53 protein-coding genes, 2 tRNA genes and 1 riboswitch (1 of these 56 only partly in view) are annotated in these 57,066 nt (G+C 60.9%); of the genes, 21 read left to right on the top strand and 34 right to left on the bottom strand.

The genetic code is table 11. The features are described 5' to 3' along the window. The 5 genes from V5B40_RS23230 to V5B40_RS23210 all read left to right on the top strand — a co-directional run. Positions 1–1,355 carry the 3' portion of a hypothetical protein gene (locus tag V5B40_RS23230; protein ID WP_332356776.1) on the top strand. 250 nt of this gene lie to the left of the window's left edge, so 1,355 of the gene's 1,605 nt are visible here — the last part of the coding sequence; its start codon lies beyond the left edge, outside the window; its stop codon occupies positions 1,353–1,355. Between the two features lie 184 nt (positions 1,356–1,539). Further along, the gene (locus tag V5B40_RS23225; RefSeq protein WP_332356792.1) at positions 1,540–1,968 is read left to right on the top strand and encodes a DUF971 domain-containing protein; all 429 of its coding nucleotides are present in this window, start codon (positions 1,540–1,542) and stop codon (positions 1,966–1,968) included. 32 nt (positions 1,969–2,000) lie between these two features. Continuing rightward, positions 2,001–2,741 carry a bifunctional demethylmenaquinone methyltransferase/2-methoxy-6-polyprenyl-1,4-benzoquinol methylase UbiE gene (ubiE, locus tag V5B40_RS23220; RefSeq protein WP_332356775.1) on the top strand — a complete coding sequence of 247 codons (741 nt, stop codon included), beginning with the start codon at positions 2,001–2,003 and terminating at the stop codon, positions 2,739–2,741. 13 nt (positions 2,742–2,754) lie between these two features. Continuing rightward, complete coding sequence (locus V5B40_RS23215) at positions 2,755–3,648, top strand: Tim44 domain-containing protein (RefSeq protein WP_332356774.1); 894 nt, start codon at positions 2,755–2,757, stop codon at positions 3,646–3,648. Positions 3,649–3,652: 4 nt separating this feature from the next. Then, positions 3,653–4,255 (top strand): ubiquinone biosynthesis accessory factor UbiJ, encoded by a 603-nt coding sequence (locus V5B40_RS23210; RefSeq protein ID WP_332356773.1) that lies wholly within the window; start codon positions 3,653–3,655, stop codon positions 4,253–4,255. 79 nt (positions 4,256–4,334) lie between these two features. Here the strand turns inward: V5B40_RS23210 and V5B40_RS23205 are convergent, their stop codons facing one another. The 15 genes from V5B40_RS23205 to mnmG form a co-directional block, all read right to left on the bottom strand. Further along, complete coding sequence (locus V5B40_RS23205; RefSeq protein ID WP_169064992.1) at positions 4,335–4,754, bottom strand: F0F1 ATP synthase subunit epsilon; 420 nt, start codon at positions 4,752–4,754, stop codon at positions 4,335–4,337. A 70-nt stretch (positions 4,755–4,824) separates the two neighbouring features. Beyond that, entirely contained in the window at positions 4,825–6,225 is a 1,401-nt protein-coding gene (gene atpD, locus V5B40_RS23200; RefSeq protein WP_332356772.1) for a F0F1 ATP synthase subunit beta, read from the bottom strand. A gap of 44 nt (positions 6,226–6,269) precedes the next feature. Next, positions 6,270–7,133, bottom strand: a complete 864-nt coding sequence (atpG, locus tag V5B40_RS23195) for a F0F1 ATP synthase subunit gamma (protein WP_332356771.1) — start codon at positions 7,131–7,133, stop codon at positions 6,270–6,272. Positions 7,134–7,154: 21 nt separating this feature from the next. After that, the gene (gene atpA / locus V5B40_RS23190; protein ID WP_332356770.1) at positions 7,155–8,693 is read right to left on the bottom strand and encodes a F0F1 ATP synthase subunit alpha; all 1,539 of its coding nucleotides are present in this window, start codon (positions 8,691–8,693) and stop codon (positions 7,155–7,157) included. 10 nt (positions 8,694–8,703) lie between these two features. Next, positions 8,704–9,240 (bottom strand): F0F1 ATP synthase subunit delta, encoded by a 537-nt coding sequence (locus V5B40_RS23185; RefSeq protein WP_332356769.1) that lies wholly within the window; start codon positions 9,238–9,240, stop codon positions 8,704–8,706. A gap of 4 nt (positions 9,241–9,244) precedes the next feature. Continuing rightward, entirely contained in the window at positions 9,245–9,715 is a 471-nt protein-coding gene (locus V5B40_RS23180; protein ID WP_332356768.1) for a F0F1 ATP synthase subunit B, read from the bottom strand. A gap of 40 nt (positions 9,716–9,755) precedes the next feature. Further along, positions 9,756–10,007, bottom strand: a complete 252-nt coding sequence (gene atpE, locus V5B40_RS23175) for a F0F1 ATP synthase subunit C (RefSeq protein ID WP_043562738.1) — start codon at positions 10,005–10,007, stop codon at positions 9,756–9,758. A 106-nt stretch (positions 10,008–10,113) separates the two neighbouring features. Then, positions 10,114–10,884, bottom strand: a complete 771-nt coding sequence (atpB, locus tag V5B40_RS23170; RefSeq protein WP_332356767.1) for a F0F1 ATP synthase subunit A — start codon at positions 10,882–10,884, stop codon at positions 10,114–10,116. Between the two features lie 18 nt (positions 10,885–10,902). After that, positions 10,903–11,265 carry an ATP synthase subunit I gene (locus tag V5B40_RS23165; RefSeq protein WP_332356766.1) on the bottom strand — a complete coding sequence of 121 codons (363 nt, stop codon included), beginning with the start codon at positions 11,263–11,265 and terminating at the stop codon, positions 10,903–10,905. Between the two features lie 297 nt (positions 11,266–11,562). Beyond that, a complete protein-coding gene (locus V5B40_RS23160) occupies positions 11,563–13,083 on the bottom strand; it encodes a transposase family protein (RefSeq protein WP_332352691.1) in 1,521 nt (506 codons plus the stop codon). After that, positions 13,080–13,982, bottom strand: a complete 903-nt coding sequence (locus V5B40_RS23155) for a DUF4338 domain-containing protein (RefSeq protein WP_332352692.1) — start codon at positions 13,980–13,982, stop codon at positions 13,080–13,082. Before V5B40_RS23155 ends, V5B40_RS23160 begins: the two co-directional genes overlap by 4 nt. Before the next feature lie 239 nt (positions 13,983–14,221). Then, positions 14,222–15,061: a ParB/RepB/Spo0J family partition protein gene (locus V5B40_RS23150; RefSeq protein ID WP_332356765.1), complete on the bottom strand. Its 840-nt coding sequence runs from the start codon at positions 15,059–15,061 to the stop codon at positions 14,222–14,224. Positions 15,062–15,063: 2 nt separating this feature from the next. Then, positions 15,064–15,867, bottom strand: coding sequence for a ParA family protein (locus V5B40_RS23145; protein ID WP_332356764.1), 804 nt, complete (start codon positions 15,865–15,867; stop codon positions 15,064–15,066). A gap of 12 nt (positions 15,868–15,879) precedes the next feature. Continuing rightward, positions 15,880–16,515, bottom strand: coding sequence for a 16S rRNA (guanine(527)-N(7))-methyltransferase RsmG (rsmG, locus tag V5B40_RS23140; RefSeq protein ID WP_332356763.1), 636 nt, complete (start codon positions 16,513–16,515; stop codon positions 15,880–15,882). Next, positions 16,515–18,434 (bottom strand): tRNA uridine-5-carboxymethylaminomethyl(34) synthesis enzyme MnmG, encoded by a 1,920-nt coding sequence (gene mnmG, locus V5B40_RS23135; protein ID WP_332356762.1) that lies wholly within the window; start codon positions 18,432–18,434, stop codon positions 16,515–16,517. Before mnmG ends, rsmG begins: the two co-directional genes overlap by 1 nt. 238 nt (positions 18,435–18,672) lie before the next feature. On the opposite strand from mnmG, the gene ahpC reads away from it, so the two are divergent. The 3 genes from ahpC to V5B40_RS23120 all read left to right on the top strand — a co-directional run bounded on the left by ahpC (position 18,673) and on the right by V5B40_RS23120 (position 22,730). Continuing rightward, positions 18,673–19,236, top strand: a complete 564-nt coding sequence (gene ahpC, locus V5B40_RS23130; protein ID WP_332356761.1) for an alkyl hydroperoxide reductase subunit C — start codon at positions 18,673–18,675, stop codon at positions 19,234–19,236. Between the two features lie 140 nt (positions 19,237–19,376). Next, positions 19,377–20,927, top strand: a complete 1,551-nt coding sequence (gene ahpF, locus V5B40_RS23125; protein WP_332356760.1) for an alkyl hydroperoxide reductase subunit F — start codon at positions 19,377–19,379, stop codon at positions 20,925–20,927. A gap of 81 nt (positions 20,928–21,008) precedes the next feature. After that, complete coding sequence (locus V5B40_RS23120) at positions 21,009–22,730, top strand: response regulator (RefSeq protein ID WP_332356759.1); 1,722 nt, start codon at positions 21,009–21,011, stop codon at positions 22,728–22,730. A gap of 76 nt (positions 22,731–22,806) precedes the next feature. Here V5B40_RS23120 and V5B40_RS23115 read toward each other — a convergent pair whose 3' ends face one another. The 11 genes from V5B40_RS23115 to rpmH all read right to left on the bottom strand — a co-directional run bounded on the left by V5B40_RS23115 (position 22,807) and on the right by rpmH (position 33,140). After that, positions 22,807–23,565, bottom strand: coding sequence for an ABC transporter ATP-binding protein (locus V5B40_RS23115; protein ID WP_332356758.1), 759 nt, complete (start codon positions 23,563–23,565; stop codon positions 22,807–22,809). Continuing rightward, positions 23,562–25,340: a branched-chain amino acid ABC transporter ATP-binding protein/permease gene (locus tag V5B40_RS23110; RefSeq protein ID WP_332356757.1), complete on the bottom strand. Its 1,779-nt coding sequence runs from the start codon at positions 25,338–25,340 to the stop codon at positions 23,562–23,564. The genes V5B40_RS23115 and V5B40_RS23110 overlap by 4 nt, the downstream gene beginning before the upstream one ends. Then, positions 25,337–26,371, bottom strand: a complete 1,035-nt coding sequence (locus V5B40_RS23105; protein WP_332356756.1) for a branched-chain amino acid ABC transporter permease — start codon at positions 26,369–26,371, stop codon at positions 25,337–25,339. The genes V5B40_RS23110 and V5B40_RS23105 overlap by 4 nt, the downstream gene beginning before the upstream one ends. Positions 26,372–26,441: 70 nt before the next feature. After that, complete coding sequence (locus V5B40_RS23100; protein WP_332356755.1) at positions 26,442–27,596, bottom strand: ABC transporter substrate-binding protein; 1,155 nt, start codon at positions 27,594–27,596, stop codon at positions 26,442–26,444. Positions 27,597–27,701: 105 nt separating this feature from the next. Beyond that, the gene (locus V5B40_RS23095) at positions 27,702–28,481 is read right to left on the bottom strand and encodes a sulfite exporter TauE/SafE family protein (protein ID WP_332356754.1); all 780 of its coding nucleotides are present in this window, start codon (positions 28,479–28,481) and stop codon (positions 27,702–27,704) included. Beyond that, positions 28,482–29,243, bottom strand: coding sequence for a methyltransferase domain-containing protein (locus V5B40_RS23090; RefSeq protein WP_332356753.1), 762 nt, complete (start codon positions 29,241–29,243; stop codon positions 28,482–28,484). Positions 29,244–29,306: 63 nt separating this feature from the next. Beyond that, entirely contained in the window at positions 29,307–30,683 is a 1,377-nt protein-coding gene (gene mnmE, locus V5B40_RS23085) for a tRNA uridine-5-carboxymethylaminomethyl(34) synthesis GTPase MnmE (RefSeq protein ID WP_332356752.1), read from the bottom strand. Continuing rightward, entirely contained in the window at positions 30,649–32,352 is a 1,704-nt protein-coding gene (gene yidC / locus V5B40_RS23080) for a membrane protein insertase YidC (protein WP_332356751.1), read from the bottom strand. Before yidC ends, mnmE begins: the two co-directional genes overlap by 35 nt. Positions 32,353–32,378: 26 nt before the next feature. Continuing rightward, positions 32,379–32,588, bottom strand: coding sequence for a membrane protein insertion efficiency factor YidD (yidD, locus tag V5B40_RS23075; protein WP_332356750.1), 210 nt, complete (start codon positions 32,586–32,588; stop codon positions 32,379–32,381). Positions 32,589–32,595: 7 nt separating this feature from the next. Then, positions 32,596–33,009, bottom strand: coding sequence for a ribonuclease P protein component (gene rnpA / locus V5B40_RS23070; protein ID WP_332356749.1), 414 nt, complete (start codon positions 33,007–33,009; stop codon positions 32,596–32,598). Continuing rightward, positions 33,006–33,140 carry a 50S ribosomal protein L34 gene (gene rpmH, locus V5B40_RS23065; RefSeq protein ID WP_081444259.1) on the bottom strand — a complete coding sequence of 45 codons (135 nt, stop codon included), beginning with the start codon at positions 33,138–33,140 and terminating at the stop codon, positions 33,006–33,008. Before rpmH ends, rnpA begins: the two co-directional genes overlap by 4 nt. 326 nt (positions 33,141–33,466) lie before the next feature. On the opposite strand from rpmH, the gene dnaA reads away from it, so the two are divergent. From dnaA to V5B40_RS23045, 4 genes are all read left to right on the top strand, one after another. Beyond that, positions 33,467–34,870: a chromosomal replication initiator protein DnaA gene (gene dnaA, locus V5B40_RS23060; protein ID WP_332356748.1), complete on the top strand. Its 1,404-nt coding sequence runs from the start codon at positions 33,467–33,469 to the stop codon at positions 34,868–34,870. A gap of 221 nt (positions 34,871–35,091) precedes the next feature. Then, positions 35,092–36,222 (top strand): DNA polymerase III subunit beta, encoded by a 1,131-nt coding sequence (gene dnaN, locus V5B40_RS23055; protein WP_332356747.1) that lies wholly within the window; start codon positions 35,092–35,094, stop codon positions 36,220–36,222. 65 nt (positions 36,223–36,287) lie between these two features. Then, a complete protein-coding gene (gyrB, locus tag V5B40_RS23050) occupies positions 36,288–38,756 on the top strand; it encodes a DNA topoisomerase (ATP-hydrolyzing) subunit B (protein ID WP_332356746.1) in 2,469 nt (822 codons plus the stop codon). 407 nt (positions 38,757–39,163) lie between these two features. Then, positions 39,164–39,877 carry a hypothetical protein gene (locus V5B40_RS23045; RefSeq protein ID WP_332356745.1) on the top strand — a complete coding sequence of 238 codons (714 nt, stop codon included), beginning with the start codon at positions 39,164–39,166 and terminating at the stop codon, positions 39,875–39,877. Positions 39,878–39,924: 47 nt separating this feature from the next. On the opposite strand, the gene V5B40_RS23040 is transcribed toward V5B40_RS23045, so the two are convergent. Continuing rightward, positions 39,925–40,179: a hypothetical protein gene (locus V5B40_RS23040; protein ID WP_332356744.1), complete on the bottom strand. Its 255-nt coding sequence runs from the start codon at positions 40,177–40,179 to the stop codon at positions 39,925–39,927. A gap of 279 nt (positions 40,180–40,458) precedes the next feature. On the opposite strand from V5B40_RS23040, the gene V5B40_RS23035 reads away from it, so the two are divergent. After that, positions 40,459–42,729 carry a 6-phosphofructokinase gene (locus V5B40_RS23035; RefSeq protein WP_332356743.1) on the top strand — a complete coding sequence of 757 codons (2,271 nt, stop codon included), beginning with the start codon at positions 40,459–40,461 and terminating at the stop codon, positions 42,727–42,729. Between the two features lie 142 nt (positions 42,730–42,871). Here V5B40_RS23035 and pyrF read toward each other — a convergent pair whose 3' ends face one another. After that, entirely contained in the window at positions 42,872–43,693 is an 822-nt protein-coding gene (gene pyrF / locus V5B40_RS23030) for an orotidine-5'-phosphate decarboxylase (protein ID WP_332356742.1), read from the bottom strand. 123 nt (positions 43,694–43,816) lie between these two features. Here pyrF and V5B40_RS23025 point away from each other — a divergent pair, with 123 nt between their 5' ends. The 4 genes from V5B40_RS23025 to thiC all read left to right on the top strand — a co-directional run bounded on the left by V5B40_RS23025 (position 43,817) and on the right by thiC (position 47,011). After that, positions 43,817–44,428: a toluene tolerance protein gene (locus tag V5B40_RS23025; RefSeq protein WP_332356741.1), complete on the top strand. Its 612-nt coding sequence runs from the start codon at positions 43,817–43,819 to the stop codon at positions 44,426–44,428. Positions 44,429–44,445: 17 nt separating this feature from the next. After that, a tRNA-Ala gene (locus tag V5B40_RS23020) sits at positions 44,446–44,521 on the top strand. A 25-nt stretch (positions 44,522–44,546) separates the two neighbouring features. Beyond that, positions 44,547–44,622 (top strand) — tRNA-Glu (locus tag V5B40_RS23015). Between the two features lie 261 nt (positions 44,623–44,883). After that, positions 44,884–44,982: riboswitch (TPP riboswitch) on the top strand. A 112-nt stretch (positions 44,983–45,094) separates the two neighbouring features. Continuing rightward, positions 45,095–47,011 carry a phosphomethylpyrimidine synthase ThiC gene (gene thiC / locus V5B40_RS23010; RefSeq protein ID WP_332356740.1) on the top strand — a complete coding sequence of 639 codons (1,917 nt, stop codon included), beginning with the start codon at positions 45,095–45,097 and terminating at the stop codon, positions 47,009–47,011. A 40-nt stretch (positions 47,012–47,051) separates the two neighbouring features. Here the strand turns inward: thiC and V5B40_RS23005 are convergent, their stop codons facing one another. Then, positions 47,052–47,867 carry an N-acetylmuramoyl-L-alanine amidase gene (locus V5B40_RS23005; protein WP_332356739.1) on the bottom strand — a complete coding sequence of 272 codons (816 nt, stop codon included), beginning with the start codon at positions 47,865–47,867 and terminating at the stop codon, positions 47,052–47,054. Between the two features lies 1 nt (position 47,868). Further along, the gene (locus tag V5B40_RS23000) at positions 47,869–48,228 is read right to left on the bottom strand and encodes a DUF1840 domain-containing protein (RefSeq protein ID WP_332356738.1); all 360 of its coding nucleotides are present in this window, start codon (positions 48,226–48,228) and stop codon (positions 47,869–47,871) included. A gap of 221 nt (positions 48,229–48,449) precedes the next feature. Between V5B40_RS23000 and V5B40_RS22995 the strand changes: the two genes are divergently transcribed. Both V5B40_RS22995 and V5B40_RS22990 read left to right on the top strand, forming a co-directional pair. Beyond that, positions 48,450–49,172 carry a 16S rRNA pseudouridine(516) synthase gene (locus V5B40_RS22995; RefSeq protein WP_332356737.1) on the top strand — a complete coding sequence of 241 codons (723 nt, stop codon included), beginning with the start codon at positions 48,450–48,452 and terminating at the stop codon, positions 49,170–49,172. Between the two features lie 16 nt (positions 49,173–49,188). Continuing rightward, on the top strand, positions 49,189–50,097 hold the full coding sequence (locus tag V5B40_RS22990; protein ID WP_332356736.1) for a hydrogen peroxide-inducible genes activator: 909 nt from the start codon (positions 49,189–49,191) through the stop codon (positions 50,095–50,097). 88 nt (positions 50,098–50,185) lie between these two features. Here V5B40_RS22990 and V5B40_RS22985 read toward each other — a convergent pair whose 3' ends face one another. The 4 genes from V5B40_RS22985 to V5B40_RS22970 all read right to left on the bottom strand — a co-directional run bounded on the left by V5B40_RS22985 (position 50,186) and on the right by V5B40_RS22970 (position 55,554). Further along, positions 50,186–52,762 (bottom strand): DNA topoisomerase III, encoded by a 2,577-nt coding sequence (locus tag V5B40_RS22985; RefSeq protein WP_332356735.1) that lies wholly within the window; start codon positions 52,760–52,762, stop codon positions 50,186–50,188. A gap of 210 nt (positions 52,763–52,972) precedes the next feature. After that, positions 52,973–53,422 (bottom strand): DUF494 family protein, encoded by a 450-nt coding sequence (locus V5B40_RS22980; protein WP_332356734.1) that lies wholly within the window; start codon positions 53,420–53,422, stop codon positions 52,973–52,975. Positions 53,423–53,434: 12 nt separating this feature from the next. After that, positions 53,435–54,535 (bottom strand): DNA-processing protein DprA, encoded by a 1,101-nt coding sequence (gene dprA, locus V5B40_RS22975; RefSeq protein ID WP_332356733.1) that lies wholly within the window; start codon positions 54,533–54,535, stop codon positions 53,435–53,437. 2 nt (positions 54,536–54,537) lie between these two features. Further along, the gene (locus tag V5B40_RS22970; protein WP_332356732.1) at positions 54,538–55,554 is read right to left on the bottom strand and encodes a LysM peptidoglycan-binding domain-containing protein; all 1,017 of its coding nucleotides are present in this window, start codon (positions 55,552–55,554) and stop codon (positions 54,538–54,540) included. A 208-nt stretch (positions 55,555–55,762) separates the two neighbouring features. On the opposite strand from V5B40_RS22970, the gene def reads away from it, so the two are divergent. Continuing rightward, positions 55,763–56,266: a peptide deformylase gene (gene def / locus V5B40_RS22965; protein WP_332356731.1), complete on the top strand. Its 504-nt coding sequence runs from the start codon at positions 55,763–55,765 to the stop codon at positions 56,264–56,266. Further along, positions 56,263–57,066, top strand: an 804-nt coding sequence (fmt, locus tag V5B40_RS22960; protein WP_332356730.1) for a methionyl-tRNA formyltransferase, incomplete at its 3' end; no start/stop codon positions are given. The genes def and fmt, both read left to right, overlap by 4 nt.

Raw genomic sequence — 57,066 nt, 5'->3', positions numbered from 1 at the left:
TAAGTGACCTTGAAGAGGCCGCTTTTCGGCAGGTGGTCGCCACCTGGCTCAAGGCCGCGCACGCTTACGCGCATTGCGCGCAGTTGCATGCGGCTGACGACGGCGAGGACGAGGCCGACCGCCTGGCACTGATCCTGCATCGCTGCATCTACTACACCGGGATGGCGATCACCGAACATCATCGCGCGCGTCGGCAACTGCCGCGTGGGATATGGTTGAACCTGCACGGCTTCTACGCCAGTGCCGAGGAATGGGGGGTGGCGACGCTGGCGGTGCCAGACTCCCTCGACCCTCTGGGCCGCAGCACACACTGTACCGCCGCGTTCGTCAGCCAGCTACTAAGCGAGCTTGCCGGCCCATACAGCCTCAGTGTGCGACAACTCGGCATGGTTCGACGCTGGGCGGGCAACTGGGCACCACTGCTGACCGTCCATCCGGTGCTGCCCGGCGAAGTTCTTCCAGTCACGGTCGTCGACCTGATGAAGGATTTTGCCCTGCGGCCCGCCAGTGAGTGCCTGCAAACAGAAAACATCCGTCGTATCGATGGCGCCCGTCTGGCACTGCAGATCAAGCAGACCATGAAGCAGCTGCAGCAGAAAATTTCACCGACACAGCTTGGTCTCGGTGAGGACTGCACCGCAAGCCAATGCCAGCAGCTGCTAGATGGCCTTGCCAGGCCGTGGTCCTTGCTGCGCGCGGTGCGCCGTTTCCGCCGCCACCGGAGTTCAGGAACGGCGAAGGTGTGCGCCGGCTTTGCCAGCATGCACTACATCATCTCGGGAAGAGAGTTCAGCCAACCGGAAAGCGCGCGCCATTATTCGCGCGAGGAATTCGACAGCCTGTTCACCTTCCGTCACGGGCTGGACCCGACGCAGCGGCTGGAAGTTCGCAAACGCCAGCTGGGCTTTGCGGTCGACGATTGGGAGCTACTTGACGAGAGCGCCAATGGTTTCCGGTTGCTACGCTCAACCGCTGGACGCCGCTTGGCACCCGACCAGTTGCTATCGATTTGTCCACAGAACGGCGGCTCGCATTTGCTGGCACGGGTTGTGTGGTTGATGCAGGAGCAGGACGGTGGCCTGATGGCCGGCATTTCGGCGCTACCCGGCAAACCACAGGCAGTGGCCGCGCGGCCGCTGGCACGCGAGGCGGGACACGCCGAGCTCTATAGCCGGGCCTTCATTCTGCCGGCAGTTGCCGCCATTGCTGCCGAGCAAAGCCTGGTCATCCCACAGGGATGGTTCTACTCCGGGCGGCAGCTGGAAATCTACCTCGATGGCGTTTGGCGAGTAAAGTTGGAGCGCATTATCAGCTCTGGCGAGGACTTTGATCGAGTGAGCTTTTCAGTCACTTGATCGCTGGCGGGGGCGCCCGCCCCGGTTCACCATGGAAGCTGCGGCGCAAGAGGCTCTGGCGCCGCAGCTTCGCCGCACTGCTACCCTGCCGTACTGGCGCCGTGGCGGCAACGCTTGTTGCCAAGCACTTCCCGGCGGCAGTTTTGCGCTATCATGGCTGGCCCGATTGAGTGTAGAGGCATCCATGGCTGGCTTGGACGAGACCACGAAGATCCCGACCGAAATCAAACTGCATCAGAAGTCCCGCATCCTGGAGCTTGTTTTTCCGGACGACGAGCGTTTCGAGCTCAGCTACGAGTTCCTGCGCGTGTTTACCCCATCCGCCGAGGCGCGTGGCCACGGCCCGGGCCAGGAAGTCCTGCAAGTGGGCAAGCGTGAGATCGGGATCGAGCGCATCGAGGCGGTCGGCAACTACGCCATCCGCCCCATTTTCTCTGACGGCCACGACAGTGGTCTTTATTCCTGGGACGTGCTCTACCAACTCGGCAGCCATAAAGAAGAACTCTGGACTCACTACCTGGCCCGCTTGGCGACTGCCGGCGCCAGCCGGGAGCCGGGACAAACGCCCGCACCGCCAGCCAAAGCCCCGGCGGGCAGCTGCGGCAAGCGTTGATCCGTGTGACCTTATTTCTTTGAGTTGGAACGATGGACGATAGAAGCACGACCCATTTCGGTTTTCAGGAAGTCGCTGAAGGCGAGAAGGCGCAACGCGTTGCGGATGTTTTTGACTCGGTGGCGCAGCGTTACGACCTGATGAACGATGTCATGTCGGGGGGCTTGCATCGGCTGTGGAAAGCTTTTGCGATCGCCAGGAGTGGCATCCGCGAAAACTCCCGGGTGCTCGACGTGGCCGGGGGCACCGGCGACTTGGCCCTGGCCTTCGCCAGAAAGCTGCGCGGCGGCGGTGAAGTCTGGCTGACCGATATCAACAACGCCATGCTCACGCGCGGCCGCGACCGGCTGTACGACCGTGGCGCCCTGGTCCGGGTCACTCAGTGCGATGCCGAGAAATTGCCATTTCCCGACGATTACTTCGACTGCGTGACGGTTGCCTTTGGCCTGCGCAACATGACGCACAAGGACCTCGCGCTGGGCGAGATGCAGCGCGTCCTGCGACCAGGCGGTCGCCTGCTGGTGCTGGAGTTCTCACAGGTTTGGAAGCCGCTGGCGCCGGCCTATGATTTCTACTCGTTCAAAGTGATTCCACGCCTCGGCCAGATGATTACACACGACGAGGCAAGCTACCGCTATCTCGCGGAATCGATTCGGGTCCATCCTGACCAGGAGGGCCTGAAAGGCTTGATGGAACAGGCAGGGCTCGAACGTGTCGAATATTTCAATTTGGCGCTGGGGGTTGTTGCCCTGCATCGCGGTTTCAAGTTCTGAAGAGGAGAAAGTCGTGAAGAAATTTTTTGTAGCGTTGGCTGTGTGCGCCTTTAGTTTCGGCCTGATGGTCGAGGACGCCGAGGCACGTCGCTTCGGCGGCGGCCGCTCGATGGGCATGCAGCGCCAGGCCACACCCCAGAAAGCTGCTCCAGCCCCGACGAATGCAGCTGCACCGGCGGCCGCGGCACCCAAGCGCAACTGGATGGGTCCCTTGGCTGGACTCGCTGCCGGCCTGGGCATAGCGGCGCTCTTGTCGCATTTTGGTCTGGGTGAAGGAATGGCCAATCTGGTAATGATCGCGCTGCTGGCGATGGCTGCGTTTTTCGTCTTCAAGCTGCTGTTTCGTCGCAAGGCGGCGTCGGCGACAGGCTCTGGCCAGCGGCCATTGGGCTACGCCGGCGCAGGCGGAACAGCGACCGAGCCCGCCCAGCGCTTTGACGCTCGCCAGGAACTCGCTGGCAGCGCTGGCGCCGGCCAGCCGGGGCAGAGCTTTGGCGCTGCCGAGAAGCTGTCGGCGCAAACACCAGCGCATGTTCCTGCGGATTTCGACGTCGAGGGTTTCCTGCGCGTCGCCAAGCTTAATTTCGTTCGCCTGCAAGCGGCCAATGATGCTGGAAACATGGACGATATCCGCGAGTTTGTCAGCCCCGAAGTTTTTGCCGAGATCAAGCTGCAGATGGGTGAACGGCACGAGGCGACGCAGCAGACAGACGTGGTGACAGTCGATGCCAAGCTTCTCGAGGTCGTTACCGAGGGGACCCGCCATATCGCTAGCGTGCGTATGAACGGCATGATTCGCGAGGAGGCCGATACAGCCGCCGTAGCTTTCGACGAAGTGTGGAACCTGTCCAAACCCGTTGACGGATCGGGTGGCTGGGTAGTTGCCGGTATCCAGCAAGTTTCCTGAAAACATGTGGAGCAAACCGCCGCTGGCGGTCCTCAATCACATTTTGACGGGTGAAGACTGGGCGCGTGCGCGTCTGGCCGGCTTTGCCGGGCAGACGGCGCGAGTCCAGTTCGCCAGCGTGCTCTTGCAGTTCACGATACTGGAGTCCGGCTTGTTGGCCGTAGCCGAAGCGTCGGCACCCGTGGCGGTCAGCATTCGGCTGCCGGACGACGCGCCGCTGCGGGCCCTGACCGATCGCCCGTCACTGTTTTCAGCGGCGACCATTTCAGGCTCCGTGGATCTGGCAGAGACGCTCGCTTTCGTTTTCCGTAACCTGCGCTGGGACGTCGAGCAGGATTTGTCAGAACTGCTAGGCGACATCGTCGCCCGGAGAGCCGTGCGACTGGCAACGGGACTGGCGCAATGGCAGCTTCGGGGTGCGAGGAATCTGGCATTTGGTCTGGCCGAGTACCTGACCGAAGAAGAGAAAGCCATTGCCCCGCGCCGAGAGCTTGAAGCTTTCTGTACGGAGGTCGACGCGCTTCGCGACGATTTCGCGCGCATCGAGAAGAGGCTTGGACGGATCGAACTTCGTTGCGGAGAGCCCCGGCCTACCTCCCTGAGTTGAGCCCCCCCCCCCAAAAAAAAAAAGCAGCCTGAGCTGCTTTTTTTGAACTTGAGACTTCGGCGCCGGCATGAACTATGGTTCAGCGCGGGCGCAGTCTCTTGATCGCCGCCAACTGGGCAACTGCCTGCGCCAGTTCAGCTTCCGCTGCGGCCAGACCAACGTCCGAGGTATGATTCTGGAGCAGTTCCTCGGCATGGCGCTTGGCTTCGACCGCCTTCGCCTCATCGAGGTCGGCCGCTCGCACGGCGGTGTCGGCCAGTACGGTAATCAGCGCCGGCTGCACTTCGAGCATCCCGCCGGACACATAGACCAACTCGTATTCCTCGCGATCCGGAATCTTGAGGCGCACAGTGCCCGGCTTGATGCGCGTCAGCAACGGCGTATGACGCGGATAGATGCCGAGCTCGCCGGACTCGCCTGGAAATACCGCGAAGTCGGTCTGGCCGGAAAAAATCAACTCCTCCGCACTGACCACGTCGACGTGTACTCTGAGTGACATGATGTTCTTCCCTTGCTGAGTCGTTTTCGCACCCGAAAGCAGCGCGAAAACGAGGTTCTCTTGGCCCGCTCTAGAGTGTCTTGGCTTTCTCGAGCACTTCTTCGATACCGCCAACCATGTAAAACGCCTGCTCGGGGATGTTGTCGCATTCTCCCTCGACGATCATCTTGAAGCCCTTGAGGGTGTCCTTGAGCGGGACATACTTGCCCGGAGAGCCGGTAAAGACTTCGGCCACACTGAACGGTTGTGACAGGAAGCGTTGGATCTTGCGCGCCCGGTAGACGGCCAGCTTATCTTCCGGCGACAACTCGTCCATGCCGAGAATGGCGATGATGTCACGCAATTCTTTGTACTTCTGGAGAGTCATCTGCACGGCGCGGGCGACATTGTAGTGCTCTTCGCCAACGACCTGCGGGTCGAGCTGACGCGAAGTCGAGTCAAGCGGGTCGACGGCCGGGTAGATACCCAGCGATGCGATATCGCGCGAGAGAACGACTGTTGAGTCGAGGTGCTGGAAGGTCGTTGCCGGAGAGGGGTCGGTGAGGTCGTCGGCGGGCACATAGACGGCCTGAATCGAGGTGATCGAGCCCACTTTTGTCGACGCGATGCGTTCCTGGAGGCGGCCCATTTCTTCGGCCAGGGTCGGCTGATAGCCGACCGCGGACGGCATCCGGCCGAGCAGCGCCGACACCTCGGTACCCGCCAGCGTGTAACGGTAGATGTTATCGACAAAGAAGAGAATATCGCGCCCATCGTCGCGAAAGCGCTCGGCCATGGTCAGCCCGGTCAGAGCCACGCGCAGGCGGTTGCCCGGCGGCTCATTCATCTGGCCGAAAACCATCGCCACCTTGTCAAGAACATTCGACTCCTTCATCTCGTGGTAGAAGTCGTTGCCCTCGCGAGTCCGTTCTCCGACACCGGCAAATACGGAAAGGCCCGCGTGTTGCTTGGCGATGTTGTTGATCAGTTCCATCATGTTGACGGTCTTGCCAACGCCGGCGCCCCCGAACAGGCCAACTTTGCCACCCTTGGCGAAGGGACAGACGAGATCGATGACCTTGATCCCGGTTTCGAGCAGATCGACGGATGGCGACAATTCGTCAAACTTGGGTGCCAACTGGTGAATCTCGCGCCGCTCGTCGGTGCCAATGGGGCCGGCTTCGTCGATCGGCCGACCGAGAACGTTCATGATGCGACCGATCGTGGCGTCACCGACCGGCACCGAAATGCCGGCCCCGGTATCGTTGACCTTCATGCCACGACGGAGTCCGTCGGAAGATCCCATGGCAATGGTACGCACGATACCGTCACCCAGTTGCTGCTGAACTTCGAACACCAGGTCGGCTTCGCACATCTCCGACTCTTCGGCCTTGTCAAGCTGAAGGGCGTTGTAGATGTGGGGCATGGCGTCACGTGGGAACTGGACGTCCACCACGGCGCCGATACACTGAACAATGTTTCCTTGATTCATGGTTGTATCCCTAATCAATAAACTAACTATCGCGTGGTCAGGCGTCAGACAGCCGCTGCGCCGGCGCAAATCTCTGAAATCTCTTGCGTAATTGCGGCCTGGCGAGCCTTGTTGTACACCAGCTTGAGTTCCCCGATAACGTTCTTGGCGTTATCCGAAGCGGACTTCATGGCCACCATGCGTGCGCTCTGTTCGGAAGCCATATTCTCGGCAACAGCCTGGTAGATCATCGCCTCTACATAACGCACCAGCAGGTCGTCAATGACCGTCTTGGCATCAGGTTCGTAGATATAGTCCCAGCGGTTCTCTCCACCACCGACAAGGTCGCCGGACAGCGGCAGCAACTGATAGAGTATCGGCTCCTGTTTCATGGTGTTGATGAACTGCGTGCAGCCGATGTACAGGACGTCAATCTCGCCTTTGATGTAAGCGTCGAGCTGAACCTTGACCGGGCCAATGAGCTTTTCCAGGTGCGGCGTGTCGCCGAGCCCGATCAGTTGCGATACGATGTCGGCCCCGGCACGCTGCATGAAACCCAGACCCTTGCTACCGATCGTCGTTACCCGCAGTTTCTTGCCTTCGGCATCCCACTCTTTCATCTTTCCCAGGGCAAGACGCAAGAGGTTGGTGTTCAGACCGCCGCACAGTCCCTTGTCGGAGGTGATGGTGATCAAGCCGATGGCTTTCACATCCTCACGGACCATCAGGAAGGGATGGCGATAGTCGGTCAAGGCGTGCGAGAGGTTGCCCGCTACCTGGCGAATTTTCTCGCCGTAAGGGCGAGCCGCACGCATCCTGTCCTGCGCCTTGCGCATTTTTGATGCGGCGACCATCTGCATGGCCTTGGTGATCTTGGCCGTGCTCTCGATGCTCTTGATCTTGTTGCGGATTTCCTTGCCGCTAGCCATGGCAACCTCCTCGATCGATCATCAGGCCAGGGTGGCCTTGAACGCCTCAATCGCCTTGGTGAGCTTTTGCTCAGCGTCAGCGTCGAGATCCTGGGTTGTGGCGATCTTGCTGATGAGGTCGGCGTTTTTCTGCTCGATGTAGCTCTGCATCTGCTTCTCGACCGCCAGCGCGTCCTTCACCGCAACATCATCGAAGTAGCCCTTGTTAACCGCCAGGAGGGTCACCGCCATTTGGGCAATCGACATGGGCGAGTACTGAGGCTGCTTCATCAGTTCGGTCACCAGACGGCCACGATCGAGCTGTTTGCGCGTCGCTTCGTCCAGGTCAGAGGCGAACTGCGAGAAGGCGGCGAGCTCGCGGTACTGGGCGAGTGCCAGACGAACATGGCTGCCGAGCTTCTTGACGACTTTGGTCTGGGCAGCACCACCCACGCGGGAGACGGAGATACCGGCATCCATGGCAGGGCGAACACCGGCATTGAAGAGGTCGGTGTCAAGGAAGATCTGTCCGTCGGTAATCGAGATGACGTTGGTCGGGACGAAGGCAGAAACGTCGCCAGCCTGGGTCTCGATGATCGGCAGGGCGGTAAGCGAGCCGGTCTTGCCGGTGACTTCGCCGTTGGTAAACTTCTCAACCCATTCTTCGGAAACGCGAGCGGCACGCTCAAGCAGCCGTGAGTGCAGGTAGAACACATCGCCGGGGTAAGCTTCGCGTCCTGGCGGGCGGCGCAGCAGCAGTGACACCTGGCGATAGGCCCAGGCCTGCTTGGTCAAGTCGTCGTAAATGATCAGCGCATCCTGACCGCGATCACGAAAGTACTCGCCCATGGTGCAACCCGAGTACGGTGCGATGTACTGCAGGGCGGCAGTTTCCGAGGCCGTGGCGGCAACGACGGTGGTGTACTCCATCGCTCCGTTCTCTTCGAGTTTGCGAACGACGGTGGCGACGGTTGAGGCTTTCTGACCGACAGCAACGTAGATGCAGATCAGGTTCTGGCCTTTCTGGTTGATGATCGTGTCAATGGCCACCGCGGTCTTGCCGGTTTGCCGGTCACCAATGATCAGCTCGCGCTGACCGCGACCAACCGGAACCATGGCATCGATCGACTTCAGCCCGGTCTGCACCGGCTGCGAAACCGATTTACGCCAGATCACCCCGGGCGCCACTTTCTCGATCTTGTCGGTCAGCTTGTTGTTGATCGGGCCCTTGCCGTCGATCGGCTGACCAAGCGAGTTCACCACCCGGCCAAGGAGTTCGGGGCCGACCGGCACTTCGAGGATGCGGCCGGTGGTCTTGACCGTGTCGCCTTCACTGATCTGCTCGTACTCACCGAGCACCACCGCGCCAACCGAGTCGCGGTCGAGGTTCAGGGCCATGCCGAAGATATTGCCCGGAAATTCGAGCATTTCTCCCTGCATGACGTCGGTCAGGCCATAGATACGGCAGATGCCGTCGGTCACCGAAACAACGGTGCCCTGGGTGCGCAGATCGGCGCTGATATCAAGATTCTCGATCTTGCTCTTGATCAGTTCGCTGATTTCTGAAGGATTCAACTGCATGGAAATTCTCCTAGTTCTTGAGCGCCAACCGCAGGCTCTCCAATTTTCCGCGCACGGAAGTGTCGAGGACCTGGTCGCCAACCACAATCTTTACGCCGCCGATCAATGATTGATCAACGACCACGTCGGCAGTCAGCCGGGTCTTGAAGCGTGCTTCGAGGTCCGCGATCAGCGCCTTGCGCTGCCTCTCGTTGACCGGAAAAGCGCTATAGATCGTCGCTTCCTTGACGCCTTCCTGGCTGGCCTTGAGGCTCTCGAACAGGTGCGCGATTTCCGGCAGGGCGGAAAGCCGCTCATTGGCGGCGAGAACGTCGATCAGATTGGCTTCGCTGCCGACAAGCGCCTCGCCAGCCAGCGACTTGAAGAGCTCGCTTTTCTGCGCGGCAGACAGTTCCGGGTTGCCGATGCATGAACGCATCTGGCTATCCCCGGCGATTGCGGAAAGCAGCGACAAGCGCTCGGACCAGGCCGGCAGCGTCTTTTCTTCCAACGCGACGCGGAAAACCGCTTCAGCGTAGGGACGCGCGATGGTAGCGAGTTCGGCCATGGTCTCAGAGTTCCTGCTTCAGTGCAGCCAGCATCTCGGCGTGCCCCTTGGCGTCGACTTCGCGCTTCAGGATGCGCTCGGCACCGGCAACCGCGAGATCGGCAACTTTGCCGCGCAGTTCGGCCCTGGCCTGCTCGACCTGCTGAGCAATCTCCGCCTGCGCTGACGCGACCACTTTGTCGGCTTCGACTTTTGCCGCCAGCTTCGCCTCTTCAATCACCTGCAAGGCGCGCTTTTCGGCGGCGACGACTATTTCAGCCGACTTTACCTTGGCTTCACGCAGGGAATCGGCCGACCGCTTCGAGGCCAATTCAAGCTCGTGCCTCCCACGCTCGCCGGCGGCAAGCCCGTCGGCAATCAGTGCCTGGCGATCAGCAATCGCCTTTTGCAGCGGCGGCCAGACGTACTTCATGGTGATCCAGATGAAGACGCCGAACCAAACCGCCTCGCCAAATAACGTTGCGTTGATATTCACGCTAACCTCCTTTTAGGGGTGAGTCAGGAAGGAGAAGCGATCAGCCCTTGACGACGGCGATGAAAGGGTTCGCAAAGAGCATGAACAGGGCGATACCGACGCCGATCATGGTCACCGCGTCGAGCAGACCGGCAACGATAAACATCTTGACCTGCAGAGTCGGGATCATTTCCGGCTGGCGAGCGGCTCCTTCGAGGAAGCGGCCACCGAGAATACCAAACCCGATGGCGGTGCCCAGGGCACCTGCCCCGATCAGGATGGCGACGGCGATGGCGGTGTTACCAAGCAACATTGACAGAGCGGCTTCCATTGGTGGTTCTCCTAACAAAAAATGCTAAATGGATTAAACAAGGACGACGTGAAGCGGACAACGCATCAAAACACCCGGCGATCGCCCACTAACCGTGGGACTCGCTGGCCATCGACAGATAAACGATGGTCAACATCATGAACACGAAGGCCTGCAGGGTGATGATCAGGATGTGGAACAAGGCCCACGGCAGAGCCAGTGGCAACTGCCAGACACCGAGCAAAGCGATCAGGATGAAGACCATCTCGCCGGCGTACATGTTTCCGAACAGACGCAGCGAGAGAGAGATCGGCTTGGCGATGTCTTCGATGACGCGGAAGAGAATATTGACGGGCGCCAGTTTGATGCCAAAAGGTACGGCGACAACTTCGTGGAAAAAGCCACCCGCGCCTTTCACTTTGATGCCCATGACGATCATGATCGTAAATACGCTCAGGGACATGGCGAAAGTCAGATTCGGATCGGTTGTCGGCACCACCTTGAGGTAGTGAATGCCGAAGACGCCGAGAATCAGGGGCAGGAAGTCGACCGGGATCAGGTCCATGGCATTCATCAGGAAAACCCAGACGAAAATGGTAATCGCCAGCGGCGTGACCAGCGGACTTCTCCCGTGATACGTATCCTTGACTTGCTGATCGACAAAAGACACCAGGATTTCGATAAAACTCTGCAGCGGGCCGGGAACGCCGGAACTCGCCTGCTTGGCAACCTTGGCCATGCCGAGAAACGCGACCAGTCCGATAATTCCGGAAACGAACAAGGTATCCAGGTGAAGCGTCCAGAAGCCTTCACCGACCGTGTTGTTGGTCAGGTGGTGGACGATGTATGCACTGGTCGTTAATGCTTCGCCTGAAGCCATGTTTTTTCCCCTGTTTGACTAGTGCTGCTTGAGCAGCGCCATCCAATAAACAACAATCGTTGCGGCATAAGCCAGGAAGAGCGGCAAGGCGACGAGCTGTGCGTAGCTTTTGAAAACCAGGCCAAACAGCAGAAGGGTGACGGCAAATTTATACCCTTCGGCGGCAACCTGAGAATTGAACGCCTTTTTCGCATCAGCAGCTGCCGTTCCCGCTGGCCGCAAACCTCGCCACACATAAGCCAAGGCGCTGGCAATCGCAATGCCACCACCAAGCGCCGCAGAAACGGCCGCATCAGTCCCCGCAACAAGGCCCGCTATCGTCGCAGCCACCAGGGTAACGATCACCTGACAGCGAAAAAACCAGCGAACCTGAGGATGCACGACCAGCCCCTCCAAAACACAGGCAGGATACCAGACTCCTATAGAGGAATCAAACCGCATGTGCAAGAAACAGCCCTGACGCATGACCCAGCCGAATCAGGCTCATTTGCCGGTAACGCCCGCTTTTGCGGTCGAGGCGGTCAAATTGCGGTTGGCTAGCGGCAAAGGACGGGTGGTGGAGTCAGCCAGGAGGATGCCGAAAGAATTTTTTGGACGGCGGTACGATCGCCAGGCGAGCCTTTCCGAACGCGGCGTACGCCGCGCTCGAGAGGATGTTTCGGGTACGCCTGTGTGAGGTCACTCAAGTTGAAGCAGGAATGGAGCGGCGAGGAGCGCGCGGATTCGTGCTGGGTCGAGCCAGGGGGCGGCGCAGGAGCTTCGAATGAAGGCGATGGCACCGCGCACGCCGAGTTGCTGATAGAGATCGCGTAGCTGTCGGGTGAAGCGTGCCAGGGTATTGAACACATGCGCCAGGCGCATGAGGAGGTGATAGCCTTTCATGGCATTCCAGTCGAGGGCAAAGGCATGCTCGTAGTGGTAGCCCTGATGTTTTTCGACGAGGAAGCCCGCTTCGATGCCCCAGCGGTGGCGGGCCCCGAGGTTGCAGCGCTCATGGACATTGTCTTGGCTGAGCGGTTGGCTGGAGAGCCAGGCGTGGCGCGATGTTTCGGTGACGGTCCTGGCCTGTTCATCGATCTTCTCCCAGCTTTCCTCACAGACCACCAGATTCAGCTTGAGACGCTGACGCCCGTTGGCAGCGAAGGCGTAGTCGATGTCGTTGACCCAGCTGAAGTGTTGTCGGCGTCTTCCCCAACCGCGCTGCACAACTTGTGGCTTCAGGGCGTGGAGCGCGCGGAACTCCTGCCAGACCGTGGACAAATCCTTGTCCTTGAGCACGATCATGAACTGCCAGTGGGCGCGCAAGCAGCGCCGCATCACCGGCCCGTTGGCGTAGAGGCCGTCGAGCAGGAGCAGGATCGGCAGGCGGGGGAACAGCGTCTTGAGCCGGTCGCTCAAGCGCACAAAGCCGCGCAGCTCGCAGTCCTGCTTTTGCGCTTCGGGTTCGCCCAGCGCGTGTTCGAGGAACTCGCTGAGCAGTGGGATGACCAGGCCGTTGTGGAAGGCAAAGCTGGCCTCGAGGACGTAGACGAAGTACTGGGTGTGACGGGTTTCGTCCTTGCCGACGGTACGTTGCAGGAGTTCCTCCGTCCAGAGGGTGTCGCCAGCGAGCTTCTGTGAGCCGTCGATGGCGATCGGATAGCAGTGGTCGATCAGATAGCGGCGAAAGTTCTTGCCGCGAATCAGCCGCCTCACCAGATCGACGTGGGCCTGTTCGAGCTGTTCAAGGTCAATGTCGCGCAACAGCCGAAACAGGGTGTCGGCGTGTGGCAGGGTATCGATCTCCGGGAACAGCAGGTGGAGGTTGGCCATGAACTGGGGACGGGATATTTCGCGGTTGGTCTCGCGCCGGGAGGAGAACTGAAAGACGAACATCAGCAAGCCGTAGAGCAGAAGCACGGTCAGCTTGTGCCGGCGCTTTTTGGGATCTCTCGGGTCGGGAATTTGTTCCAGTTGAGCGAGCAAGGCGGGCAGCTCTTTGCGCAGGAGGCGCATCTGTTTGCTCACGGCGTCCTCGCGGGCCTTTTGTTCCTCGTCGACGGTCGCGAAGGCCGAGCTTCTGTTGGGCAATGGAGCGGCTGAGTGGGGGACTTGTCCCGTTGCGCGCAGCTTCGCGTTCAGTACCTTCTCCTGCCGTTTCTTCTCTGAGCGCAGCTTCTTGATGGCCACGCGTGTCGGGCGACGGCAAGGTTTGCTCATGACCGCGGGCTCCCCGGCGCGGCACACAACGAGGCGCAAGCATCCGAGGTCAGCGCTTTGACCCACACCTGGCGGGGCGTGCTGTGATAGGACTGGCCAGGGCGGGCCAGCCCGCGCCCGCTGCTTGCCCCAAGCAACTGCCAACCGGCGGCACGGTAGCAGGTGCCGGCATAGTGACGCGGATCGACGAAGGTCTCCAGCAGCAGGGGCTCGAAGCCCCAGTGTTCGAGCCAGTCCGCGCGTGTGCGGCGCGCGAGTTGCCCGAGCACATGACTGGCCAGATGCGGCACCCGGACGTGCGGAAAGATCAGGAAGCGGCTGTTGTTCACCACCCGCGCCAGGTTCTCGCGGCGGGCCTGGGCCGTCCAGCCGATCCACTGATCGCGCACGGCCACCGCGCGGGCAGCACCGGACAGCAGGACGCAGCCCAGCCGCCGGTCGCCCGCCGTGATAAAGTAGCGCAGCCGGTAGCCGAAGGCCCCCTGGAAACCCAGCGGGTGCCAACGCGCCACCAGCGCATCCCACTGCGCCACCCGGGTCGCGTCGCGAACCACTTCCAGGGACACCGGCGCGAGCGCCGACAGGGCGCAGTGCACCGCCGGCTCGGCAACGGGGGCGACGGATGCCGAGGGCGGCGCGCAACGGCGCGGCGGCGAGGGCCTCAACGCAGGCAGTACCAGCAATCCGGCCGCCTGCAAACGCTCCAGGAAGTCCAGGCAGGCGCTGATCTTCGCCGTCCCCGTCAGGGTGGTCCAGCCCAGGTGCTCGCAGACCGTCGCCGCCAACTCCTTGCGTGCCAATCCCGGCAGCCACGCGACCGTCGCGCAGAGCTCGGCAATCTCCGTCGCGCTGAACACGCGACCACAGTGCACCCATTCCCCCGCACTCGTTGCAAGCATCGCAAAACCTCCGACTGAAGCGCAGATTGATTACGCTCCACCTATCCTGCCAGAAGTCCGCCCGGCTGTCTAGCCCTCTTGTGCGAAGGTTTTTTTTGCCTGCCCACCGCAACGCCTTGCCACTACTGGGCCGGCGTCGTCATGCTTCAGCGCTGTGCAAGAAAGTTCCCTTTCCTTGGCAAACTCTGCCTTGCAGGCAGGTTCCGAGAGCTGTAATAAAGCGTCTTTGCTGCGCCGCATCAATGGCGTAGCCGCTGCAGGATTCCTTCCAGCTGATCGAGGTCGCCGAACTCGATGAGCACCTTGCCGGCGCCGCGCTGGTTGGCGCGAATGGCCACCTGTGCCCCGAGCAAATCGGCCAGTTCGTCCTGCAAACGCAGCACATCACGATCGGGCTTGGGCGGCTCCTGCTCTTTCGGCGGCCGCAGCGCGTATTGCACGAGGCGCTCGGTTTCGCGCACCGATAGTCCTTTCTGCACCACGCGTTGCGCCAGCTGAACCTGCAGTGCACCGGTCAGGGGGAGGAGTGCGCGCGCATGCCCCATGTCCACCTCGCCGCGCATCAGAAGCTCCTGCACGGGTGGCGCCAGTTGCAACAGACGCAGCAGGTTTGATGCCGCCGGCCGCGAACGACCCACCGCGTCGGCCGCCTGCTGATGAGTCATCGCAAACTCGTCGATCAGTCGCTGCAGGCCGAGCGCTTCTTCGAGCGGGTTAAGGTTTTCGCGCTGAATGTTCTCGATCAAGGCCATGGCCAGCGCCGCTTCATCCGGAATCTCCCGGATCAAGGTCGACACTTCGGTCAAGCCGGCCATCTGCGCCGCCCGCCAGCGTCGCTCGCCGGCGATGATTTCGTAACGCTCCTCGCTCACCGGGCGGACCAGGATCGGCTGCATCAAGCCCTGCATCCGGATTGACGCGGCCAGCTCTTCGAGCGAGGCGCTGTCCATGTGCGTGCGCGGCTGGTATTTGCCGGGCTGAATGTCGGCCAGGGGCAAGCTGCGCAGCTGCTCCTTGTTCTGCGCATCGTTACCGGCCAGCAAAGCGTCGAGACCGCGGCCCAAACCCTTCAGTTTCATGGCTAGACTCCCAGTCCCGCGGTCTTTGCGCCAGCGCGCTTCCTGTCAGCGCGGCGATCGAGAATCTCCTGCGCAAGCAGCAGATAGGCCTGCGCGCCCTTGGAACTGCGGTCGAAAGCAATTACCGGCTTGCCGTAGGACGGCGCTTCGGCAAGACGCACGTTGCGCGGGATGATGGTGCGATAGACTTTTTCGCCAAAGTGTTCTTCGAGTTCGTTCGACACCTGTTGCGTCAAGGTCGAGCGCGGGTCGAACATGGTCCGTAGCAAGCCCTCTATCTCGAGCCGCGGATTGAGATTGGCGCGGATTTTTTTCAGTGTCGCGACGAGATCGGTCAGGCCTTCCAGCGCGTAATACTCGCACTGCATTGGAATCATCACCGTATCCGCGGCCACCAGACCATTGACGGTCAGCATATTCAGTGCCGGCGGGCAATCCATGAGGATGAAGTCATAGTCCGCGCGAACGCTGGCGAGCGCGTCGCGCAACCGATATTCGCGCTGTCCAAGATCAATCAGGTCAATCTCGGCACCGGCCAGCTCGCGGTTCGCCGGTAGCAGGTCGAAGCCAAAGTCGCCGCTCAAGCGCGTCTCGGCAGCTGTCGACCGGCCGATCAGGACCTGATAGACGGTGGGCATGGCGCCGCGCTTGACGACGCCGCAACCGGTGGTCGCGTTGCCCTGCGGATCGAGATCGATGAGCAGCACGCGCTGCCCACATTCGGCCAGGCAGGCGGAAAGGTTAACGGCGGTCGTGGTTTTTCCGACGCCGCCTTTCTGGTTGGTTACCGCGAGTATTCTTGCCAAATCAAACCCCCCTCAATGCCCGGCCGCACGCTTGCTGAGCAGCACCAGATGCCGTTCCCCGGTGACCCCCGGCACTTCCAGACGATGTAGCGCGTCAAGCGCGACATCGGCGGGCAAACGGGCGATCTCGGCCTGCGGGCAAACGCCTTTCATGGCCAGCCAGTGGCCACCGGCTTGCAGCAGGTGACGCGACAGTCTGACCAACTCGGCCAGATCGGCAAACGCGCGCGCGGTGATCACCGCAAAAATGTCCGCTGGCCGATACGCTTCGACCCGCCCACAGTGTACGGCAATATTCGCCAGTTCCAGCTCAATCGCCGCCTGGCGTAGAAAGGCACTCTTCTTGGAATTGCTGTCGAGCAGGACGACGCGCAGTTCAGGGCGGGCGATGGCGAGTGGAATTCCGGGCATGCCACCGCCACTGCCGACATCAAGCAGGCTCTCGCCGCCCACGAAGGGAAGCACGGCCAGGGAATCAAGCAGGTGATGGCTGACCGTGAGCTCCGAATTCGGTACCGCGGTCAAGCGGAAGGTCCGGTTCCATTTCTCGAGCAGCGATGCGTAGGCCAGCAGTTTGCTCTGTGCCGGCGCTGACAGCGCGATGCCGAGTTTCTGCAAGCCCTGCTGGAGTTGGTCCGCGGCGCTCATCAGCTACCGGCGGCGGCGCGCTGGCGCTGCGCGTCCAACTCGCCACGTTTCAGACAAACCGTCAGGATCGAGATCGCAGCCGGCGTCATGCCCTGGATTCGCGACGCCTGGCCAAGAGTCTGCGGCCGCTGCAGGGACAGCTTCTGCTGCACCTCGCGTGACAGGCCGGGGACGTCGCTGAAATCGAAGTCGGCCGGAAAACAGCGTTCTTCATTGCTCAGGCTCCTGGCCACTTCCTCCTGCTGACGTTCGATGTAACCCTGATATTTGGCCTGGATTTCGACCTGTTCAATGACCTGCGGATTGCTCAGGCCAGCGTCGGCCGAGGCCTCGCCAAGGCGCAGGCTCATCAAGGCCGGGTAGCTCACATCCGGGCGCCGCAAAAGATCGTGCAGGCTGTACTCGTGCTCCAGTTCCCGGCCAAAGACGCGCAAGGCCTCGCCGTCGGCGAGCTTTCCCGGTTGTACCCAGGTCGCTTTCAAGCGCTCCTGCTCGCTGGCAATCGCTGTGCGCTTCTCGCAAAAAGCCGTCCAGCGCCGATCGTCCACCAGCCCCAGGCGGCGACCATGTTCGGTCAGGCGCATATCGGCGTTGTCCTCACGCAGCGACAGACGGTACTCGGCGCGGCTGGTGAACATGCGGTAGGGTTCCGAGACGCCGCGAGTAATCAGGTCGTCGACCAGCACACCGAGATAGGCTTCGTCACGACGCGGCGTCCAGGGCGCTTTCTCCTGTGCCAGCAGGGCGGCGTTGGTGCCGGCCAAGAGGCCCTGTGCCGCGGCTTCCTCGTAACCGGTGGTGCCGTTGATCTGGCCGGCGAAGAAGAGCCCGCCGATGGCCTTGGTTTCCAGCGAGGCCTTGAGCGCGCGCGGGTCAAAGTAGTCGTACTCGATGGCATAGCCGGGGCGCAGGATATGCGCGTTCTCCAGGCCACGGATCGAGCGCACGATTGCCAACTGCACGTCGAAAGGCAGGCTGGTCGAGATCCCGTTGGGGTAGACCTCGTGCGTGTTCAGGCCTTCCGGTTCGAGGAAAATGTTGTGGCTGTCCTTGCCGGCGAAACGGTGAATCTTGTCTTCGATCGAAGGGCAGTAGCGCGGACCAACACCTTCGATGACGCCGGTGTACATCGGCGAGCGATCGAGATTGGCGCGGATGATGTCGTGCGTGCCGGCGTTGGTGCTGGTAATCCAGCACGGCAGCTGCTGCGGGTGCTGCGCCGCGTCGCCAAGAAAGGAGAAAACCGGCCGCGGCTGATCCGAATGTTGTTCGACCATCACCGAAAAATCGATGCTCCGTCCGTCGAGCCGCGGCGGCGTGCCGGTCTTGAGTCGCCCGACCGGCAAGTGCAGCTCGCGCAGCCGTGCCGCCAGCGAAAGCGCCGGTGGATCACCCATGCGTCCGCCAACCATGTTCGACATGCCGACGTGGATCAGGCCGTTGAGAAAAGTGCCGGTGGTCAGGACCACCGCTGGCGCCGCAAAGCGTACGCCGAGCTGGGTCACCACCCCGGCCACCCGATCGCCGTCGACGATCAGATCGTCACAGGCTTGCGCGAAAATCGTCAGCTTCGGCTGATTCTCCAGGCGACGGCGAATCGCCTGCCGGTAGAGGACGCGATCGGCCTGCGCGCGCGTCGCGCGCACCGCCGGACCTTTGCTCGAATTCAGTGTCCGAAACTGGATACCCGCCTCATCGGTCGCCTCGGCCATCGCCCCGCCCAAGGCGTCGACCTCTTTGACCAGATGCCCTTTGCCGATGCCGCCGATCGACGGATTGCAGCTCATCGCACCCAGGGTATCGAGGTTGTGCGTCAGCAGCAGGGTCTTCATTCCCATGCGCGCCGCAGCCAGCGCCGCCTCGGTGCCGGCATGGCCGCCGCCGACAACAATCACCTCGAAACGGTCAGGAAAGAGCATGGGCAGTCCGATCTTCCTCGCACAGAGGCCTGCGCAAAAGAGCGGCATTCTACTGCAGTTCGCTGAAAAATAACAGCTTTCAACAAGCTCGGCAGCGCTGCGCGAGAGCTCGCCACGGTGAACATATAGCGCCTGGCTATGGCTCGTATTGCCAGAATCAATTGGAACAATGCTGGCGAATCCTCTACCATCAGCCCATCGATTCAGTTTTTTCACCCCACCCGAAGGAGAGCTCAAGATGTCCTTGATCAATACCGAAATCAAAGCGTTCAAAGCAACTGCTTTTCACAACGGCAAGTTTGGCCCCGTCACTGACGCCGATCTGAAGGGCAAGTGGTCGGTGGTCTTCTTCTACCCGGCTGACTTTACCTTCGTCTGCCCGACCGAACTCGGCGACCTGGCCGATGAGTACGCGTCCTTTCAGAAGCTCGGCGTCGAAGTGTACGCGGTGTCCACCGATACGCATTTCACCCACAAGGCGTGGCACGACACTTCCGAGACCATCAAGAAGATCACTTACCCGATGGTCGGCGACCCGACCGGCACGCTCACCCGCAACTTCGAAGTGATGATCGAAGAGGAAGGCCTGGCGCTGCGCGCTACTTTCGTCATCAACCCCGAAGGGGTCATCAAGATCTGCGAAATCCACGACCTGGGAATCGGTCGTGACGCCAAGGAACTGCTGCGCAAGGTGCAGGCTGCCCAGTACGTGGCCAGCCATCCGGGTGAAGTCTGCCCGGCCAAGTGGACGCCCGGCGACGCGACGCTCTCTCCGTCCCTCGACCTGGTCGGCAAAATCTAGAAGCCTTTGCTCATTCGCGCTGCCTGCACCGCCGGGCAGCGCGAACCCGGGTCCCAATGCAAAGGGGCCGCGAAGCAGTGCTTGGCGGCCCCTTTGCATTGGGGGCCCTTTTTCAAACCACTCGACAAGGAAGCACTGACATGCTCGACGCCAACATCAAGACTCAACTCGCTGCCTACCTGCAAAAACTGCAGCGACCCATCGAATTGGTTGCCTCTCTGAACAGCGACGAATCCGCCCGCGAGATGCTCGCCCTGCTGCAGGAAATTGCCGCGCTGTCCGAGCAGGTGAGCCTCCGGGAAGATGGCAACGCGGCCCGCAAACCCTCGTTCGCGGTCGGCCTGGCTGGCGAAGAAGCACGCATCAGCTTTGCCGGTATCCCGATGGGGCACGAGTTCACGTCGCTGGTTCTGGCCCTGCTGCATGTCGGGGGTCATCCGCCGAAGGCCGACGCCAGTGTGATCGAGGGAATTCGCGCCATTCCCGGCAAATTCCATTTCGAAACATTCATTTCGCTTTCCTGCCACAACTGCCCGGACGTCGTGCAGGCGCTGAACCTGATGGCCGTCAGCAACCCCGGCATCAGCCACCAGATGATTGACGGAGCACTGTTCCAGGACGAGGTCAGCGCGCGCCAGATCATGGGCGTGCCGACGGTCTTTCTCAACGGCGAGCAGTTCGGCCAGGGCCGCATGGCCCTGGAGGAGATCATCACCAAGATCGATTCCGGCGCGGCGCAGCGCGCCGCCGAGAAAATCAGCGCTCGCGAACCCTTCGACGTACTCATCGTCGGTGGCGGCCCGGCTGGCGCCGCGGCTGCGATTTACGCCGCACGCAAAGGGATTCGCACCGGGGTGGTCAGCGAGCGCTTCGGTGGCCAGGTCCTCGATACCCTGGCTATCGAGAACTTCGTCTCGGTGAAGGCAACCGATGGTCCGAAGCTCGCCGTTGCGCTCGAAGAGCACGTCAAGGAGTACGACGTCGATATCATGGATCTGCAGCGCGCCGAGGCGCTGCTGCCACAGGCGGTCGACGGCCTGACCGAACTACGCCTGGCCAGTGGTGCCACTCTGCGCAGCAAGACGGTGATCCTCGCCACCGGTGCCCGCTGGCGCGAGATCAACGTTCCTGGCGAGAAGGAGTATCGGGGTCATGGCGTCGCCTACTGTCCGCACTGCGACGGGCCACTCTTCAAGGGTAAGCGAGTGGCGGTGATCGGTGGCGGCAACTCCGGCGTGGAAGCGGCAATCGACCTCGCCGGTATCGTTGGCCACGTCACGCTGCTCGAATTCGAGGCCAGCCTGCGGGCCGACGCCGTGCTGCAGAAGAAGCTTTTCAGTCTCGGCAACATCGATGTGATCACCGAGGCGCTGACCAGCGAAGTAGCCGGCGACGGCCAGAAAGTCGACGGCCTGCTGTACACCGATCGCGCCAGCGGCGAAAAGCGACGGGTCGACCTGGCCGGCATATTCGTGCAGATCGGCCTGCTGCCGAACAGCGAGTGGCTCAAGGGCACGCTCGAACTGTCTCGACACGGTGAAATCGAGATCGACGCCCGCTGCGCCACTTCGCTGCCCGGTGTTTTTGCCGCCGGCGATGTGACCACCGTGCCCTACAAACAAATCGTTATCGCCATGGGCGAAGGCACGAAAGCTGCGCTCACCGCCTTCGATTACCTGATCCGCAGTTAATTCTGCTGAGCATTGCTGGCGCGCGCTGCGGCCTGATTTCCTCGCTTGCCCGCCGCGGCGCGGTCGGGTAATGTGCCAGCCATGATGAGAGCCGAAACCACCGCCGAGCTGCTCCACAAGATGAGCAAGGAGCTGGTGCACAAGCGGGCCTTGTTGATCGATCGCTATCCCAAGGCACGCAGTTCGCTGCGCATCATGCTTTCAGCGCTGGGGGTTACGTCAGTGCACAATGCCGGCACCACCGCTGAAGTGCTCCGTCAGGTCCGCGGCCAGCATTTCGACATCATCCTCTCGGACTACCAGCTCGAGGATGGACGCGATGGCCAGCAACTGCTCGAAGAGCTGCGCCAGCAACGCCTGGTGTCGCTAGCGACGGTCTTCATGCTGATTACCAGCGAACGCGCTTATCACAACGTCGTGTCGATCGCCGAGCTAAGCCCGGATGACTACCTGATCAAACCGTTCACCGCCGACGATCTGCACGGCAGGCTGGTGCGCGCACTGTACAGAAAGCAGTTCTTCGCAGCGCTCTACGAACCTTTCGAGAATGGCGCTTTCAGCGACGCATTGGACGCCTGTGAACGCCTACTCGCCCAGGATAGCGGCTTCCTTTTCGAGCTGCTGCGCTTCAAGGGCGAGATCCTCAATGTGCTCGGGCGCCCGGCGGAGGCGCAAGCGGTCTACCAAGAGGTCCTGCAACAACGCATGCTCCCCTGGGCGCGCATGGGTCTGGCCATCGCCCTGCGCAGCCAGCAGCATTCGCGCGAAGCCGAGACCGTCGCCCAGGCGCTGATCGAAGACTTCCCCGAGTTCATGGCGGCCTACGACTTCGTCGCGGAAGTACGCGAAGAAATGGGCAAGTTGCGCGAGGCACAGGAAGCCCTGCAGTCGGCGGCGATGATCTCGCCCAACAACACGGCCCGGCAGCGGATGGTCGGTGACGTGGCGGCGCGAAACCAGGATTTCCAGGCTGCCGAACGCGCCTACGGCAAAGTGCTGGAGCGCCGGCGTGGGTCCTCACTGAACAACATCGACGACTACTCCAATCTCGCGCGCGCGATGATCGATCTCGGGCACGTCGAAGGCGCCAAACGAATTGCCGACGAACTCCGCCGTGACTGGCGCGGCAGCAAGCAGGGCGAGCTGGCGGCACTGGTCATGGACGGGCTTTGTGCGAACAAGGAGGGTGACCCGACCAAAGCTCAGCTGGCCATCGAGAAAGCGCTCGTCTTGCATGATGGCTTGAAGGCGGACGGTAAAGACACCCTGGTATCGAGCAAACTGGCTCTCGATCTGGCGCGTGCCTGCCTGGCCACCGGCAAGGAAGCCATCGCCCAGGAGATGGTGCGCAAGATTGCCGCCGAGAACCACCAGGACCGCGCGATGATTGCCCAGATCGAAAGCATCTACGCCAAGGCCGGCAAGGAAGAGACGGGTAAGTCGCTACTCGCGCAGGTCGGCAAGGAAATCGTCGAACTCAACAACCGCGGCGTTCTTGCCGCCCGCGGCGGCGATCTCGATGGCTCGGTGAAGCTGCTCATGGAGGCTGCCGAACGAGTACCCAACCTGCAGTTCCTGGTCAACGCCAGCAAAGCCATTTTTACCCTGCTCGAAATCAAGGGATGGAATCCAGCCCTCGCCAAGCGTGGCCTCGGTTACCTGCGGATGGCCCAGGAAAAGGACTTGCGCAACGCCAAGGTGATTTCGGCGCGAGAGATGTACGAGCGCGTTTCACGCAAGTACGGAATTGCCATCGTCCCCTTGACGGCAACGCGCAAGCAGGCCGACAAGCCGCGCGCTTAGGCGGCTGCTTGATGTGAGAGGGAAACACTCATGACTTTCCATGATCAGAGGCGGCGGCCTCGACATGTGATGGCCGTTAATGCCGTCCGCCCAGGCCAAGATAGCTCTCGATGACGCGTTCGTCGCTGGCCAGCTCGCGACTAGGCCCTTGCAGCGACAACTCGCCGGTCTCCAGCACGTAACCGTAGTCGGACACCTGCAAGGCAGCACGCGCGTTCTGTTCGACCAAGAGGATAGCCACGCCGGTTTTCTTGAGCTGGGCGATGGTGCGAAAAATCTCCTTGATGATCAGTGGCGCCAAGCCAAGACTGGGTTCGTCGAGCAGCAGAAGTCGCGGCTTGGCCATCAGCGCCCGGCCCATGGCCAACATCTGGCGCTCACCGCCGGAAAGGGTGCCAGCCATCTGCTGGCGACGCTCCATCAGGCGCGGAAAGACGTCGAATACCTGATCCATGGTTTCGAGCTCGTCGCGATGACCCACTCGATAGCGATCGAAAGCACCGAGCAGGAGATTGTCGGCGACGCTCATTTCGGCAAACAGCTCACGCTTCTCGGGAACCAGGGTCATTCCCTGCCGCACCAGTTTTTCGACGCTGCGTCCGACGCCCTGCTGCTCGCCGAGATAGACGATCTCGCCGCGCGCCGGCAACAGACCCATCAATGCGCACAGCAGAGTGGTCTTGCCGGCACCGTTCGGGCCGATGACGGTGACGATTTCGCCGCGGTGCACCTTGAGCGCCAGGCCGTGCAGGGCAGGGATCTTTCCGTAGCTGACCGACAGCTCATTGACTTCGAGGATGACCACCCGTTCGCCTTGGCTGAGCAGTGCGCTCACTCGAGACCTCCGAGATAGGCTTCGATGACGGCCGGATTGCGCTGGATTTCGTCCGGCAGGCCGGCGGCCAGCTTCTGGCCGAACTCCATGACCACCACCCGGTCGGCCAGGCCCATCACGAAGTCCATGTCGTGCTCGACAAGCAGAATCCCGATCCCTTCAGCGCGCAGGCGACGCAAGAGTTCGGCCAGCGCCTGCTTCTCCAGATAGCGTAGGCCGGCAGCCGGCTCGTCGAGTAGCAGCAGACAGGGGTCGGAGGCCAGCGCGCGGGCAATCTCGACGGCGCGCTGCTTGCCGAGCGGCAGGCTGCCAGCGAGTTCGTGCATGTGCTCGGCAAGCCCGCAGCGCTCGATCTGCGCTGCCGCTTCCTGGAGCAAGCGTGCTTCCTCGCCACGGTCGCTGCGGAACGCGGCAGCAACGAAGCTCTTGCGACCACGCAAATGGGTCCCGATGGCGACATTTTCGATCACACTCATCGCCGGCAAGAGGCGCACATGCTGAAAGGTACGACTCATGCCGCGCTCTGCGATGGCGCGCGCCGGCAAGGTCTCGATGCGCTGACCGCGGAAGCTGACGGCGCCCGAAGTCAGCGGGTCTACGCCCGAAATGCCGTCGAACATGGTGCTCTTGCCGGCGCCGTTCGGACCGATCAGGGCCATCACCTCGCCAGCCCGGACGCAAAAACTCATGTGGTCGTTGGCCACCAGGCCGCCAAAACGTTTGCAGGCGTTCGTGACCTCCAACAAGACCGAACCGGCTTCGGGAAGCGGGCGGCGTGGCAAAGCCTGCGCCTTGATCATCGGGCCGTGCACTGGGGCTTGCGGAAAGAAGCGCTGCAGCATCGGCCAGACGCCGTCGCGAGCACGCTGTAGCACGAGGATCATCAACAGACCGAAAACAATCATTTCGAAGTTGCCGCTCTTGCCGAGCAAGCTTGGCAGCCAGTCCTGCAACCACTGCTTGAGAACGGTGATCAGGCCGGCGCCGAGAATCGCGCCCCAGACATGCGAAACGCCACCGACCACGGCCATGAACAGGTACTCGATACCCTGCGACAGCGAGAATGGCGTCGGATTGACGAAGCGCTGCAGATGCGCGTAGAGCCAGCCCGACATACCGGCGTAAAGCGCGGCAACGGTAAAAATGACGAGCTTCGAGCGTGGCGTATTGACGCCCATCGCTTCGGCCATCACGGCACCGCCCTTCAAAGCGCGGATGGCACGCCCTTCACGCGAGTCGAGCAGGTTGCGCGTGGCGAGGATGATGGTCAGCAGAACCGCCCAGATCAGATAGAAGAACTCGCGCCCCGAGCGCAGCTCGAGGTCGAAAAACTGCAACGGAGGAATGCCGCTGATGCCGGTGTGCCCACCCAGCGCGGCCAGATTACCGAAGAGATAGTAGAGGGCAATCCCCCAGGCGATCGTGCCAAGCGGCAGAAAGTGGCCGGAAAGACGCAGCGTAACCAGACCCAGCGACAGAGCCACGAGCGCGGTGACCAGGAGACCTGCGGGCAGGGTCAACCACGGCGAAACATCATGGACGGTGGTCAGATACGCGGTCGTGTAGGCGCCAAGCCCGACGAAGGCGGCCTGCCCGAAGGACGTCAGGCCACCGACACCGGTGAGCAGGACCAGTCCGAGGGCGACGATCGCGTAAAGACCAATGTAATTGAGCAGGGTAAGGTAAAACTCGGGCAGCAGAAGCGGCGCCACCAGCAACGCCGCTATGAACAAGGACAGCAGCAGTGTCGCCTGCGGAATACCGCTACGGCTCATTCCTCCTCCACTTGGCGAGTCTTCAGCGAGCGCCAGACAAGGACCGGGATGATCGAGGTGAACACAATCACCTCCTTGAAGGCGCTCGCCCAGAAGGACGAGAAGGCCTCGAGCAAGCCGACCAGAATCGCGCCAGCGGCGGCTACCGGATAGCTGGCCAAGCCGCCGATGATTGCGCCGACAAAGCCCTTGAGGCCGATCAGAAAGCCGGAGTCGTAATAAATGGTGGTGATCGGCGAAATAAGGATCCCCGAAAATGCGCCAATCGCTGCCGCAAGAGTGAAGGAAAGCATGCCCGCCAGCGAGCCGGAGATTCCCATCAGGCGTGCGCCGGTACGGTTCATTGCCGTCGCACGCAGGGCCTTCCCGTAGATGGTGCGTTCAAAGAAAAAGTACAGGGCGACGATCAGCACCAGGCTGGCGACCACTACCAACACCGTCTGGCCTTGCAGAAGAGTGTCCCCAACTGCAAAGCTGACGTCGGTGAAAGGCTGGGTGCGCGAACCTTCGGCGCCGAAGAAAAGCAGACCAAGCCCGATCAGGGTGACATGCACCGCCACCGAAACGATCAACAATGCCAGCACCGAGGCTTCGGCAATCGGCTGGTAGGCGAGACGGTAGATCATCGGCCCGAGTGGCACCACCACCAGCAGCGCCAACAACACCTGCAGCGGCAGTGGCAGCGCCGCCGCCGGCAGCGCGAAGAGTGCGCCGGCGAGCAGCACGGGAACGCCACAGTTGACCAGCAGGATCATTGGTATGCGCCGGAACTGCCGCTCACGCACGGCCCGCGAAACCTCGATCACCGATATTGCAACGCCCAGGGCGAGCAGCAACCAGATCGTCCCCGGTAGCCTACCGGCCTGCAGACCGGCGAGCGTCAAGGCGCCGAAAGCGACGAACTCGCCTTGTGGAATGAAGATCACCCGCGTGACCGCGAAAACCAGGACCAGAGCCAGCGCCAGCAGCGCGTAGATGGCGCCGTTTGTGATTCCATCCTGGCCCAGCAGCAGTGCAATCTGCAAATCCATTCAAGGGTTTTTCCAATCCCGCCTGCTGGCCAGCGCAACGAGTGCCGGCCAAGGCGCGCCACCGCCGCTGCTACTTCACCAGCAGCCAGTTACCATCGACGATCTCGACCATCACCCGCGAGCGCTGGTCGAAGCCGAGGTGATCCTGCGCGCTCATGTTGAAGACGCCATGAGCCCCGGTCAGGTTGGTCGTCGCTTCCAAGGAATCGCGCAGTGCTTTGCGAAACTCGGGCGTGCCAGGCTGCGCTTTCGTCAGCGCTGCCGGGATGGCGTTGGCCAGCAGCTTACCGGCGTCCCAGGCGTGCGCGCCAAAGGTCGACACGCTGCCTTTGCCGTACGCGCCTTCGTACTTGTTCACATAATCAAGCGCTACTTCCTTGACCGGGTTGCTGTCCGGTAACTGCACGGCGACCAGCACCGGGCCAGCCGGCAGGAAGGTGCCTTCACAGTCCTTGCCGCAGATGCGCAGGAAGTCGGCGTTGGCCACTCCATGCGTCTGGTACATGACTCCCTTGTAGCCTTTTTCCTTGAGCGACTTCTGCGGCAAGGCGGCAGGAGTACCGGCGGCACCGACGAGGACGGCATCCGGCTTGGCAGCGAGAATCTTCAAGGCCTGCCCGGTCACCGAGGTATCCGAGCGATTGAAGCGTTCGTTGCCGACGATCTTGATGTTGCGTGCCTCGGCAATTTTCGCGAACTCGTTCCACCAGCCTTCACCGTAGGCGTCCGCAAAACCGATATAGGCGACCGTCTTGATGTTGGTGTTGTTCATGTGCTCGACAATCGCCGTGGCCATCTGGGCGTCATTCTGCGGCGTCTTGTAAACCCAGGCGCGCTTGCCGTCCATTGGGTCGATGATCCGCGCCGAAGCGGCCATGGCGATCATTGGCGTCCCGGCCTCGGCGACGACGTCGATCATCGCCAGCGAGTTCGGCGTGATCGTCGAGCCGATGATCACATCGACTTTGTCTTCGGCGATCAGCTTGCGGGTGTTCTTGACTGCCGTGGTGGTATCCGAAGCATCGTCGAGAAGGATGTAGTTGATCTTCTGCCCGGCGATGGTCGTCGGCATCAGGGCGAAGGTGTTCTTCTCGGGAATACCCAGCGAAGCGGCCGGCCCGGTCGCGGAAAGGGTAACTCCGACGTTGATGTCGGCAGTAGCCGTGCTCGCAAACCCCGTTACGGCAAGGGCCAACAGCCCGACCAGCGAATTATTGATTTTCATTGTCTCCCCCAGCACCATTGGTCGATGTGTCTATCGATGTCATTGCGCCGCCCACTGCCTTACGGCACGGCCACATTGTGCGACTGCTGGCGAGACAAGACAAGCTCAAGCGAAGGTATCGTGCGCGAATTTGATGATAAACAGGCTGACAACGCACAAAAACACCTTCCGAACGAAGCCACTGCCGTGCCGCAGAGCAAGATGGGTGCCGATCAGCGAACCGAGGACGTTGCAACTGGCCATCAGAATCGCCAGACCCAGCAGAATATGACCGTTGGGGAGAAAATAGCCCATCGCCGCAAGGTTGGTGGCGACGTTCACCACTTTCGACGCGGCCGAAGCGTGCAGGAAATCGAAACCGAAGAAGCGGATGAAGAGAAAGATCAGGAAACTGCCGGTACCCGGCCCGAAGAAGCCATCATAAAAGCCGATCGCGCCGCCAACGATCAGCGCGTAAGTCAATTCGCGGCGACCGGTGTGTTGCGGCCGGTGGATGGCACCAAAGTCGCTACGCACAAAGGTGTATACGGCCGCACCGATGAGCAACAACAGGATCAGCGGACGCAGCAGTTCCGGTGGCATCCAGGCGACGGCCGCCGCTCCGAGATAAGAGAAAGCAAACGCCGCCAGCGCCGCCGGCAGGGTCGTGCGCCAGGGCATGTTTACCCGGCGCGCGTAGCGCCACGCGGCATTGCTGGTGCCAAAGACGCTGGCAAACTTGTTGGTGCCGAACAAGGTCGCTGGAACCTCATTCGGCAGGGTCGTGAACAGCGCCGGGATCTGGATCAGACCACCCCCTCCGACAACCGCGTCGATGAAGCCGGCAAACAGCGCGGCCGTTCCCAGGGCAAGAAAAATCGATACTTCGGCGGTGGTGAATTCCATTCAGCGCAGCGCCACGATGAAAAGCCGCTTGAAGGGGAACAGAGTATGACCATCACTGCCGCGCGGATAGACCACCGCCAGCGGCGCACGATAGGCGGCCAAAAACTGTTCTCTGACGACTGCGTCGAGACGCGCGAGATAGGGAAGCAAGGTTGTCCCCTTCATCCATTCAATGATTGCGTCGTCACCGCTGAGAGCCTGCCAGTAGATGGTCTCCCAGATCTCCAGATGGCGACAAAGCGGCGACAGCAGGCGGTGGTATTCGGCCGGAGAAAGGATCTTCCCCAGCGCTATCCCGGCCAGCGACTGTTGCCAGCGATCATCGTCAGCCAGCTTGCGCAGAATCTGATGCGACGGTGCAGCAAAGTTCGAGGGCATTTGCACAGCCAGCACGCCACCCTCGGCGAGCTGTGCGATCAGCCCGGGCAGCAGTTGCCGGTGATCGCCAAGCCAGTGCAGTGCAGCGTTCGAGAAAATGAGATCAGGCGCAAGCCTTGGCTGCCAGGCGACGATATCGCACTGCTGCCAGTCGATCGACGAGGCCGTCGATGCGGCTTTCCTGAGCATAGCCGCGTCCTTGTCCACGCCGACGATCCTCGCCTGTGGCCAATGTTCGACGAGCAAGCGGGTAATGTTGCCGGCGCCGCAGCCGAGGTCAAACACATTCGTTGGCCTGATGGCGCCAAGCCGGGCGATCAGATCGAGCGCCGGTCGCCGCCGTGCTTCGACAAATTTGAGGTATTGCTCGGGGTCCCAATTCATTCCTTGAAATCCTTTGTGTTGACGTGAGCAGCGCAGTCGACGGCAGGAAGGTCAGCAACGCCCTTATTTGCCGATACAGAAACGCCCGAAGATCTCGCCGAGCAGGTCGTCGGCACTGAACTCGCCAGTAATCGTCGCCAGCGCCAGTTGTGCCAGACGCAGTTCTTCCGCGAACAGCTCCAGCCGGGGTAGTTGCGCCTGCGCCTGCTCGATGCGCCAGCGTGTTTCGCTCAAGGCACCCAAGTGGCGTTCGCGAGCGATGAAAACGTCTTCAGCCGGATGCCAGCCGGCAATGTGCAGCAAGGCCCGGCGCAGGAGTTCTAGGCCTTCGCCCGATTTGGCCGAAAGGGCAATGGCCACACCATCGGCGTCTTCGACAGCGGTCGCGCGGCGGCCAGCAAGATCGATCTTGTTATGCACCGTTACGCGGGCAAGATGGCCGGGCAGTTGCGCCAGAATGGCGCGGTCGGCGTCAGCAACGCCGCTGCGCGCGTCTACCAGCAAGACGACGACGTCGGCGCGCTCGATCTCGCGCCAACTACGTTCGATACCTATCTGCTCGATCGGGTCTTCGGTTTCACGCAGGCCCGCAGTATCAATCACGTGCAGCGGGATGCCTTCGAGCTGCAGGGTGCCGCGCACGACGTCGCGAGTGGTTCCCGGTAAAGCCGTAACGATCGCCAGTTCGTCGCCGGCAAGACGATTGAGCAGGCTGGACTTGCCGACGTTCGGCTGGCCGGCGAGGACGACGTGCAGCCCCCCCTGCAGGAGACGACCCTGCTGAGCACGGTCGAAGACCAGTGCCAGGCGCTGTTGCAGGCGATCGAGACGGCCGAAGGCATCGGCGGCTTCAAGGAAATCGACTTCCTCTTCCGGAAAATCGAGGGTCGCCTCGAGCAGCGCCCGCAGTTCGATCAGCTGCTCGAGCAAGGCATTGATTTCGTGCGAGAACTCGCCCTGCAGCGAGCGCACGGCGCTGCGTGCGGCAGCGGCGGTTGCCGCGTCGATCAGATCAATGACCGCTTCCGCTTGTGCCAGATCGAGCTTTCCATTGAGGTAGGCGCGGCGGGTGAACTCGCCAGGCTCGGCCAGGAGTGCACCCAGTTCGAGACAGCGCGCGAGGAGCATCTGCATGACCACCGGCCCACCGTGGCCGTGCAGTTCGAGAACGTCTTCGCCGGTAAAGGAATTCGGTCCAGGAAAGTGGAGCAGCAGGCCAGTGTCGATGACGCTGCCGTCGCCGGCCTTGAAAGCAGCGAGCGTCGCCAGGCGAGCGACAGGCCGCTTGCCGCTGAGCGCCGCGGCAAAGTCCAGGAGCTTCGCTCCCGAGACCCGGACGATGCCGATACCACCGCGACCAGGGGCGGTCGCGATGGCGGCGATGGTCGCTGCCGTTTTTTCCGGCTCAGACTTTTGGATCGTTGGCGGCTTTCGCGCCACCTTCCATCATCCGCGTAATCTGCCATTGCTGGGCAATCGACAGGGTGTTGTTGACCACCCAATAAAGGACCAGACCAGCCGGAAAGAAGAAGAACATGGCGCCGAAGATGAAGGGCATCATCATCATCACTTTGGCTTGAATCGGATCCGGCGGCGTCGGATTGAGCCGCGTCTGGATGAGCATCGTCACGACCATGATCACCGGCAGGACGTAATAGGGATCGCTCGCCGACAAGTCGTTGATCCAGAGAATCCACGGCGCATCACGAATTTCGACGGCACCCAGCAGGGCCCAGTAGAGAGCGATGAAGACGGGGATCTGCACCGCAATCGGCAGGCAGCCACCCAGCGGATTGATTTTTTCGCGCTTGTAGAGCTCCATCATTTCCTGGTTGAGCTTCTGTCGATCACCGGCGTGGCGCTCCTTGAGCTTGACCAGAAGCGGCGTCACGTTGCGCATCTTGGCCATCGACTTGTAGCTGGCGGCCGATAGCGGAAAAAACAGCAACTTGATACCGATGGTAAGCAGAACGATCGCCCAGCCCCAGTTGCCGACCAGTTTGTGGATCGCCTTCAGGCACCAGAAGATCGGTGAAGCAACATATTTCAGCAGGCCGTAGTCTACGACCAGCCACAGACCCTGAGCGCCAATGCCACCTTCGGACTCGGGCAGTGCTAGATGGTCGAGGGTGCTTTGCAACTGCGGGCCGGCATAAAGGGGAACAGAAAAATCCACCTTTGCTCCAGGCGCTGCGACCGGCACGGGAACGATCACGCCGACCCTTATTGTCGGGGTGGTCGTGTTGTCGAGCTTGCGCATGAAGTACTCACGCGGCAGTTTGTCAGCTGGCACCCAGGCAGCGACAAAATAGTGCTGGATCATGGCGATCCAGCCGTTGTCGGCCTGCGTGACAAACTTGGCTTTACCCGCTTCGACAGCGGAGAAATCGACTTTCTGGAACTTCTCCTGCTCGGTATAGACGGCGGGCCCGGTGAAGGTCATCACCATCCGGCTCTCGCCTTCAGGTGCCGCCGTATCGCGCTGGAATTGATAGTACGCGTGCGCCGCGACCTGCTTCTCGCCACCATTGTCGATCTCGTAGCCGACATCGATCAGATAGCTGCCGCGGGTAAAGGTATAGATCTTGCTCACCTTGACGCCATTGCTGGGCGCTGCCTCGAGGCGCAGCTGCAGCGTCTTGGCCTCGCCGCTGAGTTCTCGGTCACCGGGGACGACCGAGAAGACAGTCTTGTGGTTTGGCAAACCCTCGCCGATCAAGCCACTTTGCGCGGCGTACTGGTGACGTCGCTCGAAAAGAGAGAAATCCTTGCTTTTGCTCTCGGTGTCCTTGTAATCGTCCAGGGTCAGGCGAACGACATCACCTCCTTCTGCCGAGATCTCGGCGACGAAAAGGTCGGTCCTGATGGTCACCGTCTCGCCCGTTGGCATAAACGGAACGGCTGCAGCGCCGGGTACCGTCGGCACCGGCGAATGCAGGCTTGCCGATGGCTGCGGCGCTGCCGGGTCTGCCGTCGATCCGGGAGCCACTGCCCCGGCTGTCGCTATGGGTGCGACTGGTGGGGGCTGATTGTATTTCTGCCACGCATCCCAGAGCATGACCAGCGAGAAGGAGAAGACCAGCAACAGGAGCAGGCGTCGGTTATCCATGAAAGCCTATACGATTCAATTGATGTTCAGGGTACGGGGTCAAAACCACCCGGATTCCACGGATGACAACGGAAAATTCTCTGCAGGGCAAGGCGTGCTCCCTTGCCGGCGCCATGTTTTTCAACGGCTTCCGCCGCGTACTCGGAACAGCTTGGGAAGAAGCGGCAACGACGGCCAAGAAAGGGACTGATCGCGTAACGGTAAAAGCCTATCAGCGCGAGCAACAACTGTTTCATCGGCCCATCATCGAGGTGAAGTCATCTTGCTCAGCAGACGCTGGATCTCCAGCGCCAAAGCTTGCCGGTCAATTGGTTTCGGCTTGGCCGCCAGGCGCAGCACGAAATCGTTGCAGCGAAGGCGGGCACGCAGCAAGCGGAAATTCTCTCGTGCCAGTCGTTTGACCAGATTGCGATCAACCGAGCGGCGCAGAAAGCGCTTGGCGACGACCAGGCCAAGCCTGGCTCCGGCTATGTCGCCTGCGTCACGAGGGCGGTAATGTAGCAGAAAATGCTGGCTTTTCAGCGCCTTCCGGAAATCAAAAACGGATGAATAGTCATCCGTTTTCAATAGGCGGTAGCGCTTTGGAAAAGCTGCGGCGGCAAACGAAAAATTGCCGACGGAATCAGCTGAATGAGCTGAATCAGCGCTGCCGTTCAAACGGCCAGACGATGACGACCTTTGGCGCGCCGGGCACGGATGACGGCGCGACCGCCACGGGTAGACATGCGGACGAGGAAGCCGTGCGTGCGCTTGCGACGAACCACCGACGGTTGATAAGTGCGTTTCATGGTTAAACCCTTGAAGTCATTGCGAAGTAAACGCGTAATTAGACAGCCTGAGGGCAAAGCTTGTCAAGGCCATATTTTCAATTAAGCTGTGGATAACTTCGGTCTGACGGGTTAAAATTGTCGTTTGAGCGCTCCTGACAAGATAACAATTGCGAAGCGCAGAGGGTCAGCGGCAGGTCTTCCTTACCAGCCCCAGGTGGGTAGCCTGCACCAGGCGGGGATTGTGGTCCATCTCGATGATTTTCAAGCTGTCTTGTCATGGCGAGCGGTCGCCGTTACGTTTTTGCGTCGGCCCACTATTTCGGAATGTCAGTGCATGACTATTGATGGTTAGCTTCTGGTCCGCCTGTCTGAGCCAGTTCGAGCAGGAACTTCCGCCTCAGCAATTCAGTACCTGGATCCGTCCCCTCGTTCTGCAAGGGGAGGAGGACTGCACGCGCGGCTTGCGCCTCCTGGCGCCCAACGGTTTCATTCTCAAGTGGGTCAAGGAACGCTATCTGGCACGGATCGAAGAATTGGCGTGCGAGCATTTTTCGATGCCGGTCAACATCGTCTTGAGCCTCGGCGAGCGCGTCGCACCGCCAAGGCAGCAAGCGCCGGGGACAAACAGCGCTGCGCCGCGGAATGATAGCCGCCCAACGGCTGCGGTGACGGCAGCTGCCATCAACAGCAGCTCGCTCGCCGCGCGAGACCGGACGGCCTACGAGAAGACCCGCCTGATCAAGACTTTCACTTTTGAAAACCTGATCGTCGGCAAGGCCAACGATCTGGCGCGCGCTGCTTCGCGACAGGTTTCGATCAACCCGGGCGAGACGACCTACAACCCTCTCTTTATTTATGGGGGTGCCGGTCTTGGCAAGACGCACTTGATCCACGCCATCGGCAATCACATTCTCGATAACTTTCCCGAAAGCGTCGTTCGTTACGTACATGCTGAGGACTATTATTCGGATGTCGTGCGCGCTTACCAGCAGAAGTCCTTCGACGTCTTCAAGCGCTACTACCGTTCGCTCGATGTGCTGCTTCTCGACGACGTCCAGTTCTTCAACGGCAAGAACCGAACACAGGAAGAATTCTTCTACGTTTACAATGCGCTGAGCGAAACGCGCAAGCAGATCGTGATCAGCTGCGACACCTATCCGAAGAATATTTCCGGCCTAGAGGATAGGCTGATCACACGCTTCGATTGGGGCTTGACCGTACAGATCGAGCCGCCGGAGACGGAGATGCGGGTCGCCATCCTCAAGAAGAAGGCCGAAGGGGATGGCGTCGCCCTCGACGACGAGGTGGCATTCTACATAGCCAAACATCTACGCTCCAACGTCCGCGAGCTTGAGGGCGCACTCAAAAAAGTGCTCGCCTACTCGGCGTTCCATGGCCTCCTGATCTCGCTGGACCTGGCCAAGGAAGCGCTTAAGGACGTCATTGGCGCGGTCAACCGCCAGATCACCGTTGACAACATCCAGAAGACGGTGGCCGACTACTACAAGATCAAGGTGGCGGACCTGTTCTCGAAAAAGAGAACGCGAGTGATCGTCCGACCAAGGCAGATTGCCATGTGGCTGGCCAAAAATCTGACCACGATGAGTTACCCGGCCATCGGTGGCGCCTTCGGCGGTCGCGACCACACCACCGTGCTACACGCGGTACGAACGATCGATGATCTGCGGAGCAAGGACAACGAACTCAACCATGATGTACACGTGCTGCAGCAGGTCCTCAAGAGCTAGGGCGAAGCATGTAGTGAGGTGTAGAAGTCCGTGGAAAAAGTGCCGACAGATAGTGGATAAAGTGAACAGAAGGAGCCTGTGGACAAGTTATTAGATTTGGCCCACAGTCGAAGACAGGTTTTTTTCAGCTCTGAAAATAGACGCAATACGTTGAATATAAACGAAAATATAGAAGTATCAACAGACTTGTTCCGACTATAGTCTTTATAGGATTTATATATATGCTTCTTATTAAAACAAGACGCGACACTCTGCTGGCACCGTTGCAGGCCGTTTCGGGGATAGTTGAGAGGCGTCACACATTGCCCATCCTGTCGAACGTCTTGCTCGAAAAGCGGGGCGATGTGTTGACCCTTCTGGCCACCGATATAGAAATCCAGATCACCAGTTCGAGCAGCGATACGACCGGTGATGGCGATGGCGCGGTGACGGTCGGCGCGAGAAAGCTGCAGGAGATTCTGCGTTCCTTGCCAGAAGCTGCCGAAGTGAGCCTGGTTCTGGACGACCGGCGCCTGCAGGTAAAGGCTGGTAAGAGTCGCTTCAGTCTGCAGACCTTGCCGGCTGATGACTTTCCGTGCCTGGCGGTGGCCGAGGGCGAAGTCAAGCGTTTCACTGTCGCGCAGAAGGCGTTCCGCAGTTTGCTGGCGCAAACGCAGTACGCGATGGCGACGCAAGACGTACGCTACTACCTGAACGGGCTTCTGCTGCTCTTTGATGGCAGTCAGTTGCGCGCCGTGGCCACGGATGGACATCGTCTGGCCTACGCCAGCATGCCGCTCGAAGACGCTCCCCAAGCTTTGCGGGCCGAGGGTGCCGCGCGCCAGGAATTGATTCTGCCCCGCAAGACGGTGATCGAACTGAACAGGCTGCTCGCTGATAGCGACGAAGCGCTTTCGATCGAGATGCTGCCGAACCAGATTCGTTTCCAGTTCGGCCATATCAGCTTGATCTCGAAGCTGATCGACGGTCGCTTCCCGGACTACGAGCGAGTCATTCCGGCTAGCCTGAGGAACGTCGTTTCGGTCAGTCGCACGCTCTTGCTGCAGTCGATGGTCAGGGCGGCGATTCTGACCAATGAGAAATTCCGCGGCGTTCGTCTGATGCTTGCCGAGGGCTCTCTCAAGATCATGGCTGCCAACGCCGAGCAGGAAGAAGCGCTCGAAGAGATCGAAGTCGAGTACGATGGAGAAGCACTCGACGTCGGTTTCAATGTTGCTTACCTGCTCGACGTGTTGAACAACCGCTCGGAGGAAAGCATCGAATGGGGCTTCAACGACGCCAATTCAAGTGCGCTGTTGACCATTCCTGGCAACGAGCGATTCCGCTACGTGGTTATGCCAATGCGCATCTGAGGGGATGCGCGGGCCGAACAGCAACACCAGTGCTTAAACCGACGACAGATAGTTTGGATCAAAGAATGAGTGAAGAAAACGAGCAAGCCGCCTACGACGAAACGAGCATCCTGCAACTGGAAGGCCTGGAGGCGGTGCGCAAGCGCCCGGGGATGTACATCGGTGACACCTCTGATGGGACGGGTTTGCACCACATGGTTTTCGAGGTGGTCGATAATGCCATTGACGAGGCGCTGGCCGGTCACTGCGACGACATTGTCATTACCATTCATGTTGATAATTCAATTTCGGTGACCGACAACGGTCGTGGAATCCCGACCGGTGTGAAGTTCGATGACCGTAACGAGCCGAAGCGGTCGGCCGCGGAGATCGTGATGTGCGTGCTGCACGCTGGTGGCAAGTTCAACCAGAATTCGTACAAGGTTTCCGGAGGTTTGCACGGCGTTGGCGTCTCCTGCGTCAACGCCTTGTCAAAGTGGTTGCGGCTGACCATTCGCCGCGATGGTCAGAAGCATTTCATCGAGTTCAATCGTGGCAAGGTCGTCGACCGTCCACTCGAGATGCAACGGGGAGTCGAGGTATCACCGACGAGGATTCTTGGCCACACCGAGAAGCGCGGCACCGAACTGCACTTCATGGCCGACGAGGAAATCTTCGGCGAGGTCGAGTTCCACTACGAAATCATTGCCAAGCGTTTGCGCGAGCTGTCTTTCCTCAACAACGGCGTGAAGATCCGCCTGATCGATCAGCGCAACGGCAAGGAAGAAGACTTTGCTTTTCTGGGCGGGGTTCAGGGTTTCGTCGAATACATCAATCGCAGCAAGTCGGTACTGCATCCGAATATTTTCCATGCGGAAGGTGAATCGCTGAGTGTCAATGGCCCGATCAGCGTCGAAGTGGCCATGCAATGGAACGACAGCTACGCCGAACAGGTTCTGTGCTTCACCAACAACATCCCGCAGGCTGACGGTGGAACGCACATGACCGGCCTGCGGGCGGCGATGACGCGGGTCATCAATCGCTATATCGAAGAGAACGAGATCGCCAAGAAGGCCAAGGTCGATATCGCCGGCGACGACATGCGTGAAGGCCTGGCCTGCGTGCTGTCGGTGAAAATGCCCGATCCGAAGTTTGCCTCGCAGACCAAGATGAAACTGGTTTCATCGGAAGCGCGACCGGCGGTCGAAGAGGTGGTGGCGGCCAAGCTGAGCGAGTTTCTTCAGGAGCGGCCGCTTGACGCCAAGGTGATTACCGGCAAGATCGTCGAAGCGGCGCGGGCACGCGACGCAGCCAGAAAAGCGAGGGAGATGACGCGCCGCAAGGGTTTGCTCGACGGCGTCGGCTTGCCCGGGAAGCTGGCAGATTGCCAGGAGAAAGACCCGGCGCTTTGCGAGCTATACCTGGTCGAGGGAGATTCCGCCGGCGGTTCTGCGAAGCAGGGTCGCGACCGAAAGTTCCAGGCCATCCTGCCGTTGAAGGGAAAGATCCTCAACGTCGAGAAAGCGCGCTTTGACAAGCTGATTTCTTCGCAAGAGATCGTCACCCTGATTACCGCGCTTGGCACCGGTATCGGTAAGGATGAGTACAAGCCGGAGAAGCTGCGTTATCACCGCCTGATCATCATGACCGATGCTGATGTCGATGGTGCCCACATCCGTACCCTGCTGCTTACCTTCTTCTATCGTCAGATGCCCGAGTTGATCGAGAATGGGCACATGTACATTGCGCAGCCACCGCTGTACAAGGTTAAGCACGGCAAGACCGAGCGCTACATCAAGGACGACCAAGCGCTCAAGCAGTTTCTGCTGACTCTGGCACTGGAGGGTTCGGTGCTCACACCGAAGAGCGGTGCGCGGGAGATTTCCGGGGCTGTTCTGGAAGAGCTGGCGCGCGAGTATCTGCTCGCCGAAGCGGTCATCAACCGTCTGTCGCATCTGATAAATCCCGAGGTGCTGCACGCTTTGATCGATGCCAATCTGAAAGTCGACGTCGGCGACGAGGCGTCGGCAACAGCGACTGCAGTAGCTCTGATGGAAGCCGTTGGCGGCAAGCTGGGGATCAAGATCTTCGCGCGTTACGATGACGCCGAGGAGCGCTGGCAACTACGCCTGGAAAAAGTGCTGCATGGCAATCTCAAAGTTGGTGTCATCGATGAGGATCTGCTGGTCAGCGGCGATTACACGCAAATGCGCAAGACGGCCGAACTTCTGGCCGGCCTGTTTGGCCCTGGGGGCGTCGTGGTCCGCGGTGAAAAGCAGCAGGCAGTCGGCAGTTTTTCCGAAACGATGAAGTGGCTACTCGATGAAGTCGAGCGTACGGTCAGCAAGCAGCGCTACAAAGGGCTTGGTGAAATGAACCCTGATCAGCTCTGGGAAACGACCATGGACCCGAAAGTGCGGCGCTTGTTGAAAGTTCAGATCGAGGACGCGATTCGTGCCGACGAGATCTTCACCACCTTGATGGGTGAGCTGGTCGAACCGCGGCGTAACTTCATCGAAGTGAATGCTTTGGCGGCGCGGAATATTGACGTTTGAGTATTCTCGGCTGTGAAGTCATCTAGGGTGACTCACGGAGATCGGGAAAAAGCTCCGTTGAGCTCGGCTTTCGTTGCTCACGGTCTGCAGAAAGAGGCGGTCGGCTGTGGGCAACAAGCTCTTCGGCCTAGTGGTCGTTCGACGGGGAAGAGCCAGAAATGCTTTACGCATCAACCGGAAAGCCGTCTGAGAAAGTAGGTTCAATCGGCTAGGCGCTGCCAGCCACACCTCGTATAATTCCGACACCGGAGTTGTGGCTGCAACAACGAAATCGTGGTGGTCTATGTGTAAGCATCGTCGTCTTCCGACGATGGCACGTCGTCCATACAATCTGATCTTGGAGAAAGTACACAATCATGACGATACATCTCTACTTTTCGCTGGTCCCCGAAGCCCTGATCGCGTCCATGCTGGAACCGGAGGAGTTCGGGCAATACTACTCAACCGGGCATAGCTACAAATCCAAGGGGCAAGCGATCTTCTTCGAGGTCGATGTGAACTTTCGTCATGAGTTCTTCAACATCGATGAGGGCTTGAAGCGCTGTGTCGCGCACCCTGATGGTACCCCCAAGAACTCGGTTTATATTTCCGTGTACCGAGTACTTGAGCATATTCCGGTGAGCGCTCTCGGCAAACTGTATCTGGGCACCGCCTACGGCCAGACGCTTGGCTTGAGCCGCTCCGATTCGCTTCCGGCGAAAGGGAAGGGCTTGCACATGTATCAGGATCTGGCGCCGATCAACAGCCTGGTGGTGAGCGCGCAGGACCCGAAGACTTACTATGAAAGTATCACCAGTCAGCCAAACAAGTTCATTCGCTTCCCTGGCCTGTGCTTTGTCGAGTTGAGCCTGGGCGCACTGGCGACGGATCCCGGCGCCGGTGCCATCGGCGATTTGCCGTACTCGTTCGTTCACCATCTGCGCGAGGCTTTGCTGGAAGTGGATCCAAGCGGCAAGCAAAGCAAGCTGGTGCATCGGGTGCACTCACTTGAGTTTCCCTACCGGATGATCAAAAACGGTATCTATATGGGTAACGGCACTGATCTGGTGTTTTACGAAATTCCGTCGCATGAGACCTTGCGTCAGGACCACAGCCAGTGGTGGCGCTCCTGCAATCTGTAATGCCGTCTAGCAGGAAGCCGAGATGGACGACCATTTCGGCTGTTCTTTTAGCGCAACGCGCAAGCTGGCGGAAATAAGGTCTTTTTCAGGCCTGAAGCGCTGGCAGCGCTTTGCGGAATCGCGCGGAAGGTAATGGGTGCCGGGAAGACAAGCAGCAAAGGCGGCTCACGCCGTGAGATGCGGCTGCCGCTCGTGTGCAACTCGTTCTGCGTTCTGGAAAGGTCCCTGGGCTTCTGCAGCCACGAACGACGGGTAGGGCGCACGCACGCGGAATTCTGCCGGGCGAAGAAATTCCAGTTCATTCCCAAGTATGCGAATAGTATGTTGTGTGAATTAGCCGTTGGCATGATTCATACCATAGGTGGCCGCCTGAGCCTTTTGTCTTCAGGCGGCGACGGACCATTTCCCGTACTCGCAGTGTGCAATCGGGCTTGCACGTCGGCATCGTTCGACGCGCAGGGAGCATGGTCCCTGAATTCCGCGTCTCACCCCCAGCCCTTTCTTACGCACTGAGGCTAAGGGAAATTGTGAGTCGCCTACTCGACGACTTGCACATTAACAGTTGAAGGAAGGTCGTATCCATGGTCACCAATCTCTCGATTAGCATTGGCGTGCTGACCAGTGGCGGCGATGCCCAAGGCATGAATGCCGCAGTGCGCGCGGTAGTCCGCGCGGCGTTGCACCGGGGCGTCGGCGTGCACGCCATTCTTGAGGGCTATCAGGGCATGGTGGATGGCGGCGACCGCATTCGCTCACTTTCCTGGGACGATGTCGGCAGCATTCTACACCGGGGCGGAACGATCATCGGGACAGCGCGCTGCCCGGCGTTTCGCGAGCGCGACGGCCGGCTGACCGCAGCCAGAAACCTCCTCCAGCACGGAATCGACCGGCTGGTGGTGATCGGCGGCGACGGTAGCTTGACAGGTGCCAACTTGTTTCGGCAGGAGTGGCCGAGTCTCTTGGCGGAACTGGTTCAGCGCGGCGAGATCGACGAGATCACCGCGCAACGGCATCCGGCACTGATGATTACCGGCTTGGTCGGCTCTATTGACAACGACATGGTTGGCACCGACATGACCATCGGTGCCGATTCAGCGCTGCACCGAATCGTCGAGGCCATTGACGCCATTAGCAGCACGGCCGCCAGCCACCAGCGTACATTCGTGGTTGAGGTGATGGGCCGCCACTGTGGCTATTTGGCCCTAATGAGCGCGATCGCCGGCGGTGCGGACTATGTCCTGATCCCGGAAAGTCCGCCGCCAGACGACTGGCAGGAAGAGATGTGCGAGCGTTTGCGCAGCGGTCGGGCGGCCGGTCGCCGCGATAGTATTGTCGTTGTCGCCGAAGGGGCGTGCGACAAGGAAGGCCAGGCGATCACTAGCGAGCAGGTGCGGCAGGTGCTTCAAGACCGGCTTGGTGAGGACACGCGGGTGACTATTCTCGGCCACGTTCAGCGCGGCGGCACGCCAAGCGCCTTCGATCGTTGCATGAGCACACTGGTCGGCCACGCCGCCGTTCAGGAGCTGTTGTCGGCCACCGAGGACAGTGAACCGCAAATGGTTGGTATGCGCTACAACCGGGTACGACACGCGCCCTTGATGCTTTGCGTGGAGCAAACTCAAAACGTAGCCAGAAGAATTGCCGCGCATGACTATGCGGCAGCAATGGAGTTGCGCGGCAGCAGCTTTACGGAGATGTTTCATACTTTCAAGGCGATGGCTGGCGCGCCGCCCAGTGTCAAAGCGCCGGTTCGCCGGCGCCGGCTAGCTGTGCTGCACGGCGGTGGGCTTGCGCCAGGGATGAATACCGCGGCGCGCGCCGCCGTTCGGCTCGGGCTGGATCGCGGCCACACGATGCTCGGAGTGCGTGGCAGTTTCGAGGGTCTGCTGGCCGGCCGGATCGACGAGCTAAGTTGGGGCGACGTAGAGGGTTGGGCGGCCATGGGCGGCGCCGAACTAGGTACGACCCGGCAGGCGCCGACCGTCGAGCAGCTGTATACCGTGGCGCGCGCGCTAGAAACTCACGGCATAGACGGCTTGCTGATCATCGGTGGCTGGCTGGCCTACCGGGTCGCCCATACTCTGTACAGCGAGCGAGAACGCTATCCGGCCTTCAAGATTCCGATGATTTGTCTGCCCGCGAGCATTGACAACAACCTCCCCGGTTCGGAGCTGAGCATTGGCGCCGACACTGCTCTCAACGCCATCGTTGAGGCCCTCGATCGCATCAAGCAGTCGGCGATGGCAGCGCGGCGTTGCTTCGTGGTCGAAGTAATGGGCCGCTACTGCGGCTACCTGGCGCTGATGAGTGGTCTGGCAAGCGGCGCCGAGCGCATCTATCTGCCCGAAGAAGGGGTCTCGCTCAAGGACCTGCAAGCAGACGTGGAACGGATGATCGAGAGCTTTCATGGCGGTCGGCGTTTCTACCTCACGATTCGTAACGAACGTGCAAACGCCCAGTACACGACCGATTTCATGTGCCGGCTGTTCGAGGAGGAAGGCCACGGCCTGTTCGACGTGCGCCAGGCGATCCTGGGTCATGTCCAGCAGGGGGGTAACCCGTCTCCGTTCGATCGCGTGCTGGCCACCCGTCTGGCGGCTCATTGTATCGATTTCCTGACCGCGGAACTGCAGCGCGGCTCGGCCGCCGGGGCCTATATTGGCCTGGTCGAAGGCAAGGTGATGATCTCTGCGATCAACCGTATGCATGACGTCGTTGATCTGCAGCATCGGCGGCCGACGCAGCAATGGTGGCTGGATTTGCAGCCGGTCATGCGGACCATGGCGAAGCCGAAAGAGGAAGCTGTGGATGCCTGCCCCGGCCTGCTCGTCGCCGGAGAGCTCCGGCGATAGGCATTCCGCGACCTTGACGAGCGGGCTCTTGAAAGCCCCCACTTCTGCTCCAGGAGCATAGGAAGAGAAAGCGGACGGCGCCAGTACTCGAGGTCATCAGCCTCCTTGCTTTTGTGGCCTCCGCACTGCTCGTCCGCAGCCGCTAAGCTGCCTGGCGATAGGTGTTGATCGCATCGCGAGTGGCCATGGCCACTCGCCGTGCCGCGGCTGCGAAATCTTCTTCGTTGCCGGCATAGAGGATGGCGCGCGAGGAATTGATCAGCAGGCCGTCGCCCGTTGCCGTACAGCCGGCGCGGACGGTAGCTTCGATGTCGCCGCCCTGGGCGCCGATTCCCGGCACGAGCAGGGGCATGTTGCCGGTAAGTTCGCGGACGCGGGCGATTTCGCCAGGGAAGGTGGCGCCGACGACGAGCGCGCACTGGCCGCTCTGGTTCCAGTTGCCGCTGATCAGGCGGGCGAGGCGCTCGTAGAGCTTTTCACCACCGACGTCGAGGAACTGCAGGTCGCTGCCGCCGGGGTTCGAGGTTCGGCAGAGCAGGATGATGCCCTTGTCGCCGTAAGCCAGATAGGGTTCGATGGAGTCGCGTCCCATGTAGGGGTTGACGGTCAGCGCGTCCGCTTTGAAACGTTCGAAGGCTTCGATGGCGTATTGCTCGGCGGTACTGCCAATGTCGCCGCGCTTGGCATCGAGGATTACCGGTATCGTCGGGTGGGCGCTGTGAATGTGGCCGATCAGTGCTTGTAGCTGGTCTTCGGCGCCCTGGGCGGCGAAATAGGCGATCTGCGGTTTGAACGAGCAGACCAGATCGGCGGTGGCGTCGACGATTCCTTTGCAGAAAGTGAGAATGGCGTCAGGCTGGCCGCGCAAGTGGGCCGGGAAGCGCGCTGGGTCGGGGTCGAGGCCGACGCACAGCAGACTATTGCGGTCCTGCCAGGCGGCGTTGAGGGCGTGCATGAAGTTCATCGGATGATCATCGCTGGTAAGAAAAACTGCATTCTAACGGCCACGACTTGATCAGATGGCGGCGATCCTGCCTTGCCTTCGGCGAAAAAGGTAGACTCTGAGTCTTTTGAGTACGGAGGCAGCTTGAAGACACTGGAGCACGACGTCTACCTTGCCATGCGCGCCGGGGCGGCTGTTCTTGAGGCAGACGGTTTTGGGGACAAGGTCTTGGGGCTTGCTGACGGGACGATCCTCAAGCTCTTTCGCCGCAAGCGCCTGTTTTCGTCAGCAGCCTGGTCGCCCTATGCACAACGCTTTGCCGACCATGCCGAGGCTCTCCACCAGCGCCACATTCCGGCGCCGGTGATCATCGCTGTGTGGCGAATTCCTTCGATTGGGCGCGATGCTGTGCACTACCAGCCGCTGGCCGGGAAGACGCTGCGTGAAATGCTGCGCGAGGGCCTTGACCCGGCGATAGAGCCGGGCTTGAAAGCGGCGTTCACGGATTTCATCATTCGTTTGCATGAAGCCGGCGTGTATTTTCGCTCCTTGCATCTCGGCAACGTGGTTTACACGCCCGATCAGGAATTCGGGCTGATCGACATTTCCGACGCACGCATTGGGCCGCGCTCGCTGAGCAAGCAGCTACGCGCGCGCAACCTTCGCCGCTTGCAGGGCATCGACGGAGAGAGCGACTGGGTGGATTACTCCGTGGTGATGAACGGTGCTTTACAAGGCAGGCCTCGAACCCTATAATGCGCGCTTCTTTCGGGGGGGGTATAGCTCAGCTGGGAGAGCGCTTGCATGGCATGCAAGAGGTCCGCGGTTCGATCCCGCGTACCTCCACCAGCAAGGCGAAAGATGTCAGTTCCGGGTCCCCATCGTCTAGAGGCCTAGGACACTACCCTTTCACGGTAGGTACCGGGGTTCGAATCCCCGTGGGGACGCCAGCGCTACTGCAGTTCTTGCAGGCGCCACGCACAACGAGGTCGAGGCTTTGCTTGCCGCCTACCGGGAACCCGGGGCAGCCATCGCGTGCTCGGTTTAGGGTGCCAAATCCACAGCTTACGGCGGCGAGTGCGTCGCTATTGACTCGGCAGTTATCCGCTGATCACCAATAATGGTGTCCGCGGCGTGCTTTTCCGTAGCAGCGAGCGTGGCCGAAAGATATCAATATTCTTGCCAAAGTCCAGCGATTCCAGTAACTTGGGCGCTCACGTTGGGGGTGCCGCGCTGCTAGGGTGTGGCTGAGAGAGTCCCTTCGAACCTGTACGGGTCATGCCGTCGTAGGGAAGCGGAGCGCACCATGTTTGCTTTGTGCGCAGGGTGATAGCCTTCACTCCGTCTCGCTCGTCTTGCCGACCCCTTGCACGCTGCACGTTTGCGTAGCGCTTTTGCCTTACCCCTCTGCAAGGAAACACCATGAACGCTAACGAGAAGTTCATCGCCGCTGACGCTCACGTCGACCAGGCTGCGATCCAGCCCTTGCCGAATTCCCGCAAGATTTACGTTACCGGAAGTCGCGCTGATCTGCGCGTGCCGATGCGCGAAATTTCTCAGGCCGATACCGATACCGCTTTCGGCGGCGAGAAAAACCCGCCGATTTATGTTTACGACTGCTCGGGACCGTACTCCGATCCGCAGGCGACGATCGATATCCGCCAGGGCCTGCCGGCGCTGCGCGCGCAGTGGATTGCCGAGCGTGGTGATAGTGAGGCGCTCGGCGGCCTGAGTTCTGATTTTGGGCGTGTTCGCGCCGCTGATGCGGCGCTCGACGATCTGCGTTTTCCCGGTCTGCAGCGCCGCCCGCTACGCGCCCGGGGTGGCGCCAACGTCAGCCAGATGCATTACGCGCGGCGTGGCATCATCACTCCGGAAATGGAATACGTCGCCATTCGCGAAAACAACAATCGCCGCGCCTACATCGAGCAATTGCAGGCTTCCGGGCCTCAGGGCGAACGTTTCGCCGAGATTCTCTGCCGTCAGCATCCTGGCAACAGTTTCGGCGCCAGTATTCCGGAGGAGATCACGCCGGAGTTCGTGCGTTCGGAAGTGGCTCGTGGGCGAGCGATCATTCCCTGCAACATCAATCACCCGGAAAGCGAGCCGATGATCATCGGTCGTAACTTCCTGACCAAGATCAATGCCAATATCGGCAATTCGGCGCTGGGTTCGAGCATTCAGGAAGAGGTCGAGAAGATGACCTGGTCGATCCGCTGGGGCGGCGACACGGTGATGGATCTATCGACTGGAAAGAACATTCACGAAACGCGCGAGTGGATCATTCGCAATAGCCCCGTACCGATCGGCACGGTGCCGATCTACCAGGCGCTAGAGAAGGTCAATGGCAAGGCTGAAGACCTGACCTGGGAGATCTTCCGCGATACCTTGATCGAGCAGGCCGAGCAGGGCGTCGACTACTTCACGATTCACGCCGGGGTGTTGTTGCGCTATGTGCCGCTGACCGCCAACCGGCTAACCGGCATCGTTTCGCGCGGTGGTTCGATCATGGCCAAGTGGTGTCTCGCGCACCACCAGGAGAGTTTCCTGTACACGCACTTCGAAGAGATCTGCGCGATCATGAAAGCCTACGATGTGGCTTTCAGCCTCGGTGATGGCTTGCGTCCGGGGTCTATCTACGATGCCAACGACGCCGCCCAACTAGGCGAACTGGAAACGCTCGGCGAGCTGACCGACATCGCCTGGAAGCACGACGTGCAGGTGATGATCGAGGGTCCGGGCCATGTGCCGATGCACATGATCAAGGAGAACATGGAACTGCAGCTCGAGCAGTGCAAGGAAGCGCCGTTTTACACCCTTGGCCCCTTGACCACCGATATCGCTCCTGGCTACGACCACATCACCAGCGGTATCGGTGCGGCGATGATTGGCTGGTTCGGTACCGCCATGCTCTGCTACGTGACGCCAAAAGAGCACCTCGGGCTGCCGGACAAGGACGATGTGAAGGTGGGCATCATTACCTACAAATTGGCGGCACATGCTTCCGATCTGGCGAAAGGCCACCCGGGTGCGCAGATTCGCGACAACGCGCTGTCGAAGGCGCGCTTCGAGTTTCGCTGGGACGACCAGTTCAACCTGGGCCTGGACCCCGACAAGGCGCGCGAGTTTCACGACGAGACCCTGCCCAAGGAGTCGGCCAAGGTGGCGCACTTCTGCTCGATGTGCGGCCCGCATTTCTGTTCGATGAAGATCACCCAGGAAGTCCGGGAGTTCGCCGCGGCACAGGGAGTCAGTGAGGCACAGGCGCTGAGCAAGGGGATGGAGGCGAAAGCGATCGAGTTCGTGAAGGCCGGTGCAGAGGTGTATCGAAAGGTCTGAACGCGGGGCTTCAGCGCCGGCAGCGGGCCTTGCTTGCCGCTCAGGGGGATGGCACGGTCGCTGCTGGCGCGGCCTTCTGCGGCTTGCCGTTCGACCCCTGAGCAGCGTACAGGCAGGCGGCGATGCCGGTGGCGATGCCGTCGGCCATGCGTGCCTGGCGGCTGGCGTCGAGCAGCAACAACTCCTCGTCACGGTTTTTGATCACTCCCGCTTCGAAGAGTACCGCCGGTAGCGTCGTGCGGTAGAGGACGACAAGCTTGTCGTAGTAGTGCACCGCGTTGGTTGCGTCGGCCACCGCGCGCGGTGTTCCGGAGGGCGGATTGGCATGATGGCGGGCGGGCTGGAAACCCATCCGCCGCAGGCGGGCGCCGATTGCTGACGCACAGCGCAGGCTGGTCGCCAGATCGGGGCTGTCATGTGAAACGAAGAGCGCGAAGCCGCTGTAGTCATCGCTGTAGGTCTGCGGGCTTCCCTGCCAATCCCATTCCTGCAGTAGATCGGCGTGCACTGAATCGTGGTGGATTGAAATGAAAAAGTCGGTGCCGGCGGCCTGTTCGGGGCGGGCGGCCAGACTTTCTATCTTGCCGTCAAAGTTTATGGGTCGGACGTCCAGCTGGCGTAAGCCGAGTTCGCGGCTCACCCGTTTCGCAAGCACGCGGTTGAAGTCGAATTCACGGCCACCACGCGCGCTGCTTGCGCCGTGGGCAGCCAGCGTGTGACCGGCGTCGACCGCCACCTCGGCTGCGCCGACAGTGCTGGTCAGCAAGGCGAGAACGCCGCTGACGACGATGGTCGTCAAGCTGCGCAAGTCCAAGCGCTGATAGATGACGCCGCGACAGGATAGGGTCCTACGCACTCTAGAAATCCTTGGCGGCTTCCCAGAGAATGAAGCCGTCCTCTTTCTGCGTCCACTCCAGGAGTTCGATCAGTGGGAAGGCGCGCTGAGCCAATCCGATTGGCGGGTCATCTTCTGGATGATCACCTTCGCTACCTTCATTTTTTTCGGGGGCGGTGGACGGCGCGGGAAGCCCGGCGGCGACGTTGCGCCTGCCGCCGGCCACGGCCGTTCGCAGGCGTTCGATGGCTTCGGGTAGTTGCTCGGCGGTAATCACGCCGCGCGCCGTGCAGTCCTTACGAAGGATTTCGAGGAGTTGGCGGGCGGCAGCTGCGAACATCATGATCTGTCCGGAGGTGCTCGAGTTGAATTTGACCAGCATGCTCGGCTTTCCTTGAGGTTGAGTAGCGTACTGTCTATTGTCGTCGCTGGTGCAGCTGAGAACAATAGCCGGCCTTGGGCAAGGCGATTGCTGTGCTTCCTTCGGATGCTCGTGGTACAGGTCGTGTACACTGCGAGCATGAGTCCAAACCTTGAGCAACAAGAGTACTGTCGGCCGCTGAGAACCTGCGCCCGTTGCACCGCTTTTCCTGGGGAGCAATGATGATCGAGCTGGAACGTTTGTTGCGATCGCAGGGCTTTGGCAGCAGAGCTGACTGCCGGGCGCTGGTTCGCTCGGGCAGCGTCTGGGTTGCCGGGCAGCTCTGCGACAATCCCTTCGCGCGCTTCGAGGCGGACGGCCTGAGCTTCACGGTGGACGGTGTTGCCTGGGTTTATCGGCGCTTCGCCTATCTGGCACTACACAAGCCGGCGGGCTACGAATGCTCACAACGCCCTTTACATCATCCCAGCGTCTACTCGCTTCTTCCCGATCCCTTGCTGACCCGCGGTGTGCAGGCAGTTGGACGGCTCGACGAAGACAGCACCGGGCTCTTGCTGCTGACCGACGACGGGCAGTTCATACATCGCTATACCTCACCGAAAAAAGCGGTGCCCAAGGTCTATGAGGTGACAACACGACATGGCGTTGATGCGCCACAGATGTCCGCCCTGCTGGCTGGCGTGGTGCTAAACGACGACCCCAGGCCGGTTGCCGCGCAGGACTGTGTCCTTCTCGGCCCGCGCTGCCTGCGCCTGACGGTAACCGAGGGTCGCTATCATCTGGTCAAGCGCATGCTCGCCGCCGCCGGCAATCGGGTGGAGGCGCTGCATCGGATCAGCATCGGCGGTTTCGTGTTGCCAGCATCGCTCGCGGTGGGAAAGTGGATGTGGCTGGAGACGGCGGAGCTGGAACGGCTGGCGGCCGACAAGGTCAGCACGTTCTGAAACGAGAGGATCGCCGATGACCCTGACCGAGTTGCGCTACATCGCGATGCTTGCTCGTGAGAAGCATTTCGGCCGGGCGGCGGAGAAATGTCACGTCAGCCAACCGACCTTGTCGGTGGCCTTGAAGAAGTTCGAGCAGCGCTACGGCGTGGTTCTCTTCGAGCGATCGTCTGCCGAGGTGCGCTTGACGATGCTTGGTGAACAGATGGCCATTCAGGCGGAACGGGTTCTGGAGGAGGCGGGTAGACTGAAGGAACTCGTCGAGCAGGGCAAAGATCCCTTGTTGGGGCCCTTGCGCCTGGGGGTCATTTACACCATCGCACCGTACTTGCTGCCGCGTCTGATCCCCGCCCTGCATGCGCGTGCGCCGCGGATGCCACTTTTTCTGCACGAGAACTTTACGGTAAATCTGAGTGCGCAGTTGCGTCGCGGCGAACTGGATGTGATTGTCGTCGCCTTGCCATTCGGCGAAGCAGGCATCGTTTCGCGGGTGGTTTACGAGGAGCCGTTTTGCATGGTCTTGCCGAACGGGCATCCGCTCACGCGGCAAGCCCTAATCGACCCGGATCAGGTCGCTGCCGAGAATCTGCTGCTGCTCGGCAATGGGAATTGCTTCCGTGATCAAGTGGTGCAGGCGTGCCCCAAGCTTTCGGCAGCGGGCGGTACCGACGGCGCGCTGGAGGGGAGCTCGCTCGAGACGGTGCGTTACATGGTTGCCAGTGGCGCCGGTCTTTCGGTAGTGCCGGTCTCAGCGGCGGCGGCGTGGCCGCACGACGAGCTGTTGGAGTTTCGCGAGTTCCGTGATCCGGTGCCGGTGCGCAAGGTGGTGATCGCTTGGCGGGCGAGCTTCCCGCGGCCGCAGGCGATTGACGTCTTGCGCGCGGCGATCCTGGACGCACCGCCGCCCGGCGTGCTTGCGGGCTGACGAGTGCTGCTTGCGGCGCTGCGCCGCGCGGCTGTTTCACGTGAAACAGCCGCGCGCAGGGTTGTCCGTGAGTGAGCGGCTGCTGGTACTAGCTGGCCACCTTTTTGCGCGAGCTGGGTTTCTTTCCTGTTTCTGGCGTGTCAGTGTCGGTCTTGGTGGCGGCTGGCTTCTTGCTGGTCACTTTTGCTTCGCGTTTTTCGAACTCGAAGCCGACTTTTCCATCGCTGCCGCGTACCAGAAAGGCAGAAAACTTGCGGCGCGTACGCGCCGAGACGAAGCCGCGCAGCAGGTCGGTCCGCCCGGTACTCAATAGCTTCTGCATCTGTTCGGGCTCGATCGGCTGCTGGAGAATGATCGTCCCCGAACGGAAGTCACAGCTCTTGTTGGGCCCTTGCGATTTCTCGCAAACGTAGGCCATGCCGTGCGGGAATACGCGGGCGCCGCACTTCGGGCAGGCGCCCTGGGCTTCGCTCTGCGAGAAGTCGACTTCTTCGGCGGCGTCGCCGGCACTTCCCTGGCCAAAGTCAAACTCAGGTGCGTTGTCGGCGTTTAGTTTGATGATCGCGTTGAAGGGGCGTCCCATCTTGTTGCGGAAGCCGGTCAGTGGTCCGATCTTACGCTCGGTGAGCAGTTCATCAATCTCGCGGTCTTCGAACTGACGACCGGCGACAATCTTCCAGAGGGAGAAATCGCAGGCCTGGCACTGAAACTTCTTGTAGGTTTCCTTGATCAGGCCGCCGCACTTCGGACAAGGTGTTTTCAGTTCGCCGAAATCACCGGGGATGGTGTCGCTATCGTAGCTCTTGGCACGAGTAACGATGCCCTCGGTCATCGCCGCGATTTCGCTCATGAATTCCTTGCGCGACATCTCGCCCCGTTCCATGCGCGCGAGCTTCCATTCCCATTCTCCGGTCAGCTCCGGGGCCGTCAGCTCCGGAATGCCCAGGCCGTTGAGCAGGGTCATCAGCGAGAAAGCCTTGGCGGTCGGCTGCAGTTCGCGGCCGTCGCGGTGAAGATACTGTTCGGCGATCAGGTTCTCGATGATCTGCGCACGCGTTGCCGGCGTGCCGAGGCCACGTCCAGCCATCGCCGCGCGCAGTTCCTCGTCGTCCATCGTTTTGCCGGCGCCCTCCATGGCGGTCAGTAGCGTTGCTTCCGAGTAGCGCGGCGGCGGCTTGGTTTCATGTGCGTTGAGGAGTATCTCTTCCGCATGCACGACTTCTTTTGGCTGTACCGCGACCAGATTGCCGTCATTGCCCTCCTGTGCGTCGCGGCCGTAGACCGCCAGCCAGCCGGGATTGACCAGCACCTTGCCTTCGGTCTTGAAGGGCTCGCCCTCGACGCGCGTGATGCGCGTCGTGATCAGTGATTCGGCGGCCGGATAGAAGACCGCAAGGAAACGCTTGACGACCATGTCGTAGAGTTTCAACTCCGGTTCAGACAGATGCTTGGGCGCCTGCAGCGTCGGGATGATCGCGAAGTGATCGGAGATCTTGGCGTTGTTGAAGATGCGCTTATTGGGCATCACCCACTGACGAGCCAGGATATTCGCGGCGAAAGGCGCATAGCGGGCGAGTGCAGATTCGTCGCTCCCTTTTATCGCGTTCTCACCGGTGAGCATCGATAGCGTTGCCTTTACCGTATCGAGGTAGTCTTCGGGCAGGGCACGAGCATCTGTCCGTGGGTAGGTCAATACCTTGTGCTTCTCGTAGAGTGCTTGCGCCAGGCCAAGCGTTGCTTTCGCGGAGAAGCCGAAGCGGCCGTTGGCTTCGCGTTGCAGGCTGGTCAGGTCGTAGAGCAGCGGCGATAGCTGCGTCGAGGGCTTCGTCTCTTCGCTGACCTCACCGTCCTTGCCGGCGCATTTCTGCTGCAGGGCGACGGCGCGGGCATCGTCCCACAAGCGGTCTGCGCGCGCGTGCTCGTCGTGGTCCTTGCCCTTGTGCTTCTCGTCGAACCACTTGCCGCGGTAGTCGCCGGCGGCACAAACGAAGAGCCCCTCGACTTCCCAGTAGGCGCGCGGTTTGAACTTGCGAATGCGGTCTTCGCGGTCGACCATCAGCGCCAGCGTTGGCGTCTGAACGCGACCGACGGTGGTCAGGTGGAAGCCACCAGTTTTCGAGTTGAAAGCGGTCATGGCGCGCGTGCCATTGATGCCGACCAACCAGTCCGACTCCGAGCGGCAGACAGCAGCGTCGCCAAGGCCTTGCATGTCGGTGCCGCTGCGCAGGCGTGAGAAGCCGTCTCTGATCGCCTGTTGGGTCATCGACTGCAGCCAGAGGCGTTCGACTGGTTTGGTATTCCTGGCGTGCTGAACGATGTAGTTGAAAATCAGTTCACCCTCGCGGCCGGCGTCGCAGGCGTTGACCAGGCTGACGACATCCTTGCGTTTGAGCAGGCGGACCAGCAACTTGAGGCGCGACTCGGTTTTCAGAATCGGCTGTAGCGCGAAGTGCGGCGGTATTACCGGCAGGTGGGCGAAAGACCACTTGCCGCGCTTGACCTCGTACTCCTCGGGACAGGCCAGTTCAAGCAGATGTCCGACGGCCGAGGAGAGGACGTAGTCGTCACTCTCGAAATAGTCTTCGTGCCGAACGAAGCCGCCGAGGGCGCGTGCAAGGTCAGCAGCGACGGAGGGTTTCTCGGTGATGATCAGTTTCTTGCTCATGGGGTCTTCATCAGTCCGGGACAGTGGTCACAATAGTGCTGGCGGGATGGCGCAAGCTTACAGCCTTGGGCGGGCCATGATAAGAGCACTCTGCCGCGCTTGGCAAGCGAGGCGGGCGGCAGGACTGTTTGCGCGAGGATCGCCGAAGGGCTGCTTGACCTGCTGTAGTCGAAGCCCCAGCCACCTCATGATAGCGAAGGGGAGCGAGCCTCAGTGGAGCAGTCGGTGCTCACCGTCGTCGAGGAGTTCCTCGACGATCAGGGGCTCAAGCGCCTGCTCGCGACTCCAGAGAATCATCAAGACGATGATCTTGAACTTGGCCAGAGGGACCGGGTCGTCATCGAGCAGCATCGCACCTTCGACGACGAGTTCGCGCAAAGCCGGTGCCAACATGTCAGCCGTCTCAAGAAAGGCGATGAAAGCGAGACACTCCAGGCCCAGCTTGCGCTGTTCTTCCGCCAGGTAGATGCGTAGCGCACGCTGATCGCAGGGATGCTCGATCGCCGGCGTGGCTTTCAGCCCGTCGAGCCAGCGCAGGGCGGTGGTGATCGCCTTTTGCTCGAAACCAACGGCGCTCAAGCGCCGTTTGAGCGTCTTGGTCTTGGGGCGGGCGCTGAAGTCGTGATAGTTCTCGAAAAGGTAGACCAGGATGTCGATCATCAGAAAGGGCTCTCAGGCTTGGGAAATGCGTTGATAGCGACCGCCCGGCAAAGCGGCGACCTGACCATCCAATTCCAAGTGGAGGAGCATCACCGAAACGACGTCAGCCGTCAAGCCGCTCCGCTGCACCAGCTCGTCCAGGCTGCAGGGATCGAATCCCATCGTCGCCAGTAGTCCGCTGTCTTGTGGACGCGCGTCACCAGGGCATGCCGGCGGCGCAGCCGCAGCCAATGGCCGCAGTGGGCAAGAGAGCTCGTCGAGGACGTCCTGAACCGTCTCTACCAGCTTGGCACCTTCTCTGATCAACTTGTGGCAGCCGCGCGAATGTGGCGAATGAATCGATCCGGGAATGGCGAATACCTCGCGTCCCTGTTCGGCGGCGAGGCGCGCGGTAATCAGCGAACCGCTATCGACGGTGGCCTCGACGACCAGGGTGCCGTGCGAGAAGCCAGAGATAAGGCGGTTGCGGCGCGGGAAGTTGGCGGCTGCGGGCGGCACGCCGAGGGGAAACTCCGAAACGATTGCCCCTCTGGCGCTTATATCCAGGGCCAGCTGCTGGTTGGCAGCCGGGTAGAGACGGTCGATCCCGGTGCCGATGAAAGCCACGGTGTTTGACGAACTTCGCAAGGCGCCGCGATGTGCGGCGGCGTCGATGCCCAGGGCCAGGCCGCTGGCGATGGTCAGTCCAGCCTCGGCAAAGGCGGCGGCGAAGCGCTCGGCGTTGTTGAGTCCTTGCGGAGTCGGGTTGCGACTGCCAACGACAGCCAGCGCTGGTTTATTCAGCAGGTCGAGGCGACCACGGACGTAGAGCAGGGTCGGCGGATCGGCAATGTGCAGCAGCGCTTGCGGGTACTCCGCGTCGGCGAGAGTGAGCAGCTGTTGGCCCGGGACTTCAGACCAGGCCAGGGCCCTTGCAACGACTGCGCGATTGTCGGTATCGAGCAGCAGGCTTGCCGCCTTGCCGCCAATGACGCCGGCGATGGTGGCGCGGCCAGCTGCGAAGATGGTCTCTGGAGGCCCGAAGGCCTTGAGGAGTTTACGTTGCGTCTTGCCGCCAACACCAGGAATCAGCGTCAGTCGTAGCCAGGCGGCCAGCGACTCGGCTGCGCCCATCTCTAGGGTGTGCGGACGAAGTCGTTGACGTCTACAGTGCCTTCGGACTGCACGACCAGGCCGTAGGAAATCCGTTGGAAGGTACGGAAGACGAAGAGTAGGCCGATGCGCGAGGGCGGAATGTCGATCACCGCCTTGTGGCCCTGCTCGTCGCGTTCATGAATGATGCGATTGCGTTCGAGAGCCAGGACGTGTCCGATCTCGATCCCGTCGGCTGTGCCGCGGTTGATCGAGATGATCGAGCCGCGGCCGGCTGCGTCGACGCCGCCATAGACGGAAACCACGCGCCCATCGACGTCAAAGTCGGGTTTGTGCGGAACGTAGGCGATCAGCGGTGGGGGGCTGGCGGGCAGCAGGCGGTCGCCAAAGCCGACTTCCTGCGTGGCCGTGACCACCTCGAAGGTTGCCGGATTGCCCACTTCGACCTGCTTCGCAGTGCCCAGGTAGAAAGCTTCATAGCCCAGGATTTCGTCGCTTTGCGGGTCCCGCAAGGGCTTGCCGTTGCGATAGATATGCCAGTCACGAGGCGCGGGGTCGGCATTGGCAACGTAGGCCAGGTCGCCGTTGCCGAGAAACACCCGATCGAGTTGGGTGGCGACGATGCGCGCCACGTTGTCGAGCGCATTCGCTTCCACGACCAGCGGGTCGGAGAGAAAAGGCCGGATGACGTTTGGCGGAATCGCCGGGATTGCCTGCTCGTTCATTTCGGAATGAATCTGTGGGTTGAGTCGGTCACGCTGCAGACGCAGCATGGCGTTGCCTTGCGCGTCGTGATCGAGGACGATTACGTCACCCGGATAGATCCAGTGCGGGTTCCTGATTTCCTGTCGGTTCATTCGCCAGATCTCCGGCCAGCGCCAGGGTTCCTTGAGGAAGGTTCCCGAGATTCCCCACAGCGTGTCACCGGGCACGACCACATGCCGTGTGGGGGCGCTATCTGCCAGTTGGAGAGTCTGCCCGGCAGCGAAACTGAGCGCGCTGACCATGGCCAGAATGAACGCGGATATAATGCGGATCATCGTGTTATCCTCGTACGAGCCTTCGTACATGGCGGTGGGGCGGGATAGCGGCGTGGCCGCATCATGTTTCGGCTGCGGGGTTCGCCCTGTTTCGCTGTTTAAGCGCGCGTATGGCCGAAGTCATCCTGCGCCCGGCGCAACAAGCGTCGGAATACCCGAGACAGTACATTAGATTCTGCACGTAGTTATTTCTTCGATCAAGCCTTTTATGCCTCTACTACCGATACTTCGCTTTCCCGATCCGCGTCTGAAGCAGGTCGCCGTGCGCGTCGAAAGCATCGACGACCAGCTTCGCCGTCTGGCGCGCGACATGGCCGAGACGATGTACGAAGCACCGGGAATCGGTCTCGCCGCGACCCAGGTGGACATCCACCAGCAGTTGATCGTCATTGATGCCTCGGAAACGAGAGATCAACTGCTCACGCTGATCAACCCGGTGATCCTCGAGCAGAACGGTCTGCAGGTTTGCGAAGAAGGTTGCTTGTCGGTGCCCGGGATTTACGACAAGGTTGCGCGCGCCGAACACGTCGTGGTCCGCTATCTTGACCTTGCTGGCGAGGAGCAGACTGTCGAAGCCGTTGGTTTGCTGGCCGTTTGTCTGCAGCACGAAATTGATCATCTGCAGGGACAGGTCTTTGTCGACCACCTTTCGCCGCTCAAACAGTTGCGGATCAGGAACAAGCTCGCCAAGCAGGCGAGAATCACCGCGTGAAACTGATTTTTGCCGGGACCCCCGACTTCGCACGCCCTGCCTTGCAGGCGATCATCGCCGCCGGTCATGAGGTGGTTGTGGTCCTGACGCAGCCTGACCGTGCCTCGGGGCGCGGCATGGCGCAGCGTGCTTCGCCCGTCAAACAGCTGGCCCTGGGATCCGGGATCGAGGTCCTGCAGCCGTCGAGCTTGAGGGATCTTGCCACGCAGGAGCAGCTACGCGCGCTTGCTTCCGAAGCAATGGTTGTCGCCGCCTATGGACTGATTCTTCCGCAGGCGGTGCTGGATATTCCCGCTTTTGGCTGCATCAACATCCATGCGTCGCTTTTGCCGCGCTGGCGCGGTGCTGCACCCGTGCAGCGGGCGATTCTCGCTGGCGACGCTGAGAGCGGGGTGTGCATCATGCAAATGGAGGCCGGCCTGGATAGCGGCCCAGTCCTGCTTTGCGAGCGCCTGCCGATCACTGCCGACGATACGGCGGCGGCGCTCAGCGACCGTCTCGCTTTGCTCGGTGCTCGCTTGATCGTCGATGCTCTGGCTCGTCTGCCGCTGCCGCCGCAAGCGCAAGCAGAGACCGGTGCCACTTACGCGGCCAAGATCGACAAGGCCGAAGCGCCCCTCGACTGGCGTCTGCCGGCCGCGCAGCTGGCCCGCCGGGTCAGAGCCTTCAACCCTTTTCCCGGAGCTTCTTGCGTGGTCGACGGCATTCTGCTCAAGGTCTGGCGTGCCAGGGCGATCACCGGCAATGGCTGGCCTGGCGAGATCCTCGTTGCCGACCGCAACGCTCTCGTCGTTGCCTGT

The sequence above is a fragment of the Candidatus Accumulibacter meliphilus genome (assembly GCF_036625345.1).
Lineage (GTDB): Bacteria > Pseudomonadota > Gammaproteobacteria > Burkholderiales > Rhodocyclaceae > Accumulibacter > Accumulibacter meliphilus.
Note: the sequence above shows the minus strand (reverse complement) of the source record. Positions and strands in the feature narration are given on the sequence as shown.

Bases quoted from the DNA above. Each gene is read 5' to 3' on its own strand.
- V5B40_RS23225 (WP_332356792.1), top strand. From the start codon at position 1,540: ATGGCTGGCTTGGACGAGACCACGAAGATCCCGACCGAAATCAAACTG.
- ubiE (WP_332356775.1), top strand. From the start codon at position 2,001: ATGGACGATAGAAGCACGACCCATTTCGGTTTTCAGGAAGTCGCTGAA.
- V5B40_RS23210 (WP_332356773.1), top strand. From the start codon at position 3,653: ATGTGGAGCAAACCGCCGCTGGCGGTCCTCAATCACATTTTGACGGGT.
- V5B40_RS23205 (WP_169064992.1), bottom strand. From the start codon at position 4,754: ATGTCACTCAGAGTACACGTCGACGTGGTCAGTGCGGAGGAGTTGATT.
- atpD (WP_332356772.1), bottom strand. From the start codon at position 6,225: ATGAATCAAGGAAACATTGTTCAGTGTATCGGCGCCGTGGTGGACGTC.
- atpG (WP_332356771.1), bottom strand. From the start codon at position 7,133: ATGGCTAGCGGCAAGGAAATCCGCAACAAGATCAAGAGCATCGAGAGC.
- atpA (WP_332356770.1), bottom strand. From the start codon at position 8,693: ATGCAGTTGAATCCTTCAGAAATCAGCGAACTGATCAAGAGCAAGATC.
- V5B40_RS23185 (WP_332356769.1), bottom strand. From the start codon at position 9,240: ATGGCCGAACTCGCTACCATCGCGCGTCCCTACGCTGAAGCGGTTTTC.
- atpE (WP_043562738.1), bottom strand. From the start codon at position 10,007: ATGTTGCTTGGTAACACCGCCATCGCCGTCGCCATCCTGATCGGGGCA.
- atpB (WP_332356767.1), bottom strand. From the start codon at position 10,884: ATGGCTTCAGGCGAAGCATTAACGACCAGTGCATACATCGTCCACCAC.
- V5B40_RS23160 (WP_332352691.1), bottom strand. From the start codon at position 13,083: ATGAGCAAACCTTGCCGTCGCCCGACACGCGTGGCCATCAAGAAGCTG.
- V5B40_RS23155 (WP_332352692.1), bottom strand. From the start codon at position 13,982: ATGCTTGCAACGAGTGCGGGGGAATGGGTGCACTGTGGTCGCGTGTTC.
- V5B40_RS23150 (WP_332356765.1), bottom strand. From the start codon at position 15,061: ATGAAACTGAAGGGTTTGGGCCGCGGTCTCGACGCTTTGCTGGCCGGT.
- rsmG (WP_332356763.1), bottom strand. From the start codon at position 16,515: ATGAGCGCCGCGGACCAACTCCAGCAGGGCTTGCAGAAACTCGGCATC.
- mnmG (WP_332356762.1), bottom strand. From the start codon at position 18,434: ATGCTCTTTCCTGACCGTTTCGAGGTGATTGTTGTCGGCGGCGGCCAT.
- ahpC (WP_332356761.1), top strand. From the start codon at position 18,673: ATGTCCTTGATCAATACCGAAATCAAAGCGTTCAAAGCAACTGCTTTT.
- ahpF (WP_332356760.1), top strand. From the start codon at position 19,377: ATGCTCGACGCCAACATCAAGACTCAACTCGCTGCCTACCTGCAAAAA.
- V5B40_RS23120 (WP_332356759.1), top strand. From the start codon at position 21,009: ATGATGAGAGCCGAAACCACCGCCGAGCTGCTCCACAAGATGAGCAAG.
- V5B40_RS23110 (WP_332356757.1), bottom strand. From the start codon at position 25,340: ATGAGCCGTAGCGGTATTCCGCAGGCGACACTGCTGCTGTCCTTGTTC.
- V5B40_RS23105 (WP_332356756.1), bottom strand. From the start codon at position 26,371: ATGGATTTGCAGATTGCACTGCTGCTGGGCCAGGATGGAATCACAAAC.
- V5B40_RS23100 (WP_332356755.1), bottom strand. From the start codon at position 27,596: ATGAAAATCAATAATTCGCTGGTCGGGCTGTTGGCCCTTGCCGTAACG.
- V5B40_RS23095 (WP_332356754.1), bottom strand. From the start codon at position 28,481: ATGGAATTCACCACCGCCGAAGTATCGATTTTTCTTGCCCTGGGAACG.
- V5B40_RS23090 (WP_332356753.1), bottom strand. From the start codon at position 29,243: ATGAATTGGGACCCCGAGCAATACCTCAAATTTGTCGAAGCACGGCGG.
- yidC (WP_332356751.1), bottom strand. From the start codon at position 32,352: ATGGATAACCGACGCCTGCTCCTGTTGCTGGTCTTCTCCTTCTCGCTG.
- yidD (WP_332356750.1), bottom strand. From the start codon at position 32,588: ATGAAACAGTTGTTGCTCGCGCTGATAGGCTTTTACCGTTACGCGATC.
- rpmH (WP_081444259.1), bottom strand. From the start codon at position 33,140: ATGAAACGCACTTATCAACCGTCGGTGGTTCGTCGCAAGCGCACGCAC.
- dnaA (WP_332356748.1), top strand. From the start codon at position 33,467: ATGGTTAGCTTCTGGTCCGCCTGTCTGAGCCAGTTCGAGCAGGAACTT.
- dnaN (WP_332356747.1), top strand. From the start codon at position 35,092: ATGCTTCTTATTAAAACAAGACGCGACACTCTGCTGGCACCGTTGCAG.
- gyrB (WP_332356746.1), top strand. From the start codon at position 36,288: ATGAGTGAAGAAAACGAGCAAGCCGCCTACGACGAAACGAGCATCCTG.
- V5B40_RS23045 (WP_332356745.1), top strand. From the start codon at position 39,164: ATGCTGGAACCGGAGGAGTTCGGGCAATACTACTCAACCGGGCATAGC.
- V5B40_RS23040 (WP_332356744.1), bottom strand. From the start codon at position 40,179: ATGAACTGGAATTTCTTCGCCCGGCAGAATTCCGCGTGCGTGCGCCCT.
- V5B40_RS23035 (WP_332356743.1), top strand. From the start codon at position 40,459: ATGGTCACCAATCTCTCGATTAGCATTGGCGTGCTGACCAGTGGCGGC.
- pyrF (WP_332356742.1), bottom strand. From the start codon at position 43,693: ATGAACTTCATGCACGCCCTCAACGCCGCCTGGCAGGACCGCAATAGT.
- thiC (WP_332356740.1), top strand. From the start codon at position 45,095: ATGAACGCTAACGAGAAGTTCATCGCCGCTGACGCTCACGTCGACCAG.
- V5B40_RS23000 (WP_332356738.1), bottom strand. From the start codon at position 48,228: ATGCTGGTCAAATTCAACTCGAGCACCTCCGGACAGATCATGATGTTC.
- V5B40_RS22995 (WP_332356737.1), top strand. From the start codon at position 48,450: ATGATCGAGCTGGAACGTTTGTTGCGATCGCAGGGCTTTGGCAGCAGA.
- V5B40_RS22990 (WP_332356736.1), top strand. From the start codon at position 49,189: ATGACCCTGACCGAGTTGCGCTACATCGCGATGCTTGCTCGTGAGAAG.
- V5B40_RS22985 (WP_332356735.1), bottom strand. From the start codon at position 52,762: ATGAGCAAGAAACTGATCATCACCGAGAAACCCTCCGTCGCTGCTGAC.
- V5B40_RS22980 (WP_332356734.1), bottom strand. From the start codon at position 53,422: ATGATCGACATCCTGGTCTACCTTTTCGAGAACTATCACGACTTCAGC.
- dprA (WP_332356733.1), bottom strand. From the start codon at position 54,535: ATGGGCGCAGCCGAGTCGCTGGCCGCCTGGCTACGACTGACGCTGATT.
- V5B40_RS22970 (WP_332356732.1), bottom strand. From the start codon at position 55,554: ATGATCCGCATTATATCCGCGTTCATTCTGGCCATGGTCAGCGCGCTC.
- def (WP_332356731.1), top strand. From the start codon at position 55,763: ATGCCTCTACTACCGATACTTCGCTTTCCCGATCCGCGTCTGAAGCAG.